This window comes from Paraburkholderia sp. UCT70 (assembly GCF_050434085.1).
Classification (GTDB): domain Bacteria; phylum Pseudomonadota; class Gammaproteobacteria; order Burkholderiales; family Burkholderiaceae; genus Paraburkholderia; species Paraburkholderia tuberum.
In genome coordinates, this window is sequence record NZ_JBNPVZ010000002.1 from 2578626 (window position 1) to 2634636 (window position 56011).

The 56011-nt window shown below is 63.1% G+C and carries 52 protein-coding genes and 4 pseudogenes (2 of these 56 only partly in view); 27 read left to right on the plus strand and 29 right to left on the minus strand.

What is annotated here, in order from left to right:
- On the plus strand, nucleotides 1-721 hold the 3' portion of the coding sequence (locus OKW41_RS14170; RefSeq protein WP_429443797.1) for an IS110 family transposase. 542 nt of this gene lie to the left of the window's left edge; the window shows 721 of its 1263 coding nt (coding positions 543-1263); the start codon falls outside the window, past its left edge; it ends in the stop codon at nucleotides 719-721.
- 609 nt (nucleotides 722-1330) lie between these two features.
- On the plus strand, nucleotides 1331-2113 hold the full coding sequence (locus tag OKW41_RS14175; protein WP_429572908.1) for an MOSC domain-containing protein: 783 nt from the start codon (nucleotides 1331-1333) through the stop codon (nucleotides 2111-2113).
- Nucleotides 2114-2712: 599 nt separating this feature from the next.
- Here OKW41_RS14175 and OKW41_RS14180 read toward each other — a convergent pair.
- Nucleotides 2713-2834, minus strand: a pseudogene (locus tag OKW41_RS14180) (IS5/IS1182 family transposase); the annotation flags it as partial.
- Nucleotides 2822-3454, minus strand: a complete 633-nt coding sequence (locus OKW41_RS14185; protein ID WP_018421953.1) for a TetR/AcrR family transcriptional regulator — start codon at nucleotides 3452-3454, stop codon at nucleotides 2822-2824. The pseudogene OKW41_RS14180 and the gene OKW41_RS14185, both read right to left, overlap by 13 nt.
- Before the next feature lie 238 nt (nucleotides 3455-3692).
- Between OKW41_RS14185 and OKW41_RS14190 the strand changes: the two genes are divergently transcribed.
- From OKW41_RS14190 to OKW41_RS14200, 3 genes are all read left to right on the plus strand, one after another.
- Nucleotides 3693-4844 (plus strand): IS110 family transposase, encoded by a 1152-nt coding sequence (locus OKW41_RS14190; protein ID WP_429572786.1) that lies wholly within the window; start codon nucleotides 3693-3695, stop codon nucleotides 4842-4844.
- Nucleotides 4845-5425: 581 nt separating this feature from the next.
- Nucleotides 5426-6319 (plus strand): NAD(P)/FAD-dependent oxidoreductase, encoded by an 894-nt coding sequence (locus OKW41_RS14195; protein ID WP_429572909.1) that lies wholly within the window; start codon nucleotides 5426-5428, stop codon nucleotides 6317-6319.
- A 95-nt stretch (nucleotides 6320-6414) separates the two neighbouring features.
- Complete coding sequence (locus OKW41_RS14200; protein WP_026226061.1) at nucleotides 6415-7278, plus strand: class I SAM-dependent methyltransferase; 864 nt, start codon at nucleotides 6415-6417, stop codon at nucleotides 7276-7278.
- 417 nt (nucleotides 7279-7695) lie between these two features.
- Here OKW41_RS14200 and OKW41_RS14205 read toward each other — a convergent pair whose 3' ends face one another.
- Together OKW41_RS14205 and OKW41_RS14210 are read right to left on the minus strand one after the other, a co-directional pair.
- Nucleotides 7696-9987, minus strand: a complete 2292-nt coding sequence (locus OKW41_RS14205; RefSeq protein WP_429572910.1) for a filamentous hemagglutinin N-terminal domain-containing protein — start codon at nucleotides 9985-9987, stop codon at nucleotides 7696-7698.
- A gap of 1031 nt (nucleotides 9988-11018) precedes the next feature.
- Nucleotides 11019-13436: a filamentous hemagglutinin N-terminal domain-containing protein gene (locus OKW41_RS14210; protein WP_429572911.1), complete on the minus strand. Its 2418-nt coding sequence runs from the start codon at nucleotides 13434-13436 to the stop codon at nucleotides 11019-11021.
- A 489-nt stretch (nucleotides 13437-13925) separates the two neighbouring features.
- Here OKW41_RS14210 and OKW41_RS14215 point away from each other — a divergent pair, with 489 nt between their 5' ends.
- Nucleotides 13926-14228, plus strand: coding sequence for a hypothetical protein (locus tag OKW41_RS14215; protein WP_429572912.1), 303 nt, complete (start codon nucleotides 13926-13928; stop codon nucleotides 14226-14228).
- Nucleotides 14225-14392 (plus strand): hypothetical protein, encoded by a 168-nt coding sequence (locus OKW41_RS14220; RefSeq protein WP_429572913.1) that lies wholly within the window; start codon nucleotides 14225-14227, stop codon nucleotides 14390-14392. Before OKW41_RS14215 ends, OKW41_RS14220 begins: the two co-directional genes overlap by 4 nt.
- A 350-nt stretch (nucleotides 14393-14742) precedes the next feature.
- Here the strand turns inward: OKW41_RS14220 and OKW41_RS14225 are convergent, their stop codons facing one another.
- Nucleotides 14743-15120: a VOC family protein gene (locus OKW41_RS14225; RefSeq protein ID WP_429572914.1), complete on the minus strand. Its 378-nt coding sequence runs from the start codon at nucleotides 15118-15120 to the stop codon at nucleotides 14743-14745.
- Nucleotides 15121-15323: 203 nt separating this feature from the next.
- On the opposite strand from OKW41_RS14225, the gene OKW41_RS14230 reads away from it, so the two are divergent.
- Complete coding sequence (locus OKW41_RS14230) at nucleotides 15324-16763, plus strand: IS1182 family transposase (protein ID WP_429572915.1); 1440 nt, start codon at nucleotides 15324-15326, stop codon at nucleotides 16761-16763.
- A 329-nt stretch (nucleotides 16764-17092) separates the two neighbouring features.
- Here the strand turns inward: OKW41_RS14230 and istB (OKW41_RS14235) are convergent, their stop codons facing one another.
- From istB (OKW41_RS14235) to istA (OKW41_RS14250), 4 genes are all read right to left on the minus strand, one after another.
- Nucleotides 17093-17851 carry an IS21-like element helper ATPase IstB gene (istB, locus tag OKW41_RS14235; protein WP_429571338.1) on the minus strand — a complete coding sequence of 253 codons (759 nt, stop codon included), beginning with the start codon at nucleotides 17849-17851 and terminating at the stop codon, nucleotides 17093-17095.
- A 14-nt stretch (nucleotides 17852-17865) separates the two neighbouring features.
- Nucleotides 17866-19407 (minus strand): IS21 family transposase, encoded by a 1542-nt coding sequence (gene istA, locus OKW41_RS14240; RefSeq protein WP_429571339.1) that lies wholly within the window; start codon nucleotides 19405-19407, stop codon nucleotides 17866-17868.
- A gap of 228 nt (nucleotides 19408-19635) precedes the next feature.
- A complete protein-coding gene (gene istB, locus OKW41_RS14245; RefSeq protein WP_187639674.1) occupies nucleotides 19636-20406 on the minus strand; it encodes an IS21-like element helper ATPase IstB in 771 nt (256 codons plus the stop codon).
- Nucleotides 20403-22067 (minus strand): IS21 family transposase, encoded by a 1665-nt coding sequence (gene istA / locus OKW41_RS14250; RefSeq protein ID WP_429573416.1) that lies wholly within the window; start codon nucleotides 22065-22067, stop codon nucleotides 20403-20405. Before istA (OKW41_RS14250) ends, istB (OKW41_RS14245) begins: the two co-directional genes overlap by 4 nt.
- Before the next feature lie 406 nt (nucleotides 22068-22473).
- On the opposite strand from istA (OKW41_RS14250), the gene OKW41_RS14255 reads away from it, so the two are divergent.
- A complete protein-coding gene (locus OKW41_RS14255) occupies nucleotides 22474-23262 on the plus strand; it encodes a hypothetical protein (RefSeq protein ID WP_429573417.1) in 789 nt (262 codons plus the stop codon).
- Between the two features lie 278 nt (nucleotides 23263-23540).
- On the opposite strand, the gene OKW41_RS14260 is transcribed toward OKW41_RS14255, so the two are convergent.
- From OKW41_RS14260 to OKW41_RS14275, 4 genes are all read right to left on the minus strand, one after another.
- Entirely contained in the window at nucleotides 23541-24521 is a 981-nt protein-coding gene (locus OKW41_RS14260; protein WP_429572916.1) for a plasmid partitioning protein RepB C-terminal domain-containing protein, read from the minus strand.
- Nucleotides 24518-25420 (minus strand): plasmid partitioning protein RepB C-terminal domain-containing protein, encoded by a 903-nt coding sequence (locus OKW41_RS14265; protein ID WP_429572917.1) that lies wholly within the window; start codon nucleotides 25418-25420, stop codon nucleotides 24518-24520. Before OKW41_RS14265 ends, OKW41_RS14260 begins: the two co-directional genes overlap by 4 nt.
- Entirely contained in the window at nucleotides 25344-26981 is a 1638-nt protein-coding gene (locus OKW41_RS14270; protein WP_429572918.1) for a recombinase family protein, read from the minus strand. Before OKW41_RS14270 ends, OKW41_RS14265 begins: the two co-directional genes overlap by 77 nt.
- Before the next feature lie 144 nt (nucleotides 26982-27125).
- Nucleotides 27126-27314, minus strand: coding sequence for a hypothetical protein (locus OKW41_RS14275; RefSeq protein ID WP_429572919.1), 189 nt, complete (start codon nucleotides 27312-27314; stop codon nucleotides 27126-27128).
- Nucleotides 27315-27848: 534 nt separating this feature from the next.
- Between OKW41_RS14275 and OKW41_RS14280 the strand changes: the two genes are divergently transcribed.
- The 3 genes and pseudogenes from OKW41_RS14280 (at nucleotide 27849) to OKW41_RS14290 (ending at nucleotide 30176) form a co-directional block, all read left to right on the plus strand.
- Nucleotides 27849-28226 carry a hypothetical protein gene (locus OKW41_RS14280; protein WP_429572920.1) on the plus strand — a complete coding sequence of 126 codons (378 nt, stop codon included), beginning with the start codon at nucleotides 27849-27851 and terminating at the stop codon, nucleotides 28224-28226.
- Nucleotides 28227-28377: 151 nt separating this feature from the next.
- Nucleotides 28378-28475, plus strand: a pseudogene (locus OKW41_RS14285) (IS6 family transposase); the annotation flags it as partial.
- Nucleotides 28476-29006: 531 nt separating this feature from the next.
- Complete coding sequence (locus OKW41_RS14290) at nucleotides 29007-30176, plus strand: MFS transporter (protein WP_429572921.1); 1170 nt, start codon at nucleotides 29007-29009, stop codon at nucleotides 30174-30176.
- Nucleotides 30177-30224: 48 nt separating this feature from the next.
- Here OKW41_RS14290 and OKW41_RS14295 read toward each other — a convergent pair.
- The 5 genes and pseudogenes from OKW41_RS14295 to OKW41_RS14315 all read right to left on the minus strand — a co-directional run bounded on the left by OKW41_RS14295 (nucleotide 30225) and on the right by OKW41_RS14315 (nucleotide 34109).
- Nucleotides 30225-31320, minus strand: a pseudogene (locus tag OKW41_RS14295) (AI-2E family transporter).
- Between the two features lie 248 nt (nucleotides 31321-31568).
- Nucleotides 31569-31751, minus strand: coding sequence for a CsbD family protein (locus OKW41_RS14300; RefSeq protein WP_429572922.1), 183 nt, complete (start codon nucleotides 31749-31751; stop codon nucleotides 31569-31571).
- A 179-nt stretch (nucleotides 31752-31930) separates the two neighbouring features.
- Nucleotides 31931-32779 carry a hypothetical protein gene (locus OKW41_RS14305; protein WP_429572923.1) on the minus strand — a complete coding sequence of 283 codons (849 nt, stop codon included), beginning with the start codon at nucleotides 32777-32779 and terminating at the stop codon, nucleotides 31931-31933.
- A complete protein-coding gene (locus OKW41_RS14310; RefSeq protein ID WP_429572924.1) occupies nucleotides 32668-33207 on the minus strand; it encodes a hypothetical protein in 540 nt (179 codons plus the stop codon). The genes OKW41_RS14305 and OKW41_RS14310 overlap by 112 nt, the downstream gene beginning before the upstream one ends.
- Nucleotides 33207-34109 carry a hypothetical protein gene (locus tag OKW41_RS14315; protein ID WP_429572925.1) on the minus strand — a complete coding sequence of 301 codons (903 nt, stop codon included), beginning with the start codon at nucleotides 34107-34109 and terminating at the stop codon, nucleotides 33207-33209. Before OKW41_RS14315 ends, OKW41_RS14310 begins: the two co-directional genes overlap by 1 nt.
- Before the next feature lie 239 nt (nucleotides 34110-34348).
- On the opposite strand from OKW41_RS14315, the gene OKW41_RS14320 reads away from it, so the two are divergent.
- Nucleotides 34349-34516, plus strand: coding sequence for a hypothetical protein (locus OKW41_RS14320; protein WP_429572926.1), 168 nt, complete (start codon nucleotides 34349-34351; stop codon nucleotides 34514-34516).
- Between the two features lie 440 nt (nucleotides 34517-34956).
- Here OKW41_RS14320 and OKW41_RS14325 read toward each other — a convergent pair whose 3' ends face one another.
- The 6 genes and pseudogenes from OKW41_RS14325 to OKW41_RS14350 all read right to left on the minus strand — a co-directional run bounded on the left by OKW41_RS14325 (nucleotide 34957) and on the right by OKW41_RS14350 (nucleotide 42490).
- Nucleotides 34957-36120 carry an enoyl-CoA hydratase/isomerase family protein gene (locus OKW41_RS14325; protein ID WP_429572927.1) on the minus strand — a complete coding sequence of 388 codons (1164 nt, stop codon included), beginning with the start codon at nucleotides 36118-36120 and terminating at the stop codon, nucleotides 34957-34959.
- The gene (locus OKW41_RS14330; protein ID WP_429572928.1) at nucleotides 36117-36917 is read right to left on the minus strand and encodes an enoyl-CoA hydratase; all 801 of its coding nucleotides are present in this window, start codon (nucleotides 36915-36917) and stop codon (nucleotides 36117-36119) included. Before OKW41_RS14330 ends, OKW41_RS14325 begins: the two co-directional genes overlap by 4 nt.
- Complete coding sequence (gene mmsB / locus OKW41_RS14335) at nucleotides 36914-37831, minus strand: 3-hydroxyisobutyrate dehydrogenase (protein ID WP_429572929.1); 918 nt, start codon at nucleotides 37829-37831, stop codon at nucleotides 36914-36916. Before mmsB ends, OKW41_RS14330 begins: the two co-directional genes overlap by 4 nt.
- Before the next feature lie 22 nt (nucleotides 37832-37853).
- Complete coding sequence (locus OKW41_RS14340; protein WP_429443820.1) at nucleotides 37854-39395, minus strand: CoA-acylating methylmalonate-semialdehyde dehydrogenase; 1542 nt, start codon at nucleotides 39393-39395, stop codon at nucleotides 37854-37856.
- A gap of 115 nt (nucleotides 39396-39510) precedes the next feature.
- The gene (locus tag OKW41_RS14345) at nucleotides 39511-41202 is read right to left on the minus strand and encodes an AMP-binding protein (RefSeq protein ID WP_429572930.1); all 1692 of its coding nucleotides are present in this window, start codon (nucleotides 41200-41202) and stop codon (nucleotides 39511-39513) included.
- Nucleotides 41203-41355: 153 nt separating this feature from the next.
- Nucleotides 41356-42490: pseudogene (locus OKW41_RS14350) on the minus strand (acyl-CoA dehydrogenase family protein).
- 221 nt (nucleotides 42491-42711) lie between these two features.
- Between OKW41_RS14350 and OKW41_RS14355 the strand changes: the two are divergent.
- From OKW41_RS14355 to OKW41_RS14385, 7 genes are all read left to right on the plus strand, one after another.
- Nucleotides 42712-43758 carry an AraC family transcriptional regulator ligand-binding domain-containing protein gene (locus OKW41_RS14355; protein WP_429572931.1) on the plus strand — a complete coding sequence of 349 codons (1047 nt, stop codon included), beginning with the start codon at nucleotides 42712-42714 and terminating at the stop codon, nucleotides 43756-43758.
- 85 nt (nucleotides 43759-43843) lie between these two features.
- Nucleotides 43844-45481 (plus strand): NfeD family protein, encoded by a 1638-nt coding sequence (locus OKW41_RS14360; protein ID WP_429572932.1) that lies wholly within the window; start codon nucleotides 43844-43846, stop codon nucleotides 45479-45481.
- Entirely contained in the window at nucleotides 45478-46248 is a 771-nt protein-coding gene (locus OKW41_RS14365; protein ID WP_429572933.1) for a slipin family protein, read from the plus strand. The genes OKW41_RS14360 and OKW41_RS14365 overlap by 4 nt, the downstream gene beginning before the upstream one ends.
- Nucleotides 46249-46462: 214 nt before the next feature.
- The gene (locus OKW41_RS14370; RefSeq protein WP_429443824.1) at nucleotides 46463-46729 is read left to right on the plus strand and encodes a DUF4148 domain-containing protein; all 267 of its coding nucleotides are present in this window, start codon (nucleotides 46463-46465) and stop codon (nucleotides 46727-46729) included.
- Nucleotides 46730-46741: 12 nt separating this feature from the next.
- Complete coding sequence (locus tag OKW41_RS14375; RefSeq protein WP_429572934.1) at nucleotides 46742-47356, plus strand: YaiI/YqxD family protein; 615 nt, start codon at nucleotides 46742-46744, stop codon at nucleotides 47354-47356.
- A 161-nt stretch (nucleotides 47357-47517) separates the two neighbouring features.
- Nucleotides 47518-48819: an NCS2 family permease gene (locus OKW41_RS14380; protein WP_429572935.1), complete on the plus strand. Its 1302-nt coding sequence runs from the start codon at nucleotides 47518-47520 to the stop codon at nucleotides 48817-48819.
- Nucleotides 48820-48939: 120 nt separating this feature from the next.
- Nucleotides 48940-49473, plus strand: a complete 534-nt coding sequence (locus OKW41_RS14385; RefSeq protein ID WP_429572936.1) for a cytochrome b — start codon at nucleotides 48940-48942, stop codon at nucleotides 49471-49473.
- 165 nt (nucleotides 49474-49638) lie between these two features.
- Here the strand turns inward: OKW41_RS14385 and OKW41_RS14390 are convergent, their stop codons facing one another.
- Nucleotides 49639-49929: a DUF1488 domain-containing protein gene (locus OKW41_RS14390; protein ID WP_026226687.1), complete on the minus strand. Its 291-nt coding sequence runs from the start codon at nucleotides 49927-49929 to the stop codon at nucleotides 49639-49641.
- A gap of 304 nt (nucleotides 49930-50233) precedes the next feature.
- On the opposite strand from OKW41_RS14390, the gene OKW41_RS14395 reads away from it, so the two are divergent.
- Nucleotides 50234-50542 (plus strand): 2Fe-2S iron-sulfur cluster-binding protein, encoded by a 309-nt coding sequence (locus OKW41_RS14395; RefSeq protein ID WP_184062727.1) that lies wholly within the window; start codon nucleotides 50234-50236, stop codon nucleotides 50540-50542.
- A 54-nt stretch (nucleotides 50543-50596) separates the two neighbouring features.
- On the opposite strand, the gene OKW41_RS14400 is transcribed toward OKW41_RS14395, so the two are convergent.
- The 3 genes from OKW41_RS14400 to OKW41_RS14410 are packed head-to-tail and all read right to left on the minus strand — an operon-like array spanning nucleotide 50597 to nucleotide 51758.
- On the minus strand, nucleotides 50597-50791 hold the full coding sequence (locus OKW41_RS14400) for a YqaE/Pmp3 family membrane protein (protein WP_090806541.1): 195 nt from the start codon (nucleotides 50789-50791) through the stop codon (nucleotides 50597-50599).
- 21 nt (nucleotides 50792-50812) lie between these two features.
- Nucleotides 50813-51055 carry a DUF1653 domain-containing protein gene (locus OKW41_RS14405; protein WP_429443829.1) on the minus strand — a complete coding sequence of 81 codons (243 nt, stop codon included), beginning with the start codon at nucleotides 51053-51055 and terminating at the stop codon, nucleotides 50813-50815.
- Nucleotides 51056-51113: 58 nt separating this feature from the next.
- Nucleotides 51114-51758 (minus strand): helix-turn-helix transcriptional regulator, encoded by a 645-nt coding sequence (locus OKW41_RS14410; RefSeq protein WP_429443830.1) that lies wholly within the window; start codon nucleotides 51756-51758, stop codon nucleotides 51114-51116.
- Between the two features lie 236 nt (nucleotides 51759-51994).
- On the opposite strand from OKW41_RS14410, the gene OKW41_RS14415 reads away from it, so the two are divergent.
- The 3 genes from OKW41_RS14415 to infA all read left to right on the plus strand — a co-directional run bounded on the left by OKW41_RS14415 (nucleotide 51995) and on the right by infA (nucleotide 53491).
- On the plus strand, nucleotides 51995-52213 hold the full coding sequence (locus OKW41_RS14415) for a hypothetical protein (protein WP_429572937.1): 219 nt from the start codon (nucleotides 51995-51997) through the stop codon (nucleotides 52211-52213).
- Between the two features lie 591 nt (nucleotides 52214-52804).
- The gene (locus OKW41_RS14420) at nucleotides 52805-53086 is read left to right on the plus strand and encodes a hypothetical protein (protein WP_429443831.1); all 282 of its coding nucleotides are present in this window, start codon (nucleotides 52805-52807) and stop codon (nucleotides 53084-53086) included.
- Nucleotides 53087-53221: 135 nt separating this feature from the next.
- Nucleotides 53222-53491 (plus strand): translation initiation factor IF-1, encoded by a 270-nt coding sequence (gene infA / locus OKW41_RS14425; RefSeq protein ID WP_429291335.1) that lies wholly within the window; start codon nucleotides 53222-53224, stop codon nucleotides 53489-53491.
- Nucleotides 53492-53796: 305 nt separating this feature from the next.
- On the opposite strand, the gene OKW41_RS14430 is transcribed toward infA, so the two are convergent.
- Nucleotides 53797-54147, minus strand: coding sequence for an FCD domain-containing protein (locus OKW41_RS14430; protein WP_429573418.1), 351 nt, complete (start codon nucleotides 54145-54147; stop codon nucleotides 53797-53799).
- Here OKW41_RS14430 and OKW41_RS14435 point away from each other — a divergent pair.
- The 3 genes from OKW41_RS14435 to OKW41_RS14445 form a co-directional block, all read left to right on the plus strand.
- Nucleotides 54076-54459: a hypothetical protein gene (locus OKW41_RS14435; protein WP_429573446.1), complete on the plus strand. Its 384-nt coding sequence runs from the start codon at nucleotides 54076-54078 to the stop codon at nucleotides 54457-54459. The two genes, OKW41_RS14430 and OKW41_RS14435, sit on opposite strands and share 72 nt — an antisense overlap.
- Before the next feature lie 316 nt (nucleotides 54460-54775).
- Entirely contained in the window at nucleotides 54776-55351 is a 576-nt protein-coding gene (locus tag OKW41_RS14440) for an ANTAR domain-containing response regulator (protein WP_090806551.1), read from the plus strand.
- Between the two features lie 7 nt (nucleotides 55352-55358).
- Nucleotides 55359-56011 carry the 5' portion of a CmpA/NrtA family ABC transporter substrate-binding protein gene (locus OKW41_RS14445; protein ID WP_429572938.1) on the plus strand. The gene runs 499 nt beyond the window's last position, so the window shows 653 of its 1152 coding nt (coding positions 1-653); the start codon lies at nucleotides 55359-55361; its stop codon lies off the right edge, out of view.

Genomic DNA, 56011 nt, shown 5'->3' on the forward strand with positions numbered 1-56011 from the left:
GTTCTGTGATTTCCTGACCCGCTGGCCAACTCTGCCAGCAGTCAGGCGCGCGAGCAGAAAGACCCTTGAAACGTTCTTCCATGCGCACAACTGTCGGCGGGCCAAACTGATTGAGGGACGTCTGGAGTCGATCCGTTGTGCTGCATCGCTCACTGATGATCCCGGGATCGTTGCGCCTCACCGCTTGCTCGCATTGATGTTGGTTTCGCAACTGCGCACAGCGCTCGCCGCGATCGACGTGTTCGACAAGGAGATCGCGGCAGTCGCACGCACACTGCCCGACTTCGACCTGTTTGACAGCTTGCCCGGCGCAGGTCCGCATCTGACACCGCGCCTGCTGGCTGCATTCGGTGAGCAACGTGACCGCTTCAGCGGCGCTGATGAACTGCAGAAGTACTCCGGCATCGCGCCGGTCACCGAGCGCAGCGGCAAGAAGTGCTGGGTGCACTGGCGCTGGCAATGCCCGACCTTCCTGCGCCAGACCTTCGTCGAATGGGCCGGCCAGACCATCAACAAATCGTTCTGGGCCGGCGCCTATTACCGGCAACAGCGGGCGAAGGGCAGCTCGTATCAGGCCGCCGTGAGGGCGTTGGCGTTCAAGTGGATACGGATCCTCTACCGCTGCTGGCAGACCGGCACACGATACGACGAGAGCGTCTACCTCAACGCCCTCAGGAAGCGTGGTTCGTCACTCCTCAGGAACCTCGAACTTCCGGGGTAACCCGTTCCGGTCGACGATGACGCAGCTGGTTCCGGGGCCGTGGGTTGCCTCCATTTGACGTGATGTCGCGAGTTGTCCACGGCCGGCCGGCGGGTCGCCTGTTATGACCATGACGCTGGCCGGCGGTGGGCAACTCGCCAGGTGGGCGCGCGACGTTTCTTCGACATACGCCGTTTCATGAATGAGCGACGCCCGAGACTACAGGGTCAAGGATGTGGGCTGCACATGCCCTCGGAAAAACCTTGACGGACTGCCTCAGGGCGTGAAGCGGCCGGTCGCGACTGGAGCGGCCGGTCGCGACTGGCGGAAAATGGCCGGATTCTGTCCGACGACGCTCGGCGGGAGTCGGCCCCTTCCCGTCCCCAGTTAGTTTCTGCGAATGCCGCCACTGCCCTCCAGAGCGACCGCTCTGCCCCGCCGCCGCTCGAACGCAACTCGACGTCACCGATTTGTGTCCCCGCCTGTCCATGCTCACAAAGGACTGTTCTGCGCATATTGAGCGAGCCGCTTGTCGATCCATCCCCGGTTCCTGGTGGCTTGTCACCCTCACCAGGTGCTATGTTAAGCACTGCGGGAATAATGGCGACAATCAGTGAAGGAACAGGAATAATGGCGAAAATTATCAATCTCTACCGCTATCCAATCAAGGGTCTCTCTCCCGAGCCCTTGACGGAAATGGCCGTCAGCCACGGGCAAGGACTGTCCTTCGACCGCGCATTCGCGCTGGCGCTCGGCACGACGCGTTTCGATCCGGAAGCCCCCGAGCCCCTCGACAAGGGCTATTTCCTGATGCTGCGCAAGAATGAAAAGCTTGCCGCGCTGGCGACGCGGCTGGATCCAGAGACCGGCACGCTAACCATTCGCTATCGCGGTGAGCTTGTGCTTGAGGCGGCGACGACGAGTGCTGCGGGCCGCGAGGCGATAGAGGATTTCATGGCGGCTTATCTGGGCGAAGCGACTGAAGGCCGCCCCCGCCTAGTCTCGGCCGCAGGCCACAAATTCACGGATGTCAGCGTGGTCTCGCCGGTCATGATGAAAGCGATCTCGGTGATCAACCTGGCCTCCGTGCGGGCGCTTGAGGAGGCGACCGGGACTTCCGTGCACCCCCTGCGCTTCCGCGCCAACATCTATCTCGACGGCGTGCCTGCCTGGGCGGAGCTCAACTGGCTCGGTCGGGAAGTCGAGATTGGCGGGATACGCTTTCGCGGGGCCCTACCGACGCGGCGCTGTGCCGCCATCAACGTCAACCCCGAGAGCGCCACACGCGATGCCAATCTGCCGAAAGCGATCATGCAGCATTTCGGCCATGCCGATCTCGGCATTTATCTTGAGGTGCTGAGCGACGGCGTCTGTTCGGTCGGCGATGCGGTGACGGTCGCGGCCGCCGCCTGACGACGCCGGAGGGTAATCAGGGTTTCGAGATTCTGTTCGTCGGACCAGCGCTTTACTTCCGGCTTCCTTCGGATCCCAGGTTGCCCGCAGCACCGTTGCCTTTCGCTAACTTCCCCTTGTCGGGCCCGACGCGGTTTGGCCGAACCCGGAAGTTCGTCGCAAGCCGCACCGCCAACGGCGGCGAACTTCGGCTGTCGACCCGTTGCAGCCGGTCGAGCAGTCTCTGTTCTAAGGGTAGGTATCGGAGTGGAACGGTCATTCCGTGCCGTCGCCTGGCGGGCAAGTCATCGGCCTCTGCGGACGCTTAGACCCGTGAGTTGGTGAGGCGGCTTACGCCGTGCAAGGATGACGTCCTGCTCGACCCTCGAATTGCTCTCGAACTTAAGTTTGATTTCTCTATAAGCAATCAGCTTGTCGTTCACCAGATCGAAAGGAAGCGCCCGCAAGGTTAGGGATGGTGTTCAGAACTCGTTTTGCCGCACTGAGCCATCCACATAGGGCCGATGCGGTGGAAGCGGTGCGGCACCTGGCTCGAATGCAGCGCTACGTTCGGCATAAGGAAGGCGCCGATTGCCTGCCCGCGCGGGCGGCTTTTGCGCTCATGCAGCGGCCTCGCGCATCAGTCGTTCGCGCGTCATCCACAGATTGCTTAGAGCGAACAGCGTGTGCAACTCTGCGGGTTCTTCATCAAGCCGCGATAGCGCACCTTTAGATGCCACCGTGCGCGGCGATGAACATGGCGACGGCCGACCGGCAATAGGATTCGATTTCGTTGTCATCCTCTGCTCTCGCCTCATCGAAGCGTGCGACAAGCAGAAGATCGGATCCTTTGAAAAGCGCGGCAAACAAGCGGGCGGATCGGAGAGCATCGGGTACGTTCAGAATCGCTTTCGCGTGCAACTGACGCAACACGGCCTCGATTTGGGCGATGACATGGGCGGGCCCGGCTTCGTAATGGAGCTTGCTTAACGACTTTTGATTCGTCTTGTCGGCCAAAACCATGGCTTCGACACTGCGGACGTCCGGGCTCAACAGCGTGCGAAGCAGGGATGATCCCACCGCCATGAGCTGATCTTCGGCTGAACCGTCGACGCTTTCAGAAAGGGCCTGGGGTGCAAATTGATGGCAGTGGGCCACCATGGCCGCGCTGAACAGCGCCTCCTTGTTCTCGAAGTGCCGATAGATGCTGAGCTTGGATATCTTCGCCCGCTGCGCGACCTTGTCCATGGTCGTCGCTTGAAAACCCAATTCCACAAAGAGTTCGCAGGCGGCGTCGACGATCGTTTGGCGAAGCGCCTCGTTGGCGGGCCGGCCGCGCCGGCTCTGGCTGTTTTCGGTCACAACAATTCCAGTACTTGACAGTATTCAAATTCTTGCACTACGATACCACGCAGTATCTTAAATGTGCAAGCCAAGGATAGGTTTCAACCAGTTGCCCAAATCAGGTTTCCCCGGGGCGCCTGGCGATATCGAATGCGGGATTGTGGGGCCGATCAATACAGATCCTATGAAGCATCCAGGTCGTCGACTGGCTAACGCCTAAAATCGGCGTACCGAGGTTTGCTCACGGGAGAGCATCATGCGTACAGATCAGGGATACACGCGTACTGCGGAACCGGCGCTGGCGGTGTCACTCGAACTCGCTGCGGCGAAGTGGAAGGTAGCGTTGCACGACGGGCAGCGGGAGCAGCCGGCGGTGTACACCGTAGCGCAACCGCAAGCCCCCGCGCGCCTACAGGCCGTGCTGGAAGTGATCGAACAACAGAAGCTGAAGTGGTCGCTGCCCGCGGGCGTGCACCTTGTCGTGAGTTATGAAGCCGGCCAGGACGCGTTCTGGATCTATCGGGCGCTACGGGCACGCGGTATCGAGTGTCATGTGGTCGATCCAGCGAGCATTCCGGTCGAGCGCCACAAGCGGCGTGCCAAGACTGACCGGCTTGATGCAATCAGGCTGGTGATCAGCCTGCGCGCGTGGCTGCGCGGCGAGCGCGACCGCATGCACGTGGTGCACGTGCCATCACCGCAGGACGAAGCGTCCCGCCATCTGATGCGCGACCGAGGGGAACTGCAGAAAGAGGTGCTACAGCATCGTGACCGGATGCGCAAACTGCTTGTCACGCTAGGCTGCTGGGATGAGGTTGACCACAAGGCCTTCGCCGCCCGCCTCGCCCGTGACCAGGTGCGGTGTCACGACGGTGCGCCACTGCCGCGCGAGCTGCGGGAGCGGCTGCTGCGCGAGTGCGAACGGCTGGCGCTGGCCGTGCAGCAACTCGCGGCACTCGAGAAAACGCAACACGCTGGCCTGCCCGCACCCGCACGCGAAAGGATCGATCTTCTGACGCAGCTAAATGGCATTGGCCCGGTGGGTGGCTCGCGTCTGGCGCTCGAGCTGTTCTGGCGGGACTTCCATAACCGGCGCGAAGTTGGGGCCTGCGTAGGGCTGGTTCCACAACCCTACGACAGTGGCGAGAGCCAGGTGGACCAGGGGATCAGCAGGCAGGGCAACCGTCGCGTGCGCGCACTGCTGATTGAGATGGCGTGGTGCTGGATCCGTTACCAGCCTGGCAGTGCACTGACGCAGTGGTTCAACCAGCGCACGCAAGGCACGGGACCGAATCGCCGCGTGCGGCGCATTGCGATCGTCGCACTAGCACGACGCCTCGCGATCGCGCTGTGGCGTTACTTGCAGGACGGCGTGATACCCGAAGGCGCACAACTGAAGTCAGTCTGAGCCCGAAAGGTATCGCGACAACGCAATCAAGGGTGGAACGATACCTGTCGATAGAGAGTTTGAAGTGAACATGCCCGTGTTGATGGCGGGTTGCTAACGCGACCGATTAAACAGATGGGGCATGCTCCCGGAACAGGTTCCGGCGTAACGCGCATAAAGGATGAGGCTGGCCATACGCCAGCGGATAGAAGTTGGTGAGACGTTGCTGTCTTACGCGCGCGATAAGCGGCTTCAGGCTAACGACGTTGACCGGACTGTAGCCATGGTTGAAGTTGAGGGCGGTGGGAATCCGCCGGACTATGCCGCGAAAATGCGGCTTGTATGGCGGCGAGCGCCATCACTCGCGCTTGCCGCCATACGCCAGCATGTCACCACTTTGCAGCGAGGAGAAAGAGACTTGACCCATCCTTTGTAAGCCAGTTCGCGAATGGCCTTGACAACTTTCTGCTCATAGAAGCCATCAGCAACTTTCTCGCCAATGCCGAAGCCCTACTCGCTGACCGTCTCAAGCGCGTATCGCTGGACGATATTGCACACCACGCCCAGCCCACCCCTCCAATCACAACACGGAGCCCATCACCATGGATGACGTCATCATCATCGGCGGCAGCTTTGCCGGCCTCGCCGCCGCCCTGCAGCTCGGCCGTGCCCGCCGCAAGGTCACGGTTCTCGATACCGGCCGGCCGCGCAACCGCTTTGCAGGCCACTCGCATGGCTTGCTCGGCCACGATCACAAGCCACCGCTGGACATCCTGGTCGAGGCGCGGCAGCAGTTGTCGCGCTATCCAACGATCAGGCTGGTCAATGCCCGGGCCGAGAGCGTGTTTGGCGCCATCGACGATTTCTGCGTCGTCACTGACGATAACGAAAGCCTGAGGGCGCACCGCCTGATCCTGAGCTATGGCGTCGCCGACCAGATGCCTGATGTTCCGGGCTTTGCCGAAAGCTGGGGCACGTCCATCGTGCCCTGCCCCTATTGCGACGGCTTTGAAGTCGCCGGCCAGCATTGGGGCCTCGTCTGGTCCAGCCCGCAGTCGCACCAGTCTGCCAGGCTGTTCCGCGATTGGACGGACAAGCTGACTGTCTTCGCCGATGGTCATGACATTGCGCCCGATATCCAAGTCGATCTGGCGCGTCGCAACATACCTGTCGTCGATGGCCGGATCGTCGAGATCGCCCATCACAAGGGCCATATCAACACCGTCAATCTCGATACCCGCCGCAATGTCGCGGTCGACGTCCTGTTCGCCCATCCGCGCAACAAGCCGTCCGCACGCCTGCATGAATCACTGGGCCTCGCCACGGTCGATACGCCCACCGGCATCGTCCTCAAAGTCGACGAGCGCCGCCAAACCAGCATGCCCGGCATCTACGCCGCTGGCGACCTCGCCACGCCCTTCTTGCCCTCGGTCACCCAGGCTTCATCGCAGGGCGCGATGGCGGGTATCTTCGCCCAGCAGTCGATGGTGGTTTGAGAGCACAGATCCCTGCTCTTGTTGCGTCGTCGCCTTCGAAAAGGTTGGCGTAAATCGACGCGGCGAAAGGCGGATCGTCGAGTCAAGGAGATGACATGGCAAAGCAAAGTGCTGATCAGGTGGGTGACTGGAATGGTCAAAGCGGGGAGCGCTGGGTCGCCAACCAGGCCCGGCTCGACGCTCTGGTGGCGGTGTTCGGCCAGGCCGCGATCGAAGCCGCCGCGCCCGCGACGGGTGAGCGCGTGCTGGACATCGGCTGCGGCGCGGGTGCGTCAAGTCTGGCTCTGGCCGCTCGCGTCGGCGCGGGGGGCCAAGTGCTGGGCGTGGACATATCCGAACCGCTGATCGATCGAGCGCGCGCGCTTGCGCGCCACGATACGCCGGCCCTGTTTCAGGTGGCCGACGCCAGCAGCGCAGAGCTGCCCGAAGGCGCGTTCGACATTCTGTTCTCGCGTTTCGGCGTGATGTTTTTCCCCGATCCGACAGCGGCGTTCGCCCATATGCGACGCGCGCTCCGGCCGGGCGGCCGGGTCGCTTTCGTCTGCTGGCGCGGTGCGGCCGAGAACGATTGGATGCGACTGCCGGTGGGCGCGCTCAAGGACATCGTCCCGCCGAGCGCGCTCCCCGATCCCGAAGCGCCCGGCCCGTTTTCGTTCGGCGACCGGGAGCACGTGGCGCGCATCCTGACGGCGGCCGGTTTCACCGAAATCGTTATCTCGCCCTTCGACGCGGCCGTCCCATTCGGCGAGGGCGAAACGCGGGACGCGGCGATCGACGACGCAGTGAGGATGACGCTTGAGGTCGGCCCGCTGTCGCGTGCGCTCGCTGGTCAGCCCGACGACATCCGCGCCCGTGCCTCCGCCGCAGTTCGTGCCGCCTTCGCGAGCCTCCCCGGCGAGGGGTCGGTGATGATCAACGGCGCGGCATGGGTCGTCATGGCACGAAATCCGGCAAGCTGACAGGGATTAACAGGGGAGATGCCTCCGCTCGGTGGAACAGGGCGTCTTTGGCCGGCCAGATTGATGTCCCTTCTGGCCGCTGAACGAGCGCTCGCCTTGCGACAATCAGATGGCCGGTTGCGAAGCAGAGCCGACGCCTGAGCGGCCTTCCGGCGGCGCATGTGACCGGCAGTTTGTGGCCGACTGCCGCCCGACGCGGTCGGCCGAACCCGACCCATCAGAGACATCGGGGGCGGGATTCTGCATACGTCTCACACCAGACCATTCTCAGACGTTCAACGTCATTGTCTGAACTCCAGCACAGACATAGCGATGCGCTCCCCAGCACGCGGGCATCAAGGCGTCGATAGCCCAGATCGACTCGCTTCGGTCTCCGATCGTCTGCGTGACGGGCAGTTCCACCAACATCGCGCCAGGCTAATGTTCCACTTGCCACCGCAGCACTGGATGCGTGGCGCCGGTCGGCATGACCCACGCGCCGTTCGGCCCGAAGTCCCAGCCGACGAAGCTGGCGGGGTTGCTCATCTGGGCTGTGGTGAGCCCGTTGGATGCAGGTAGATTGCCGCCGCCCGACGGTTGCCCGGTGGTCTGAACGTCCCAGTAAACGTCGGCGCCAAGGCCACCCGAGCAGCCTGCGCAGATGCCGCCCATCCCCAATCCGTTGCCGCTGATAACGCGACCTGTCGCGAAAGATTGCGTTATGACGCCGTAGCTGGAGGTGGCGTAGTTGTAGTTGTTCGCCATCAGTCCGCCACCACCGCCGTGCGTCAAAAAGCCTGTGACGGAGCCGGTCGCATACGACTCGTCGATGCTTCCATAGTTGGTGCTAACCAGTCCGGCCGCTACGCCACCGGTCCGAACCGTAGCGCTGCTTCCCGAGCGCTCGATCAGCCCGAAGTTCGTCCCAACGAGCCCTGACAGTGGTGCATAGAAGCAATCGCAGCTGTTCGCGCCAGAGGTGAACGTATTGACTACAGTGCCGTGATTGTTAATAGCCAGGAGGCCAATTCCATAGTAAAACCCAGTGTCGTTGGCGAGCGGGTGGGCGTCGACTTTCAAATCGCGCACGACGCCGTGTTGCCCGATATCGCCGAAGATGGCGTCGAGGCTCGGCGAAAGATTCGAAACGATATGCCACATGCCGTCGAATTGACCGGTGAACAACGTGCTAATTGTGTACGGGGTAGTGCCCAGCGTGGTGAACGCGGCGTTGTTCGCTTCGATATCTTTTCCGAGTGCGTAGTTGCCGGTCATGTCGTTGCCGACCGCCTGAAAGTCCGCTACCGAATTGACGAGTCGATAGCCGGTGATCTGCGTAACCAGCCCGCTGTAAGCCGGAGCGGACCACGATGCATTGCCGACTAAGGTGCCGGGGCTGTAGGTACCGTTCATGTCGTAGAGCGCGCTGACGATGCCGGTGCTTGCCGACCAGTCGATGATGCCGTTATTCGCGATGCTGCCGCCGTTGTCGCTGCCCGTTGCATCAGCGCGCACGGCCAGATTGCCCGCCCCGTGGTTCGCGATCGTCGTGCCCGTCGTCACTGAGACGTTGTGATACGCGGCAAGCGTCAGCGAAGCGGCACCCTGCCAGATGAGGCTCGACGCAACGCTCAGATCGCCCGTTACGCCATTGGCGCCCGTTGTCGTAACCGCGACCGAGGTGCCCGCGTTCAGGCTGCGCTGCAACGCATGGGCGGCGGAGTCGTCGATCGTTAAGCCGGGCGTCGTCAGATTCCATTGGCCCGCATGAACCGCTGCATGTCTGCCGAATGCGAGTTGCGCCGCTTGCGTGTCGACCGTTCCGCCGCTGCCGTCCGCGTTGCTTGCGGCGATCTTGCCGAGCTGCCCGACACGACCGCTGTCGGCGACTAGCCACACATGGCCGTCGCGGCTGGCCGTGCCCGTCGCGCGGATGCGCATGCCGCCGCCTGCGAGCGCATACACGTTGCCGTCGGCGGCCTGCAAGCTGATCTGAGCGGCCGTTATCCGCCCCTTGTTGATGGCCGTGCCCTGACTGCCCGTCTGCACGAACACCTGCCTGCTGCTGCCCGAATCCTGCAGGAGCACCTGCCCGCCTGCGGCCAGCTCCGCCGTGCCGGTGGGCGCTGCCACGGTGCCGTCGTTGATGACTGCGTCCCGGGCAATCAGGAACACATCGCCGCCGCTGGAACTGATCCTGCCGAGGTTGATGACGCTTGCATCCGAGTTGCCTGAAAGCGTAAGCGGGCCGCTGCCTTTCATGAAGGCGTCGTCGCAGATATCCAGGGTGGACGCGACGAAGCGGCCACCTGTGCTGATCACGCCCGATGAGCCGACGACGATGCCCTGCGGATTGATCACATACAGGCTGCCCGTTGCACTGAGCCGGCCGAAGATAGCGGACGGCGAGCCGCCCGTCACCCGGTTCAGGGTCGCGCCCGAACCGTTGTCGAACGTCACGCTGTTGGTTTTACTGATCGAAAAGCTGTTCCAGTCGATCACGCCGCGTGTCGAACCCGGTTGCGTGATGACAAGGCCGTTTCCGTGCCCTGCTATCGCGCCCGCGCCAGCCACGTATGTGCCGCCTTGCGGAAGGGTGCCCGCCGCGAGCATCGCTTGCGAAAAGGATAGCCCCGTGAGCGAAATACCGATGGCGAACCACAGATGTCCGTCTGCTTGCCCGCGATGGAGTGCGCGTCGCGCGCGCCGGGATCGGTCTGGACGTGACATACAACCCCCTTTCCGCGAGAAGCGCGGAATGCTGCCGACCACCACGCACAGCCGACCGGGAACGCAATCGTCGCAGCGTATCAAGAATAGCCGCTGGAGTCGCCGATGCATGCCGATACCTCTGCTTTTTGCGCCTACTTGACTCGCCGTTTGTGGCCGCTTCTCGTGTGGCACCGTTTGACGCGCTTGCGAAATCGGCTCGAAACTGCTCGAAGGGCAGTGTGTTCCCGGCGAAGGTCGATGACCGTTTGCAATGCGATGCGACGTCTGAATGTCCGCCCGACGGCCGATCCCGGTCCGACGTCGGCCTCGCGCGAGCCAGGCCTGCTTGGCCGGTACGCGTTCGGCAGAACTCGACCCACTTCTGCCGTTCGACCTAGCGCGACATCAACGACTGCTTCCAAGCTACATCGGTCATCCGTGCTTTGTCGGGAGTCGTCAGCACGACCGGGACCGGCACACGGGTCTATGGTGATGAAGGAGGGCTCGCCAACCAGGCAATGTTCGCGGGACCAATCGGTCTCGGCTTCGCGCCCGACGGAAGCCTGTGCGTTGCTAATGGCTTCACTGTCAGACGCATTACCGGCTTTACCGAAAAGCGCGGCTGGGACTGTCGCGATGAACGCCGATATCACGGCGGCGATCGGGCATGGTAGCGCGAATAACGAGTCCGAATGTAGCTATCCTATCGCCGCAATCAGGCACGTTTGCATGCGGACTGGGCGCGCCTTGGTCTGCGAGAAATCTTGCCTGGCCGGACCTGCTGCCAAGGGATAAGTGCGCATGCGAATCCACTACCGAAGCGGCGCGAGCTATTGCAGAATGACCGCACGCTCGGTCAGTCTTTCGTCGAGCGAAAAAGGCATTGGAGACAAGCTGCAGATCACCGGCTCAGTTGGCCATCTTCGGACGTTCGTAGACATGCTCAGGCAGGCAGTCGGAGGCCGGCTTCCCCCCAATCTGTCGTTGCGATGCCACCAGCCGACGCGGCTGAGCCAGTTCTGCGTGCGCGCCCCAGTTCGCTGCAGCGCCTAGGGCGCTAGTTGCCAGCGCAGGATCGGGTGGGTCGCGCCCGCCGGTATGACCCACGTCCCGGTCTCACTGAAATCCCACGAGGCGTCAAAGCTGGCCGGATTGCTCATCTGTGCGGTCGTGAGCCCGTTGGACGCCGATAGCTGCGCGCCGTACCCGCTGCTCTTCGTTCGCGTTGTCGTCTCCTTGTCCCAGTAGACGTTGGACGCGAGCGGCACTCCAGCCGGTAAGCCCTGGAAGGCGACGATGCCGCCATAAGTGCCATAATCCGGGCCCTGGAACGTTGGTCCTCTGACTTCGCCCGACGCAAACGACTGCTCGATGAGGCCGGTATTCGAAAGAGCCAGTCCCCCAGCGCTGAATGGGCCGTACACTATCCCCGTTGCATACGACTGCGAAATCGTTCCGTCGTTAGCGCCGACCAGACCGCCACCGGAGCCATGATTGCCGCCGCTCACCGTCCCTGTCGCATAAGATTGCACGATGGTACCGCCGTTGCCACCGACGAGGCCGCCGAGCAGGCCGGCCGACCCGACGAACGCGCTGCTCCAAGAGCGCTCGATCAGGCCGACGTTGCGTCCCACCAGGCCGCCGAGCACCGCACCTTCGAACGCGCCAGAGCCGCGGTCGCCGGTAGTATAGGCGTAGGTAATCAAGCCCTGGTTCTCGCCGGCCAGAATGCCAAGCGGGATCCCGCCCGGGAAATAGATATGGGTCACGACCCGGGCGTTGGTCATCCCGACATTCCGCACGACACCGGTCGGCCCGATCGTGCCGAACAGTCCCGTCGCCGGCTGCTCGGTCGAGCTCTGATCGAACTGGGTGAACCTGTCGATCACGTGGCCCATCCCGTCGAACTGACCGGAAAATGGCGTGGTCGCATTGCCGAGCGAAGAGAAAGCGAAAGACGTATCGGTCGAACTGGCGTCGAGGTCTTTGCCGAGCGCATACGCGCCGCCGAGATCGCGCGCGATGTTCTGTAAATCGCCGACCGAATTGACCAGCTTGTAGCCGGTCACCTGGGTGATGAGACCGCTATACGGAGCTGCTGTCCACGCGCTATTCGCCACGATCATGCCGGGAGTGTAGCTGCCGTTCATGTCGTAGAGCGCGCTGATGATGCCGGTACTTTTCGACCAGTCGATAGTGCCGCCGTTGATCACGCTGCCGCCGTTGTCGATGCCGGAGGCGTCGGCGCGCAAGGTCAGATTGCCCGCGCCGTTGTTCGCGATCGTTGTGCCGCTCGCGACTGAGACATCGCGGTACGCGGCAAGCGTGAGCGAAGCCGGACCGGACCAGCGCAGGCTCGACGCGACGCCGAGGTCGCCCGTTGCACCGTTCGCGCCCGTCGTGGTCACGTCGACCGAAGTGCCCGCGTTCAGACTGCGCTGCAACGCATGCGCTGCGACATCATCGATGGTGAAAGCGGGCGTCGAGAGATTCCATTGGCCTGCATCGACCACCGCGTGCTTGCCGAACGTCAGTTGTGCCGCTTGTGTATCGACCGTTCCGCCGCTGCCGTCCGCGTTGCTTGCGGCGATCTTGCCGAGCTGCTCGACGCGGCCGCTGTCGGCGACCAGCCATACATGGCCGTCGCGGCTTGCCGTGCCCGTCGCGCGGATGCGCGTGCCGCCGCCTGCAAGCGCATACACGTTGCCATCGGCGGCCTGCAGGCTGACCTGCGCGGCGTTGATGGGCCCCCTGTTGACCACGGTGCCCTGACTGCCCGTCTGCACGAACACCTGCCTGCTGCTGGCCGAGTCCTGCAGCAGCACCGTCTCGCCGACAGCCAGTTCCGCCGTACCGTTGGGTGCGGTGATAGTGCCCGCGTTGATGGCGGCACGCCGTGCGATCAGGAACACATCCCCGCCGCTCGAACTGACCTTGCCCAGGTTGATTACGCTTGCAGCGGAGTCGCCCGAGAATGTAAGCGGGCTGCTCCCGGTCATGAATGCACAGTTGCAGACATCGAGCGTCGACGCGACGAAGCGGCCGCCCGTGCTGATCACGCCCGATGGGCCCACAACGATGCCCTGCGGATTGATCACATAGAGGCTTCCCGTTCCACTGAGCCTGCCGAGAATGGCCGACGGCGAGCCGCCCGTTACCCGGTTCAGCGTCGCGCCCGAGCCGTTATCGAACATCACGCTGTTGTGCCTGCCGATCGAAAAACTGTTCCAGTCGATCACGCCGCGCGTCGAACCGGGTTGCGTGATGACGAGACCGTTCCCGTTGCTGGCTATCGTGCCCGTGCCCGCCACATAAGTGCCGCCTCGTGGAAGTGTGCCCGCCGCGAGCGCCGCCTGGGTAAAGGACAGTCCGGTGAGCGCGCCGCCGATGACGAGCCACCGGCGTCCGTGTGACTGGCCACGGCGCGGTGCGCGTAGCGCGGGCCGAGGTAGTTTTAGATTTGACATACAACCCCCTTTCCGCGTGGGGCGCGGAATGGCTGACGACGACGCGCGAGCCGACCTGAAACGCGTTAGTCCCAGCGTCTGAAGAATAGCCGCTGGAGTCGCGAATGCATGCCGAGACCTCTGCTTTTTGCGCCTACTTGCCTCGCCGTTTATGGCCGCCTATCGTGTGGGATCTTTTGACGCGCTTGCGAAATCGGCTCGAAACTGCTCGACGGGCAATGTGTTCCCGGCGAAGGTCGATGACCGTTTGCAATGCGGATGCGACGTCTGACTGTCCGCCGACGGAGGAGGTGAATGACGCTTCATGGCCGGTCGCTGCCTCATAAGCCGTGTTGTCGTCCAGTGAGGCGTACCGCAACTGGACGTCGGGCCAGCCCTCGAAGCACGTCAGACTAGGCCAGTCGCACCGCAACAGCCATACAGCGAATCCGAAATGTCCGTATAATGCGCGCGCCTTACATAACTATTACTTATGAACCGGGGGATTGAATGAATGTTGACGAGGGAGTTTCACGTATCAAACGGATAACCCGAGGCCTGTACAAGGCTATCGCCATTCTTCTGTATGCCTATGGCGCAATAGCAATCGTCTTCGGTGTCGTTGCAGTTGCAGGCTGCATCCGCGAGACAGGCGGATACTCATTCTCAAAATTGCTGGACACTGTAGATCCGCTGTTCATGGGAATTGTCATTCTTCTCGTGACGAAAATGGCGACGTACATAATCGACGGCTTTATTACCCCCAAGGTCAAAAAGCCACGGCAGGAAGCTAACGCGGAGGTAAAACGATGAGCAATAAACATGACGTTGCGTCCGACGATGTTGTCCGCACCTTGTTGGTCGATAGGATCGCGGAGGCAGAGAAAAACATTCAGAACTTTAAAAATTTGATTGCGGTACTTCAACGCCAGCTCGCAGCGCTCGACGCAAAAACAAAGACCAGCGCAAGGAGCTAAAAGCCCATGAAATCGTGCCCGAAGTGCCGTTGGCCGAAACCCCGCTTTGGCTATGAGGGCCTTGCCGACCAGTTCTTCGAGCGATGCCCCGCGTGTGGCTTCACCGGCTTGGGCGCGAATTCGAGGGCGGTGACCGAGGTTTTATGGCAGACCGCCGACGCGCCGGACCAGCAGCAGGGAAAACTGACGATTCGGGGTGCCGTCAAGAAAGGGATTTTTCGTACGCCAAGCGCGCAAGGTGCGCGTTGCGAGCGTCGCTGATCGACCCTCAAGCGACATTCGATTTTCTCGATAACGGACACTCGAAAGAGGCTCAATCCCATACCTCACGAGTCCGCTCGATCGAAGGGTTAGGCCTCGGGTTGGTGGCAAACCGCTTCGATGTTGTGCCCGTCCGGACCAATGACAAAAGCCGCATAGTAGTTCGCGTGGTAGTGCGGGCGCAAACCAGGCGCACCATTATCTTTGCCACCCGCTTCCAGAGCCGCGCGATAGAAAGCGTCCACTTGCTGGCGATTCTCCGCCATGAAGGCCAGATGAAGTTGCGCCGGCTTCTCCTCGGTTTGGTACAGGCACAATGAAGTCTTATCTCCCGGCAGGCTAAGCTCGACACCGTACGTCGGCGGCCCCTCCGAGACAACAGCTACGCCGAGCGGTTCGAGTGCCTTGAGGAAGAACGCTTTGCTCGCTGCATAGTCACTGACTCCGAATTTGACGTGATCGAACATGAGTTCTCCCGCAGAGTGTGGGCCAATTATCGCGGATCTATACGGCCTCGTCGATCGGCCGAAATTGGCTGAGTGATGCCTCATGCGGATCGCATATCGTGTTCGACCTTGGACGGCGGCGATCGGCAGCACGCGACCCAGCTTGTGTGAAAACGCACGCTGATCGCCTAAACTGAAGTAACGCATTCAGGTCGGACGGGCACATGAAGCGATTCGTTGAAGGCAAAGACCGTAAGCAAGCTGTCTTGCTGCCCGAGTATCTTGAGGACTATGTGTCCGACGACAATCCAGTGCGCGTAGTCGAGATCTTTGTCGATGAGCTTGATCTTCATGAGCTCGGCTTTGACGGAACCGCTCCCGCAACGACGGGGCGCCCCTCATATCATCCGTCCGTACTGCTCAAGATTTATATCTATGGGTACCTGAACCGCATTCAGTCGAGTCGGCGTTTGGAGCGTGAGACTCAACGCAACATTGAGCTCATGTGGCTAACAGGCCGCCTTTCACCGGATTTCAAGACCATTGCCGACTTTCGCCGTGACAATGGCAAAGCGATCCGCAATGTATGCCGGCAATTCATCGTGTTGTGCCGTAACCTGGACCTGTTCACAAAGTCGATTGTGGCCATTGACGGCAGCAAGTTCAAAGCCGTCAACAATCGTGATCGCAACTTCACGAGTGGTAAGGTCCGGGCACGCATGCAGCAGATTGATGAGAGCATCGCGCGTTACCTTGCGGCGATGGAAACAGCGGACCGGACACAATCCGATGTCGCCGAGGCGAAGACGAGCCGCATCAGCGAAAAGATCAAGAAGCTCAGGCAGCAGATGCAAGACCTCAAGGCAATGGAGCAGCGACTGCGCGACTCACCCGATGGACAGGTCTCGTTGACTGATCCGGACGCGCGCTCCATGGCCACCAGCGGTCGGGGAACGGGGATGGTTGGCTACAACGTTCAGACAGCTGTTGATGCCACGTCGCATCTGATCGTGGCACATGAGGTCACCAATCTTGGCAATGATTGTAACCAGCTGACGAACATGGCCGGGCAGGCGCGAGCCGCTACCGGCATCGATAATCTGACCGTTGTTGCTGACCGAGGTTACTTCAAGGGCGAGGAAATCCTGCAATGCGACGAGGCGGGTATTACGGCCTTCGATCCCAAACCACTGACGTCGGGCAGTAAAGCAGATGGGTACTTCGGCAAGCAGGACTTTGTCTACGTTGCCGAAGATGATGAGTACCGTTGCCCAGCGCAACAGCGGCTCACCTGGCGTTTCACAAACATCGAACACGGTATGACGCTGCATTGCTACTCAAGTTCGGCTTGTGCTACCTGCGCAATCAGAAAGCAATGCACATCCGGAAAGCAGGCCCGCCGGATAAAGCGGTGGGAGCATGAGGGCGTAGTCGAAGCGATGCAGCAGCGACTCCACCAGAAGCCGGAGATGATGCGCATACGCCGTCAGACCGTGGAGCATCCGTTTGGCACGCTCAAGTTCTGGATGGGCGCGGCGCACTTCCTGATGAAGACACGCGAGCATGTCAGCACCGAAATGAGTCTGCATGTGCTCGCATACAATCTCAAGCGCGTCATGGCGATCTTAGGCACTGCGGCGCTAATGCAAAAGATGAGGGCCTGAGGAGAGGCCTTACATCAAACAGGCTGCACCGCGGCGAACCGGAGAGCTTCTGGGCTCGTCGGCGAATCTTCGCATTCTGACCGGCCTGAACGTCCTCCAACCACGCAGCGGGTTAAAACAGCCGCCAATGGCCGTGATCGACCCCGGACGGTCAGTTGAAACTCCCCCACTTATGGTCGCGCAAATTCCCCCACCCTGTGCAGCATGCATATTCCACGCAAATCGAGCGGCCATTCTGCGGCAAAGCGAGCAAGCATTCCACGCGAAACCGAGCAGGCATTCCACAACAAAGCGAGCGCTGCGGACATGGCGACGCGGGGTGAGTTTTTTTACTCCTTCCCGCCTTCGGCGGTCAAACTATTTCGGCGCTTGCGCATCGATTCGCCTGAGAGCGTGAAGCGATGCGCGTTGTGAACCAGCCGGTCGAGAATTGCATCAGCGAGCGTCGGATCTCCGATGGCAGCATGCCAGCTGTCGACTGGAATCTGGCTGGTGACGATCACCGAGCGCCGGCCGTGCCGGTCGTCGAGCACCTCCAGCAGATCGCGCCGCGCCGCATCTGACAGCGGTGCCATGGCCAGGTCATCCATGACGAGGATGTCGGTCTTGGCCAACTGTGCCAGCAGCTTTGCGTAGCCCCCACTGCCGTGCGCGATGGCCATCTCCTCGTTGAACTTCGGCATGCGCAGATAGCAGGCCGAGAAGCCCTGGCGACACGCCTGGTTGACCAGCGCGCATGCAAGCCAGCTTTTACCGAGCCCGGTTGGTGCGACCAGAATGATGTTCTGGTGCGCCCGTACCCATTCGCCAGTGAGCACCCGGGCGAGCAGCGCACGATCCAGTCCACGGGGCTCGCGGTAGTTGATGTCTTCGGGCACCGCGTCCGGGAAACGCAGCTTCGCGCGGCGTAGCCGCGCCGTGAGCAGGCGCGACTGACGTTCGCTTGCTTCCCGTTCGACGAGCAGCCCCAGGCGCTCCTCGAAGCCGAGCTGGTCGATGCTGCTCTGGGATTGCTGGTCGGCCAGCGCGGCGGCCATGCCGAACAGGCGCAACTCGTGCAGCCGCTCGACAGTTGGATGATGCAGCATGTCATGATCTCCTTTCAGTGGTAGTAAGACGGTCCACGCACGTTGGCATGCGCGAGCGGCAATTCGGTCTGGGCGGCGGCCGTGTCGGCCCTGTTCTCCAGACCGTTCTTCAGCGTCGAGGCGATGAACCGATAGCTCGGCGCTTTAAGATCAATGGCACGCTGGCAGGCGGCTTCCAGTCGCGCATGGCCATAGTCCTTGCCCATGCGCAGCACGCCCAGACAGGCGCGGTAAGCCTGCTGTGGATGCTGGCGACCGCCAAGCAGGTGTTCGATGACTGCGGCGGTGTGCGGGCCGATCTCCATGGCCCAGTTGATCAGCCGCTGCGGATTCCACTCGGTGGTCGCTGCCCGATGATTCGCCGGCATGTGGGCGGCGATCGTGGTGTGATGGCCGCGGCGCTCGCTCTTCGCGTGCGCGGCAATGCGCTGACCGCGCAGGAAGATCTCGACGGTCGTCTTCGTGTGGCGCACCTCCACCTGCTCGCGGGCGTGGCTGTATGAGACGGAGTAAAAGTGTTCGTCGAGCTCGACATGGTAATCAATGCCGACGCGAGCAACCTTCCACTGCGCATACTGGTAGGGTCTGTCTGGCAGCGGACGAAGTGCCGGACGATCAAGTTCCTCGAAGGCGCTGCGGCGGCAACCGGGCAGTTTCTTGAACGGCCTGTTGTTCAGTTCAACGAGGAGTGCCGCGATCGCGCGGTTGGCTTCGTCGAGGCTGAACAGCCGCTGGTTGCGCAGCCGTGCCAGAATCCAGCGCTGCGCCAGGAGCACCGACTGCTCGACCTTCGCTTTATCACGGGGCCGACGTTTGCGGGCTGGGATGATCGCCACGGAATAATGCGCGGCCATCTCTCCATAGGTCCGGTTCAGAACCGGATCGTAGAAGTCGGCTTTGTGCACGCCGGACCTCAGGTTGTCGGGGACCAGGATCTCGGGACAACCGCCAATGAAGTTCAAGGCGCGCACATGCGAGCCAATCCAGTCCTCAAGCTGCTGGGTCCAGGTGACTTCGGCGTAGGTGTAGTTTGATGCGCCGAGCGTCGCGACGAATACCTCTGCTTCACGGATCTCGCCGGTGTGCGGATCGACGATGCCCAACCTGTTACCCGAATAGTCGATGAACAGCTTCTCCCCGGGCGTGTGCGTCTGGCGAAGCGTGACCGGCAACGCTGCCGCCCATCGCTCGTAATACTTGCAGAACCAGCTGTAGCCGTAGCCTTCGGGCTCCTGCGCTTTGTACTCGTTCCATAGCAGGTCAAGCGTCACGCCTTTCCTGCCGAGCTCACGATGTACCATCGGCCAATTGGGCATCGGCCGTGTCCGGCTTGACGACGGCGGCGGCGGGAATAGCAGCGCATCCAACGCTGTCTCCTCCATCGTCATCGCCTTCTCGAAGTCCAGTTGTGCGCGCCGTACGCGATCCAGATAGTCCCAGACCGTCGCGCTCGATGCGCCTATCGTCGTCGCGATCTCACGCTGGCTACGCTGGCACACAAAGCGCAGGCGTAGCACTTCCTTGATTTGACGCATGGATAACCTTTTATTCGACATTCGCTCGCTCGACAAAATCGTCAAGCGTGCCATGGTTATCCCGCGTTGCCGTCCCTCCAGCTTACCGCTCGGTTACGCGTGGAAATCGCGCTCGGGCAGTCGCGGAATCCCTGCTCGATTTGCCGTGGAATCGACGCTCGGCTTGCTGTGGAATCCGTGCTCGGTTCGCCGTGGAATTGGTGTTCGGTTTGGTGTGGAATACGCATGCAGCAGGACTAAGGGTTTTATTTAGCTGGTTTTCGTTTTTCTCGCAAGCGTTTCAGCGGCCTCTTTAAGGCGATAGCTGCGACCATCGAACTCGAGCAGGTGGCAGTGATGCATGAGCCGGTCGAGGATCGTGGTGCTCATCGTGTTGTCGCCCAGGTATGCGCCCCAATCCTGCACAACGCGGTTGGATGTGACGACAACGCTGCGATGCAGTTTGTAGCGTTGATGGATCAGTGTTTGCAGCAGCGCGCCAGCGGCGTCGGGGATCGTACGCGACAGGAACAGGTCGTCCAGCACGAGCAGATCGCTTTCGAGGATGGCTCGCAGCCGGGCTTCGCGCTGGGCAGTCGGGCTCAGCGCGTACCGGTTAAAGAAGTCGTCGGTCTCAAGATACTGAACCTTGTGGCCTTGCAGGACGGCCTGGTAGGCGACGGCCTTCGCAACGTGCGATTTGCCGGTGCCAGGTTTGCCGATGATCAGCGCGTTGTCGCCGGCCGCGATGAACTTCAGCGTGTGTAGCTGGAAGCAGGTCTGGCGAGGCACTTTGGGATTGAAGCCCCAGTCGAATTCGGCGAGCGTGAGTTTGTCTTCGAGGCCGGAGAGCTTGTAGCGGCGTTCGATGAGCCGGGACTGGCGGCGATCCAGTTCGTCCTGCAGGATCAGTGCGAAGGTTTCAAGGAACGGCTGCTGGGAGCCTTGGGCCTGCAGCACGCGCGTTTCAAGTGTGTCGCGTACGCCGGACAGACGAAGCTGTCCGAGGGCCCGTTCGATTTCCGGTAATGTCATGGTCATGCCTGCGTTTCTCCCGTCGGAGGTTGAGGTTCGGCGCCGTGCTGCGCACCGAGGGTAAAGAGTTCGCCGTATTCGGCGGCAGGACGGATCAGCGGGTGGTCCTGCGTGAGAGGCAGTTCGAGTTGCGGTGCCTGATCGAGACGCTCGAGTGCCTGTTCGAACAGCTGCTCGACGATCGCGCGCACCTGTTTGTACCGGTAGACGTGATGACGTAGTGCGTGGTCGCAGGCCTGTTCAACGAGCCGGGCGGGATACTTCTTCGCCAGACCGACGATGCCCCACATGGCGCGATGGCCGACGCGACCTTCGCTGTCGAACATGTGTTGGCAAAGCGCCTTTGTTTGCGGCCCGATGTCGCCAGCGCTCGCGAGCAGGAAGGCGCTCTGGCGGGACGGATTGAACGGGCGTTCGTCTTCGGGCAGTTCAAGCGAACCGGCCTGCAGGGCGCGAGGATGGGTGCGCAGCAAGGCCTGCGTACGGCGATCGCGAATCTCGATGGTGGAATCGTAGATCCGCACTGAAACGAGACTACCGATCGGTGCGGGTCGTGCCGCATAGTTGCTGCGATCGATGTTGACAGTGGTGTCGTCCCAGACGGTACGCACGACCTCCATGAAGTAGCGAAAGCCGGTGGTCGGCAACGCCCGCAGATGCGGCCTCTCCTCCTGGAACATGGCCTCAACCTGTCGCCGGGTGCTGCCATGAATGCGTTTGGCCGCCCAGTTCGCCTCCCAGTGCATCAGGAATTCGTTCTGGGCTTCGAGCGACTCGAAACGGCGGCCGGCGAGCGCGGTGCCCTGCGTATGTTGAATGGCGTTCTCGACGGTCCCCTTTCGATTCGGGTCGCGCACTCGGGCAGGGTCGGCGACGACGCCGTAATGCTCGAGCATCGCCTCATAGAGCCGGTTGATCTCGGGTTCGTATAGATCGGGCGTGATGACGCCCTCCCGGAGATTGTCCAGGACGACATAACTGACAGCGCCGCCGAAGTAGCGGAAGGCTTCTTCGTGAAGCTGGGCCCAGACCTGCTTGCTGGACTTCCAGACCACGCGCCGGAAACTGCGCCGCGAATACCGCAGGGTCATCACGAACAACCGCGGGCGTCGGTAGCGGCCGGTCTTCGGATCGCGGGTCAGTGCGCCTTCGCCATAGTCGACCTGGGCTTCTTCGCCGGGGGCGAACGCGAGACGGTCGAACTGCTCGGGATCAATGTGGCGCAAGGCGCGCACGAAACGCTTGACGCTCTCGTAGCTCGCGGTGAATGCGAACTGATCGGCCAGATCCTGATAGATCGCCTGCGCGTTGCGCCTCAGGCGGACCTGCTGCTCGATCCATTCGCGGTGTGGTTCGCTTGCCGAGCGGGCGAAATTGAACGTTGTGGCCGCGCTGGAATCGGCGGTTGCCGGTGGTCGCGACGGTGGGGGAGTTTGCGGTTCAGCGGTTTCAGAGCCGGTGGTCGCCGTGGGGGAGTTTGCCGAAGCGGACTTCTCGGACTCGAAGATCGCCTGATAGCGACGGATCGTCTTGCGGTCGATGCCCGTGAGCCGCTGGATCTGGCGCTGGCTCTTGTTACGCTCTAGTAGTGTGAATACGGTGCTTTGCAGGTGCGGCTTCAAGACGTTCACTCCCTGAACTCCTTCTTGTTCGAAGGAGACGAAGATAGACGTCCTGCAACACCTCTCCCGGCAGCTTTAGTGGCTCAGCCGACGGTCGTCAGGTGGGGGAATTTGAAGTGACCATACCCGGGGGAGTTTGACCGACCGCCGGGGTGATCGACGCCGCGAAGTCGTCGAGCCACGTCGATTCGCGTTTTTACACAGCCTGGACCCACATCTGCCCTTCGACCCGACGCGATCGTTGCGGCAGCTTCCAAAGTGGAACAGCCATTCGAGCAACCGTCTTGGCCGGGAAGTTCTCGGCCTTTGCCGCCGTTGGGTTTGCTGAGCTGACGAAGAACGAATCAAGCGGGTGCCTACGGCCGCTGTCGCGCGGTCGCGTTGACCGTGCAAGGCTTTGCGATAGACTACCTTGATCCTGGAGGGGTTTGTCGTGGCTGATCTTAAAACCATGTTGGTCCGTTCGAACGCGGCTTGCGCCCTGTTTTGCATGTCGCTGCTGACGCACGCCGGGACGTCGGCAGACCCAGCCACGGTTACCCATGCGACCGAGCCTGAAATATCTGCCTCTGCAGATGTCCTGTCGACTCGGCCTTTCGTGGGCGACGACCCGGTTGCCATCAGAGACGCCTTGGCGGAGCAGAGCTTCGATGCCAACTCGCCTTCGTTGAGCGATCGCATCAGAAACCTGATCCACGTCCCTGTCCTTAAGGCGCCACGCGATCTCGACTTGCCGAAAGCCAGTCTCGACCGCGACCTGGCTTTCGTCGTACCGGCGCCCTACGGAATACGATATCAGTCAAAGACGCACCTGTTGACGGTAAACGTAGATCTATCCGAGGATGACAATCCGGGAGTGATCCTGCTCAAGAAGACCATAACCGGACCACGCGGTCGAGGGCTTGTGGTGGCGCCTGAGGCGAAGGCCAAGGGATACATCCAACACATCGATCTGATTGAACTCAAGTCCGGCAAACGGAGCAAAACCAGGGTTCACGGACGCGTGACACTCTCGCAGGCGGCGTTCGACGAAGCGAATGGAGACTTCGCGATTGTGCTGATGTGTAGCATGGCGCCGCCTTACCTGACCGACCGACGCGAACATAGCGATCCCAGCAACGACGAGCCCACAGACATCACAACAAGAACCTCGACGCTGTACACGAACATTCGCGCCATCTGGCTGGTGAGCCCGCAGCGGGGTATCGTGCTATCGAAGAAGCTGCATCTGTCGAAGTAAAATCCCTTGATTGTTTTTTTGAGATCGCAGTACCGGAATGGTCGCCCGTAAGCTGTGACCCTTTGCAACAATTAATTGAGTGCGGGCAATGCGTCGGTACACCTTCTCTCGTTCGAAAGAGAGATAGTCTCACTCGTTCGGACAGTCGCGACCGGCGACTGTGTGGTCAAATTGAGCCCCCGATTTTATGGTTCACGATTGCGGGGCTTTTGCGATGCAGCATTCCGTGGACGCATCAACCAGTAAATGCCGACGACAACGTTGCTGCGCGAAGCACGTTATCCAGGTGACGCAGTGCTGGGCAGCTTTTCCCCGATCCGACGAAAATTCTTTGACCTTGGCCCGCTAGAATCCGATGCAGACCGTGCATCCCTCGCTTCCTGGCTGATGGTCTCAAATTGCGTCGCAAAGTCAGGATGATGGTCCTTTAACCAACGGGCAAGACGCTCGTTCCTGAGGAGCGTGGCAACGTAAGCAGCGGAAACGGTGAGATGTAGGTGCTCAATACCATATCGTTCGTCGGTTTGTGCCACGGTCGTCTGAAGCGTAGCCAGTTCACGCTCAAGACGGACGAGCTGCTCTGCGACTTCCTTGCCCCGTTTCCCACGAACGCCAGCTCCGCACTCGAGCTGCTCCGGCGGAGTGGCGGCGACAATTGCTCGCGCAAAGGCCGACGTGAAGTTTCCCTGCCCGCACATAAGTTCGACGGCCTCCATTTGCCGCGGCGGCTTCATCAACTTCAGCGCCTTGAAGGTTGTCGCTGGACAGGCCTTGTCCGCAAGTAGCGCAGCGGCCCCATCCGATATTCCATCAAGAAGGCTTGCCCTGCGCTTCACCGTATTGACCTCAATGCCTAGTACTGACGCTATCCGTTCGCGTGGTACACCGTGCTCGATTGCCTTTGCAATCATGCGTGCGTCCTGCGCCGATGTCAGCCGGCTGATGTGTTTGTTGTATGTGTACGCCTCATCGTCTGTCGCAATGAGGCACAAGGCTTCGTTCATCCCCAGGCGGCGCAGAGCCTCTATCCGCAGTCTCCCATCGAGGATGCGAAATCTGTCATCGGTATCTTCGACTCGCACCACAATCAGGGGTTCAACGAGACCAACAGTCGCGACGGAGGCGAGAATCTGCAGGAATTTTATGCTCGACGTAGCGGTGTGCGGGAGCGGCCTTGACGACTCGAGCGCGTTCAGCTGTAGCACGACCGGCTGGCTCTCAAATGCGACCTTCAGGGGTTTCGCTGGCAGCTTGTTCATGACTGCCCCTCGGCGCGGATACGTTGGTCCAGAATTCGGGGAAGACTCGTGAGGCCCTCTTGCTCCAGCAGCTTGATGAATCCTTCGTCACGCATTAACTGCCGCATCGCATGAACAATGAATAGCAGTCGTGCATGGGTCAACTCAACCCTTTTTGCGAGGACCCTCTGACGGTCACTTTCTCGCATATAGAGACGACGTAGTTGCTCTGGAGCCAGTTCCCGACGATGGGCAGCGGTCGGCCCCGAGAAAACAGGCGGAGCCTTTCCACCCGACCTCATGCGTCGGCTCAACAGCCTGCGGACAACTGCGAGCTGGGGGCCCTTTAATGTTCCATCCTCATACGCTTCCAGCAACGCGGCCTGGACCTCAGCGTCGTTGGAGCGTGCAATGTGCATGGCGATAGCAATGGGCATAGTGCCGGCTTCGACAGCGTTTATGAGTCGTTCTTCGCCGTGGTCGAGGAGAAACATCAGGTTTTCCAGATACGCAACGGACAGGCCAACTTTGTCCGCGACAATGCCGTCTGGGTATCCTCCCTTGCGTAGGCTTTGAATGTCCCTGAGTAGTTCCAGGGTAGTATGGTTTCGTCTCGCAACGTTTTCAACCAGCGACATGACGAGGCACTCATCTTCGGCCCTGTCAACAACATGTGCAGGAATGATGTCATGGCCGAGGGCCTGCACCGCCTCGAGTCGTCCCTGACCGCAAACCAGGTCAAACTGAGCGATATCGTCTGAGCATGGCCTACGGCTCACCGTAATGGGCTTTTTCAATCCCACCGCCGCGATGCTTTCCGTCATCGCCTGCTTTTGACGCTTGCTACGGGTCCGCGGATTCAGCACCCGAATCTGCTGGACCGGAATATCTGTGATTGGAATCAGAGGATTGCCTGCCATCGTATGCCTCCATGTGAGACCGCGCTGCCAGCTCAAGCAGAATGCTTTCGTCCGGATAGCGGAACATCTCGAAAGGCCCGCTACTTCCGCTTCGGATGGACATTGAGAAGTCGTAGCCGGGTGCCAGACTGCCCCGCGGGAACACATAGAAGTCGAGCGGGGTTTCAAGTGCGGAGTCCAGCCGCAATACGACTAGAAGGTCGGGGGAGCAGTAGGTCGGCCACCGCGCTCGCCAGCGCGGGCTGCGACGGTCGTACTGAAGTATCAGGCGAACGGTGAATCTGATGACCAGTTCGTCACCTATCCGGATGGTGCTTCCGTCCACGGAGATTTCCACACGATGGCCTTGTGCCACCAGCGCATCAGTCGTCCTTTCAATGCAGCGTTGCAAGGCAGTTCGAGACGCATGAAAGGCCTTAGGGCCTGGGCGATAGTAACGTGGCTCATATCCGACGCGCTCATAGGCAATATTCAAGCTGCCGAATCGCCTGCAATAGGTCTTTTCTGCCGGCATCGACGGGGTCCGGTCGATTTCTCTCGCGCTGACGACCTCGGCGGAACACACGAAGTCGCGAAGCTTTTTCAGAATCTCCTCATCACTGAGATTTCTTGTCCTCTGCGTCCGGATCTGCTCGGCTGTTTCGAACGTACCACGGTCGACGAGAGGCGGAAAAGCGCCCACCGAACGAGTCCATTCCGACGCGGGATTCCTTTGCCAGTTGGCATCGAGTTTACTTGACGTCCGGGCGTAGAGATTATTTCCGATGTATTTTTCGCCGCTCAGAATGCTGGTAATAAGCTGGGGATTCCAGGGGCGGCCATACGCGTTGCAGATGCCGAACGCATTCAGTCTCTCCGCAATTCTGTTGCATCCGAGTCCTTGACGTATGTACCAGTCGTAGATGCGCAGAACGAGCGCCACTTCATGAGCCTCACCGGGCGTCACGATAACTCTGTCTGTCTTGATGTTTTTGTGTTCCCTCGGGCGCAGGGCACCTTTAACGGTTCCGTCCGACGCGACCAGGACCCGTTGCAGTCCATATCCGGGAGTTGCTCCCTGCCAGAAGCCTCGCTCGGCAAGTCGGCATTGGCCGATAAAAACCTTTCGGGAGAGTTCACGGCTGTATTCGCCCGCCATTGCCCGCTTGAGCGCTTTCATTAACGCCGCCGCCGGACTGCCATCCCAGCCAAACAGTTCCGCGCAGTACACAACCTGCACACCTGCCTGGCGGCAGACGTACTCATAGTGCGCGCTCTCATCGACGTCCTGAAAGCGTCCCCACCGGCTAACGTCGTACACCAGTACAACGCTGAAGGTACGGCTGGGCGACTGTACATCCCGAAGCAGTTGGACGAGAGCCTGCCGCCCTTTTAACGACACACCGCTTTTTCCGGCGTCTTCGTAAGTTGCTACGACAGTTAGCCCCTGCGCGACCGCGAACTCTGCGATGATCCGCTTCTGGTTCTCGGTCGAGTACTGCTGGAACTCGGTAGACATGCGCACATACTGTGCTGCGAGCCTGCCGGCGAGGGAAGGCGATGTAGCAGCCCATGCGGGCATCTCCGTCTCCTGTCTTCCGCAGTAATTAGTGATAGTTCGGTGCACAGGCAAGTCAAGGAGCGCAAACGTCAAGATCCAGGCTATTCATCGAGGCCTCCCGCTGCGTGACCCTTGGGTTCTCCGCGAAGCGTCTGGATGAATTTTTTATTTCGGTCGCGCCCTGAGCGCGCGTATCGCGTATGCGGTTAAATAAACGAAGTTGCACTCGGGCGTCTTCGCAAAGGTCACCAGACACCCAAAGCGTTTAGCTCGCTTGAGCGGTTTGGCCACAATCTGCCGGTGGTACTGCCGTTCCTCGTTTAATAGCAACTGAACGGCTTTCTCGTCCTTCATTCTCGCCCCCGTTTTGTCCGAACACCGATCGAATCTCGCGCGCAGAGCCGGACGGCTGCGGCCGTGGCTCGGCTCTGCAGGTACACTCAAGCGACGCCGCGATGACTTGAGGCCTCTCTTCGACCGACAACGTTGTGCCGCTCGATGCCTGACGATGGATAATTGCCGTTAAGGATCCGAATGAATCCGAGTACTCGCGGAAACCTTGCCCGAGAGGAGAGGCAGCTAGAGAAGAGCAGCTATGGCGGAGGGTTTTCTGGTGACTGATCCCGACCAGACCACACCGGGCTATGGTTACAGGTCCGGACATGAGTAGCATGCCGCTTTCATGCAGAGGCTGCCACATGCGCAAGGTTCCTGGCGGCTTCGATACCGCTCAGGAGTCCCGTCAAAACGCGACAATGCTTTGCGAACTCATTACATCAGGGTCCAGATCTCCTGTTGTGCAGGGCAAAAGCAGGTTAAATTATCGGTTTGATAACTCCGTCCGGCTGTCGAAGGCTTGATCGAAGGGGCGCGACAGGAACCCGCGCGATGGAAATGCACCTCTTGCACTACAATCTGGACGATGAAGCTCGAACTGAACTGCTAGGGTATCTGGTGGTCGTCCAACTCATCGCGCGAGCCAGAACTGGGCAATGGCTTGAAACAGCGCATGTCTGCGAATCTGTACTGCTTTGGCTCTCCGCTAACGGTGGCAATTGCGGTGCCCGGGAACGCTCTGACTTGTCGCGGCTTTCGGTCGAGGTGGCTGAACAGTTTCTCGGATTACCGCCGTTCGAGGACGAAGCCAGTTTAATTCAAATGATCCTGGCCCTGACCCGTCTTGACTATCGCAAAGCCGACGTGAAAAAAATACTAGCTGTTTGCGGTGATTACATCACGCGTCGTCATGGCGCAGGCCAGTCCTGAGCGGACAGTCAAAGCATGCCGGACGGTCCGACACGATCGGCTGCGACGTTGCATTCGACACGCAACCGCCTGACCACCGCGGGCCTCGACGGTGACCGATCGCCCCGACTGGCATTCTCAATTTCAGTGCGCAACACGGTAATATGCCCGCATAAAGGCAAACAGATCACCCTATCATGGCTTTCGCTTTCCGGCAGCGACCATCAGTTGCGCGGTAAGTTGGTCCACCGCTTCAATCTCAGCCGGCGCGGAGCGCGAGGCGTGACGCGCCCACTTCGCCAATCCCTTTGAGGCGTATTCGACGCCTCCCCGCAAGTGCCGCACGGTCCTGTGCGTATGGGCAGGCGTCGAATAACCCTGAACGACAGTACGCGTTCGTTGAAGTCGGTAGCGGTCGTTCGTCGCTGCTACTAGGCGAACGACCGGTGAGCAGCCGTAAGCAGGCATGCTAGCGTCAACGCACGAATGTCAGCTGTGGCCGACTAACGGCCGGATGATGCTCCGTCGTCGCACCAAAGACCGATCGCAAACAGAGACTCCCTTGATCCGCCCCTTGTTTCCGTGGCGTCGACTGCCCATACGCACCATAACGGACAACCGGGCAAGTGCGCCGCTGCGCCAAGTCCCCCTTGTAGACACGGTTTTCGCACAAGTCGAACTGTGTAATGTACCTTTCAAAAAGAATACGTGCTTTTCTGGAGCGTGCGTGTCTCAACCCCTTAGAAAGCACGGCACAAAAAGGAAGAATCGGCACTTATCTCCTGCCCAAGTTAAAGATTTATGGTTCCCGGACCAGCGCCGGCCGCGTTCGCGACGGCCGTATCCGCGTATTCGTGGTGCTCGGGGCTGTCGGGCCTGTTCGCGGCGACCTATATCGACCGATTCGACCGGCGCCGTCTGCTGCTCACCATTTACGCGCTGTTCGCGCTGTCGAACCTCGCGTGCGCGCTCGCGTCGAGCTTCGCGCTGCTGCTCGCCGCGCGCGCGTTCGCGGGCATCACGGGCGGCGTGCTCGGCTCCGTGATCATGGCGATCGTCGGCGACGTGATCCCGCTGCAACGGCGCGGCGCCGCGACCGGCACGATCATGACCGCGTTCTCGCTCGCGGCGATCGCCGGCGTGCCGGCCGGCGTGATGCTCGGCGCGCAGTTCGGCTGGGCGGCGCCGTTCTTCCTGCTGGTCGCGTTGTCGCTGCTGGTGTGGTTCGCGGCCTCGCAACAGGTGCCGTCGCTGGCCGCGCATCTGAGCCGCCGGCAGCCGCCGCTCGCGGAAGTACTGCCCGAGCTGTGGCGCCTGCTGAGCAACCGAAGCCATCTGAACGCGTTCGCGCTGACGTTCATGATGATGATCGCGCACATGCTGGTGATCCCGTTCATTGCGCCGATGCTGGTCGCCAATCACGGCGTCGCGCCGCGACAGCTGTCGTGGCTGTACATGGCCGGCGGCGCGGCGACCTTCTTCACGTCGCGCCTCGTCGGCAGATTCGCCGACCGCTTCGGCACGCAGCGCGTGTTCCGCTGCGCGGCGCTGCTGTCGTTCGTGCCGGTGCTGTTCATCACGCATCTGCCGAACCTGCCGTTCTACGCGCTCGTGCTGTTCTTCCCGTGCTTCCTCGTGTTGATGAACGGCCGCATGGTGCCGATGCAGGCACTGCTGACCACGGTCCCCGAGCCCGCGCGACGCGGTGCGTTCCTGAGCGCGAACAGCGCGCTGCAGGCGCTCGGCACCGGCACTGGCGCGTGGCTCGGCGGCTTGATGCTGAGCACGTCGGCTGATGGCCGCATCGCCGGGTATGGAACCGTCGGCTGGGCGGCGGTGGCGGTCGCATGCGCGGCGGTGCTGTGGGTCTCGCGCGTGAAGGGCGTGCCGCGCGAAGTGGCGGCGGCCAGCGCCGCTGGCGCGACGATGCCTCGCGCCGGCATCGAAGCTCACATCGCTGAAGAAGGTTAGCGATGCCAGGCAGCGCGCAGTGTCGCTGCGCCAACTGCGCGCCGCGCGTTACGCCTCATCGTCGGCGCTGCCCGTCAGCGCGCGCCGCGCGGCCTCGCCCTGCCCGTGCGACGCCGAGTAAAACACGCGCGCCCGGCCGATCACGATTTTTAGCGTCGCGATGACGGGCCACCGCGAGAAAAATCCCAGCGACGCCGCCAAGCTGATCGCCCGCGAGCAGTCCGACGATCACCAGAAACGGACTGACCTCGACGCCTTCGCTCATCAGATACGGATTGAGCACGTAGTCCTGGAACAGCCGGTACAGCCCGATAAAAATCACGAGCCACAACAGGTGCGGATAGCCGCTGAACACGGCGACCACGAGCGTGATCGCGACCGCGGCAAGCGGCCCCGCGAACGGCACGAATTCGAGCAGCCCGGCGCTGACCGCGAGCAGAAACGCGTACGGCACGCCGAGCAGCGAGAACACGACGCCGTAGCTAAATAGCGTGGCGAGCGACAGAAACAGCAGCGCGCGCACGTACTTCGACAGCAGCACGTTCAGATCGTCGACGATCTCGTTCCACAGCACGCGATGCCGGCTGTTCAGCAACGCCAGAAACGCGTCGCGCATCCGTTCGCCGTCCTTGATCAGCAGGAAGCTCAGGATCGGAATCAGCACCAGGTAGATCAGGTTGCTCGCCGCGTGGACGACGCCGAGCCCAAGGCTGCGCGCCAACGGCACGGCCTTGTCGGAACCGGTCTCGATCTGGCTGCGCACGAAATCGACGATCCGCTCGCGCAGCGGTTCGAGAAAATGCGGAAGCGGAAAACGGTTCGGCACATCGGTGCGCAGCAGCGCGGGCAGCTGCGTGAAGAGGCGCGTCGCCTGATCCTGCAATTCCACGCCGAACAGTGAGCCAACCACCGCGAGCAGCGCGACCACGACGACGAACACGACCGCGATCGACACGACGCGCGGCATGCGGCGCGGCCTCACGCGTTCGACCAGCACCACCATCGGGTAGATCAGATAGCTGAAAAACACCGCGAACACGACGACGAGCACCGTCGTCGACGCGATATAGATGAGGAAAAATAGCAGCGCGAGCAGAGACGCGGTCCAGACTTTCCTGGCCGCGCCGACGTCAAATCCCAGCATGAAGCGTCCTCGAATGGGCGATACGGCGCCGGCGCGACGAGTGCGCCGGCTGACTCTGGACCGTAACAGAAATTTACACGTTGCGTGTGTCGAACGCCGCGCCGCGAGGGCGCGACGCGGCGAGCACCGGCGTCGTGCGAGGCGCTACGCTCGCGGTGCGTCATTGCACGGCTTGCGTGCCTGACTTGATGCGCCCGAAACCGGGGGGCAGGATAAATGAAGCTGCGGGTACGTGAAGTTTCGGCTCGCTAACTCTTAACACGCTCTCGTACCTCTTCGGTTTCTTCGCCGATTCTCGCCTGTATCCTGCCGGCTATTTTTTCGGCCGCTCCTTCGGCCTGTTTCGCGCGATTGCCGGTGACCTTGCCAATCGCTTCCTTGACCGAGCCCTTGAGCTCCTTCGCTGTACCTTCTGCACGATTCCTGTCCATGGTGCCTTCCTGCTAGGTTTGACTGTGGAGTTGCCTGCTGGTGTTGCAACGAAACAGCCAACGTACGGCGCGACGCGCCTCGTTATGGCGCGGATCGCTTCGCCAGATGCGATCCGCGTCGGAGCAACCTGAAAATTCCTAGCATGCGGCGTTCCCGATACCCAGTGCGCCGCGCATCGTCACCTCACCGTGACGGTGTCCTTCGCGGCGTCGTTGGCGGCATCCTTGCCGTGAGCCGGATCAGGATGATCATCTTTCGCGCCATGAAAGATATGCTTGAAAAGTTCCTTGTTCTTTGCGCCATTCAAGAGGTTTCGCAGCGCGGCTTCGTCATCGGCCGGCTTGAACGAAAGCACTCTCTTGCGGTAGCGCTCCCTGCGTTCGTCGAGCATGTAACTCGCCGGTAGCGGCAGTTCGCGGCTGCCTACGTCGAGATCGATGCCTTCGAAGGTCAGCAGCCCCGCATCGTGATTGATGAAGCACGCGGGAGGCTTGGTCCGGTCGATCACGTAGACGCACTGCTTCTGCAGATTGCCGGCGTCGGGCAGCTTGCCGCGGAAGATCTTGTCACGCAGGAACGTGCACATTTCTTCCCAGCACTCCTCGGTGGATTTTCCCGCCGCGCAGGACCGCAAAATTTCGGTCTTCAGAATGTCCTCTGGCACGGCATAGTAAATCGGATAACCCGCCCTCAGGTAAAGTTGCAGTTGCAACACTTCGTAACAGCGGCCCAACGCATGGATCGACGGCACGAGCAAAGACCGTTCATCCGACTCGTCGCCTTCGGTGGGTCCGGTCGCCGTCTGAGTGCGGATCGACGGATGTTCCGGCAACCCGCAATTCTCCGGTTCCGGCTGTCCGCCGCCCCACAGGATCAGATCGCGAAACAGGATCATCGGCAGGAACGAATGGACGATCAGATCCATCGACGCCCTGCGTTTGGCGCGCTCGTTCGCGTCGGCTTCCACCAGCAGCGTCGGATGCCACTTGCGCGACGAGCGCACGATATCGCCGATCGCCTTCGCCACGCAGATGCCGTTCGGTAGCCCGCCCCCCTCCTCGTCGGCCCAGGTCTGCACAGATCCCACGGCTCGCCAATCGGCACGCCGAGAAAGTAAAGACCGAGCGATACCGCCGTCAGCAACTCGACGTAGAACTGATTCGCCTGATATGGCGCCGCAGGAATGCCCCGCATCAACTGCGAATCGGCGAGCAGCTTCTTGCCCGATCCGACCTTGCACAGCGCGCCGGCGCAGTGCTTGAGCCGGTCGACGAGACCGCGCACGTCGCGACCGGCAAGCGGCGACTGCCCGCCGACCAGATGGTGTCTGACCATCAGCGAGATCGGCGTCGTGAAATTCGACCGGTCCGTGTTTTTCGTCGGCACCACGAGGGACATCACCAGGTCGCTGATGATCTCCAGGTCGGCCAGCATCGCATCGATGGAAGTAGTCATCACTCGACCTCCGCTGCTATCTCTTCGATCGACGGATCGTATTGGCCGTCGATGGTCGCCGTCTGCCTCGGCTCGGACGTGGCGATGATCGCCACGGCATCCCGGATCAATCCCTTGCAGCGCGCGGCCAACACTCGCTTGCGAATTCCCGATGGCGCGTCTCCTTCGTTCGCCCATTCCTTGAATCCGAGTCTTTCGAGTACGTGATCCTCGTTCTGTCCGAAGGTGGCCGCGCCGTCCGCGGGTATGGCCTGATGGGCATCGGTCAGGCAGGTGCAGATGTACTCCTCGACGGTCGGGCCACGCGCCGCCAGCGTTTGAATTTCACGCTTGGCCCAGCGGGCGAGCGATACCGAGATCTCATCCATGTCGTGCGTCAGGTTGCGCACCTTGACGTCCTTGCCGCGATCGTCGCCGAGAATCTGATAGACGGTCCGGTCGACCACATGCAGCCACAGCGAAGTCTGCGCAATGCGAATCTTGTGTTCGCACACGACGTCTTTCGAGTCGGCCTCGAGCGCGCGCCGTACGTGCCACAGCACGACGTAATGCCATACGAGTCCAATGAACTTGCCGAAGAAGAGTGCCTTGTCCTGCATCGAGCCGTCGTCGAACTCGGGATATTCGAGGGGCGTCACCAGCGTCATCTTCGTGCGCGCGCCTTCCTTCAAGGTCCGATAGAGCGTCGCCGCGGGGCTGCTGCGATAGCCGTCCCAGGACTCGCGCGCCCACCATTGCTTGTCGATATCGAAGAAGCGATAGATCGAAAAAATGCCTTTTTCCGACTCCTGAACGTTCGCCGCGCCGCCGTGAACCTGGTGCACCGCGCCCGGCTGCAAGCGCTTCCTCTCCTCTGCGCGGGACTGGTCGTGGTTCGGGTCGCGATAGGCGTCGTAAATCACGCGAAGACTCTCCGCCGAACAGCAATACCGCCGGGACGTAGCAGAACACCGGAATGCACCAGCGCGACGCGAACCAGGTTCGCAGGATGCCGACTACACCCTTCGAGCGTGAGTCGACGTCGGGAGCGGCCTCACCTTCCTCTTCCGCGAAACGCTTCTTCTCCTCGAACTCGCGTTCCGCGATGGTCCGCGCCCGTTCTTCTTCTCCACGGCAAATGTGGACATAAAACACGAGGAACGTGAAGGCTGTGACCAGCAACGCAAGCAGCCAGCTCTCGCCCATGCTGGTTGCGCGATCCGCGTCGCTGACTTCCTTCATCACCGCGGCGATCTTTTTAACGCACTCGATGCCGGGAGGAAAGCAATCCGCATCCGGCACGCGATGCGAAAAGGTCACCACCCAGTAGATACCGCTGCCCACCAGAACCGCAATGCCGCCTAGCGCGGTGAGGACGAGCTTTTTTGCATGAGGGCCCTGCTCGACGTGGGAAGCGGGTTTGTCGCCGAAGGGTTTGGAGCGGCGATTCTCATCTGACGGCTTTTCCATACGCATTGCCTCCTGATCGATCAAGAGCACGGGAATGCGGGAAGCGGTGACGTATAAACGCACCGTAGGTCGGACGAGCGCCGTGATGAGGGCTGCGAGCAGGCTTTGCCGGTCGGGACGGAGCTGAACTATCTATCTAAGATCGCGCCCGGAAAGATGTCAATTGGCGCGCGTAGTCTGTGTACGCCAGACCACAATTGGCACCGGCGGCTGATGGGCGGGACATGCCAAGCAGACCTAAGGGCGGGCGCGGGTGCGCCGGGCCGCGCGCCCCGCGCGGCATGCGATACGCCGCGCAAGTCAGTCGCCATGCTCCACGCCCAGCGCCGCCAGCGGATGCGCGTCGCCGTGCCACGGCGAACTCAGGAAATGCCGCACGCGCTCGGGTTGCACATCGGCGAGCGTCGCCGGTGACCAGCGCGGCCGACGGTCCTTGTCGATCAGTTGCGCGCGCACGCCCTCGCGGAAATCGCCTTCCTCGATCGAGCGCTTCACGATGCCGAGCTCCATCCGGAAACATTCGGCAAGCGTCATCTGCCGGCCGCGCAGCAGCGCTTCGCGCGTCACGTGCAGCATCGTCGGCGAATGGGCGGTCAGTGCGTCGTAGGTCGCTTGCAGCCATTGCCGCACCTCGCGCGGCGGTTCGCGTTCGAGATCCTGGCGCAGTGTCGCGACGATGCGCTCGACGCCCGAACGCCGGTCGAAGTGGCGCAGGATCAGTTGCGTCAGCGCGCCGAGCGGCGCGTGCGGCACGATATTGCACGGCGGCTCGAACACGGCGCGCAGCGCGTCGATGCGCTCGCCGTCGTGCGACATGCGCTGCAAACGTTCCTCGAAGCTCGCGAGCCAGTCGGCCGGCACGCACAGGTCGGCCAGTTGCAGGCGCATCGCATCGGCGCCCGCTAGCGTCGCGCCGGTCAGCCCGACATACAGCGCAAGCTCGGCCGGCATCACGCTCAGAAAGTGGCTCGCGCCGACGTCGGGCACGAAGCCGATGCGCGTCTCCGGCATCGCGATGCGGCTGCGTTCGGTCACGATGCGCAGCCGCGCCGCCTGGCCGAGGCCCATGCCGCCGCCCATCGCGATGCCGTCGAGCAGCGCGACCACCGGCTTAGGAAACGTATGCAACGCGTAATCGAGCCGGTACTCGTCGACGAAGAACGCGAGCCAGCGTGGGTCGCCCTGCGTCGCGAGCCGATGTACCTCGCGCACGTCGCCGCCCGCGCAAAAGCCCTTGTCGCCAGCGCCCTTCAGCACCAGCGCGACGATCCCGGCATCGGTGCGGCAATGCTCGACCAGCACCGCGAGTTCGCGCATCATCGCGTGCGACAGCGCGTTGAGCGCGGCAGGCCGGTTCAGCGTGATGATCGCCACGCGGTTGACGACGCGAAACAGCACGTCGGGTTCGGCTTGCGTGTTCGTCGTGGCGCGCATTTCGACCGCAAAGCCGTGCAAAGCGCTCATCGCTGCGTCTCCCGCGATGCACGGCTCGTCTGCCAGCGCGGCGCGCGTTTTTCGAGGAACGCGTTGACGCCCTCGCGCTGATCGGCGCCATCGAACAGATCGACGAAGCGCTCGCGTTCTAGCGCGAGCGCGGCGGCGCGCGGCACGCCATGCCGCGCCTGATGGATCAGCTCCTTGCTGAAGCTGACCGCCTCCGGGCTCAAACCGGTGACGCGCTGCGCCATGTTCAGTGCGGCTTCACGCGCGGCGCCGCGCTCCACCACTTCTTCGACGAGACCGATGCTGAGCGCGGTCGCCGCATCAACGCGCTCGCCGGTCAGAATCATCCGCTTGGCCCAGCCTTCGCCGACGAGCCACGGCAGCGTCTGCGTGCCGCAGCCGCATGGCAGCAGACCGACCGCCGTCTCGGGGAGCGCCAGCACCGCATGCTGCTCGGCGATGCGGATATCGCAGGCGAGCGCGCATTCGAGACCGCCGCCCATCGCAAAGCCGTTGAGCGCCGCGATGACGACGGGCCGCGCGTTCTGCAGCGACTCGAAGGCCGCGCCGAAACGCGCGGCCGCGGTGCGCGCGACTTCGCGATTGTCGTCGGCGAACGTGTTCAGATCGGCGCCCGCGCTGAAAAACTTCGGACCGTCGCCGGTGATCACGAGCGCGCGCACGCGCGCATCGGCGTTCAACTGCTCGACGGTGCGTTGCAATTGCAGCAGACCGTCGGGCGTGAAAGCGTTCGCGGGCGGCCGTTTCAACGTGATCAAAGCAACGGCGCCGTCATGTGCGTAATCGAGGTCGATCATTGCGTGCCTCCCTGGTCGGTACCGCCGCGCTCACGCGAGCGATACAGCTTGATCACCGCCGAAAAGTCCAGGCGCCCCGCGCCGTTCGCACTCATCGTTTGATAAAGCTGCTGCGCGAGCGCGCCGAGATAGACCGGTTGACGCACGCCACGCGCGGCATCGGTGGCGAGGCCGAGGTCTTTCAGCATCAGGTCGGTGCCGAAGCCGCCGGTATAGCCGCGCGACGACGGCGCGGTCTCGATCACGCCCGGCATCGGGTTATACGTGTCCGAACTCCAGCAGCGCCCAGTCGACGTATTGATGATGCTACCGAGCACCTGCGTGTCGATACCGAGCGCCTCGCCGAGCGACATCGCCTCGGCGACGCCCGCCATCGAGATGCCGAGCACGAGGTTGTTGCAGATCTTCGCGACCTGGCCCGTGCCGGCGTCGCCGCAATGCACGATGTTTTTTCCCATCGCCGACAGCACGGGCTTGACCTGCTCGTACGCGCTCGCACTGCCGCCGACCATGAAGGTCAGCGTGCCCGCCGCCGCGCCGCCCGTGCCGCCCGAGACCGGTGCATCGACGAAGCTGTTGCCATGAGCCGCGGCGAGTTCGGCAAACGCTTTCACGCTGGCGGGATCGATCGTGCTCGAATCGATGATCGGCACGCCCGGCGCGATGCCGGCGAGGATGCCATCGTCCGCGACGAGCACGCTGCGCACGTGAGCCGCGGCGGGCAGCATCGTGATCACGCATTCGACGTCGCTCGCGGCGGCTTGCGGTGAGCGGGCCGGCTGCGCGCCCGCGTCGACGAGCGTGCGCACAGCTTCCGCGCTGAGGTCGAACACGTTGAGCGCGTGGCCCGCCTTCAGCAGGTTCAGCGCCATCGGCGCGCCCATATTGCCGAGTCCGATAAAGCCGATCTTCATGATGTCGTCTCCGTGTGTGCCTTCAACGCAGGCGGATCGTCGTGTTGACGCCATCGTTGACGGTGTCGTCGTCGAACCAGCGCGCGGTGACCGTCTTGGTCTGCGTGTAGAACTGCACGACCTGCTTGCCGTAGGGACCGAGATCGCCAAGCTTCGAGCCGCGCGAACCGGTGAAGCTGAAAAACGGCACCGGCACCGGGATAGGAATGTTGATGCCGACCTGGCCGATATCGATCTCGCTCTGGAACTTGCGCGCCGCCGCGCCGCTTTGCGTGAAGAGGCCGACGCCGTTGCCGAACGGGTTGGCGTTGACGAGCGCGATAGCATCGTCGAGCGTCGCGACGTTCAGCACCACGAGCACCGGCCCGAAGATTTCGGTGCGGTAGATTTCCATCTCGGCCGTCACGTCGGTGAACACCGTCGGGCCGATGAAGTTGCCCTGCTCGTAGCCGTGCACGTTCACATCGCGGCCGTCGAGCACGAGCGTCGCGCCCTCTTTCACGCCAGCGTCGATCAGACCGAGAATGCGCTGCTTCGCGGCGCGCGACACGACCGGCCCGACATCGGTGCCCGGCTCGTGACCCGCGTTGATCTTCAGCGTCTTCGCCTTCGCGACGAGTTCGGGCAGCCACTCGCGCGCGGCACCGACCAGCACCGCCACCGAACTCGCCATGCAGCGTTGCCCAGCGGCGCCGAACGCGGCGCCGGCGAGCGCGTTGAGGGTCTGTTCGCGATTCGCGTCGGGCAGCACGACCGCATGGTTCTTCGCGCCCATCATCGACTGCACTCGCTTGCCGTGTTCGCTGCCGAGGCGATACACGTGCGTGCCGACCGCCGTCGAGCCGACGAACGAAATCGCCTTCACCAGTTCATGCGTGCACAGCGCATCGACGACCTCCTTGCCGCCGTGCACGACGTTCAGCACTCCCTTCGGCACGCCGGCTTCGAGCGCAAGCTCGACGAGCTGCATCGTCGACAGCGGGTCCTGCTCGGATGGTTTCAGCACGAAGGTATTGCCGCACACGAGCGCCATCGGGAACATCCACAGCGGGATCATCGCGGGGAAATTGAACGGCGTGATGCCGACGCATACGCCGAGCGGCTGGCGCAGCGTGTAGGTGTCCACACCACCCGCGACGTTCTCGGCGAACTCCCCCTGCTGCAACGTGCCGATCGAACACGCGTGCTCGACGACTTCCAGACCGCGGAAGAGGTCGCCCTCGGCATCGGGAATCGTCTTGCCTTGCTCGGCCGACAGCGTCTTCGCGATGCGCGGCATATGCTCGCGAATCAGCGCCTGGTACTTCAGCATGATGCGCATGCGCGCGCCGATCGGCGTGTCCTTCCACGTTTTGAAAGCGGCGTGCGCGCTGCGCACCGCTGCGTCGACTTCCGCGACGGTCGCGAACGGCACGCGGGCGAGGACCGCCTGCGTGGCCGGGTTCACGATGTCGCGCCACTCGGTCGTCTTCGACTCGACGAACTCGCCGTTGATCAGCAGTTTGACGGTGGCCACGGCGCCGGCAACGTCGCGGCCGGTCTCGTTCGAAGCAAGGGTGCTCATCCTGAAACTCCTGTGATTTAGAAAACAGTGCCCCGACGCGTCGAATCCGAAGCTAATTCAACGCGTGCGATTCAAACCGGGGCGGCAAACCAGCAATGGCGAGGAATAAAGACAGTCACCGCAAGTCGGGAAAATCCTCTTCCCAATACTCGTCCGGCAGACGCGCGGGCTCGGCTGCGCGCTCCATTTCGCGGCGCCGCAATTCGACGCGGCGGATCTTGCCGGAGATCGTCTTGGGCAGTTCGCTGAATTGCAGACGGCGAATCCGCTTGTACGGCGCGAGTTTTTCGCGCGAGAACGCGAACACCGCGCGCGCGAGTTCGGGACCGGCTTCGTAGCCGTGACGCACGGTGACGAACGCCTTCGGCACCGACAGACGCAACGCGTCCGCGCTCGGCACGACGGCAGCCTCGCCGATCGCCTCGTGTTCGATCAGCACGCTTTCGAGTTCGAACGGACTCAGGCGATAGTCGGACGACTTGAACACGTCGTCCGAGCGGCCGACGTACACGTAGTAGCCGTCGTCGCGACGCAGCGCAACATCCGACGTGCGATAGAGGCCGTTGCGCATCGACTGCGCGGTCGCGTTGGCGTTGTTCGCATAACCCGTCATCAGGCCGAGCGGCCGTTCGGCGAGCGGCAGCGCGATTTCGCCTTCGCCGACCGGTTGGTCGTCGGCGTCGAGCAGCTCGACCCGGTAGCCCGGCAGCGGACGCCCCATCGAGCCGGCCACGACCGGCTGGCCCGGCGAATTGCCGATCTGGCAGGTCGTTTCGGTCTGGCCGTAGCCATCGCGAATCGTAATGCCCCACGCGTGCTTGACGCGCTCGATGACCTCCGGATTCAGCGGCTCGCCGGCGCCGACGATTTCGCGCAGCTTCACCGGATAGTCGCCGAGCGGCTCCTGCACGAGCATGCGCCAGACGGTCGGCGGCGCGCACAGCGTGGTGACGTTGAAGCGCACGAGCGCGGCGAGTGTGTCTTTCGGCACGAAGCGCGGGACGTTGAACACGAACACGCAGGCCTGCGCGTTCCACGGCGCGAAGAAGCAGCTCCACGCGTGCTTGGCCCAGCCCGGCGAGCTGATGTTCCAATGGATGTCGCCGGGTTGCAGGCCGATCCAGTACATCGTCGACAGATGCCCGACCGGATAGCTCTGGTGCGTATGCTCGACCAGCTTCGGCTTCGAGGTGGTGCCGGACGTGAAGTACAGCAACAGCGGATCGCTGGCGTGGGTGAGGCCGTCCGGCGTGAAATGCGGCGAAGCCTCGTACGCGGCGGCAACATCGATCCAGCCGTCGCGCGGCGCACCGACCGACAAGCGGGTGAGCGGCATGTCGAGCGCATCGAATTTGCCCAGCTCCGCGCCGTCGACCACGACGAACTTCGCGCCGCCGATCTGCACGCGGTCGCGCACGTCGTCGGCGGATAGTTGCGTGGTGGCGGGCAGCACGATCGCGCCGAGCTTCATCGCGGCGAGCATTACGTCCCATAGCTCGACGCGGTTCGGCAGCATCAGCAGCACACGGTCGCCGCGGCCGACGCCCGCGCCGCGCAGAAAGTTCGCCATCCGCGACGAGCGCTCCGACATCTGCGCGTACGACAGACGCAGGCCGTCGCTGGAAGGATCGTCGACGATCCACAGCGCGGGGTTGTCGTTGTCATGCGCGATCGCGTCGAAGTAGTCGAGCGCCCAGTTGAACTCGCCGAGCGCGGGCCACGCGAATTCGCGGTATGCGCGCTCGTAGTCGGTGCGATGGCGCACTAGCAGATCGCGCGCTTCGAGAAAGGCTTTCGCTGCTGTCATCGTCGTCTCCTGTCGACCAGAGTTAGCGCTTTAGCGCTTACTCTGGTCCGATGCAACGTAGTTGCAAGTGGCGCGGGGCGCGCTCGGTTATTTTCGCCGCGGTGATCCAGGCGAGCATCCACGGCCAGGCTATTGTGCGCTCAAACGCCGCCCTCAAACATGGCGCGCGATCACCATCCGCTGCACTTCGCTCGTCCCTTCGTAAATCTGCGTGATCCGTGCATCCCGATAGTGGCGCTCGACCGCATAGTCCTCCAGATAGCCGTAGCCGCCATGAATCTGGATCGCGTTCGAACAGATCTCCTCCGCAAGCTCCGACGCAAAAAGCTTCGCCTGCGACGCCTCCGACAGACACGGCCGCCCCGCCGAGCGCAGCCGTGCCGCGTGATGCACGAGCAGGCGCGCGGCATTCAGGCGCGTCGCCATGTCGGCAAGCATGTTCGCGATCGTCTGGTGGTCTTTCAGCGGCTTGCCGAACTGTTCGCGCTCGTTCGCGTAGCGGCGCGCGGCGTCGAACGCGGCGCGCGCAATGCCGACTGCCTGCGCGGCGATGCCGATGCGTCCGCCTTCGAGATTCGACAGCGCGATGCGCAGACCCTCGCCCGGCTCACCGAGCAGATTGGCCTCGGGCACCGCGCACTGATCGAGCGAGATCGGACAGGTGTCGGACGCGCGAATGCCGAGCTTGTGCTCCGGCCGGCCGACGTCGAAACCCGGCGTCGAGGTCGGCACGATGAAGGCGGACAGGCCGCGCTTACCGCGCTCGGGATCGGTGACCGCGAACACGATCGCGAGACCGGCGCGCGCGCCGTTGGTCACGAACTGCTTGCTGCCGTTCAGAATCCACTGCCCGTCGCGCCGCTCCGCGCGGGTGCGCAGATTGTTCGCCTCGGAGCCCGCCTGCGGCTCGGTCAGGCAGAACGCGCCGATCGTCCGGCCGATGGCGAGCTCGCGCAGATAAGCGGTCCTTCTGCGCGGCGCTGCCGAAGTTCAGGATCGGCGCGCAGCCGACCGAGTTGTGCACGCTCATCAGCGTCGCGCAGGCGGCGCAACCGGCCGCGATCTCTTCCAGCGCGAGCGCATAGGCGACGTAATCGGTGTAGGAGCCGCCCCACTCGGCCGGCACCATCATGCCCAGAAAGCCGAGTTCGCCCAGTTGCGCGACGACCTCGGCCGGCAGTTGCGCGTCGCGATCCCATTGCGCCGCGTGCGGCGCGAGACATTCGGTCGCGAAGTCGCGCGCGGCGTCGCGGATCATCCGTTGTTCGTCGGTGTAGAAGCTGTCCATGACTGCGTCCTCGTTGGTGCTGACGACCGTGCTGGCGATCGCGGTGATGCGGCAAGTGTAGGCAAGCGGCCCGCGCCGTTCGATGCTCGCTCCGCTCATTCTTGCTGAGCGCTTTTGCCATACTGCTACCATGCACGTGCATGGAGCCTCGCCATTTCAGGGGCTTCATGAACCGCGACCCAGCCCATGCTGAGCGCTTTTGCCAGAAAAACCGAATCCAGATGAAAAGCGACAAAGGCACGATCTCCGTCAGTCTCGTCGAGGAAACGCTCGCGCTCGCGACGGCGCGCGGCCTCGACGCGCGAGCGCTCGCCGAAGCGGCCGGCATTGCCGCGGCGATGCTCGCGTCGCCGAAAAGCCGCGTATCGTCGGCGCAATACGGCGCGCTGTGGGCCGGCATCGCACGCGCGCTCGACGACGAATTCTTCGGCCAGGACTCGCATCCGATGAAAAGCGGCAGCTTCATCGCGATGACGCAGATGGCGCTGGGCGCGCGCAACGGCGCGCAGGCGCTTGCGCGCGCGGTCGGCTTCATGCGGCTCGTGCTCGACGATCTCGGCGCGACGATCGACACCGACGCGCAGCGCGTGCGCCTGAAGTTCGTCGAGCGCGCGGGCACGCGCAAGCCGGCGATGTTCGCTTACGCGACGTATTTCATCGTCGTGTACGGGCTCGTGTGCTGGCTCGTCGGCCGGCGCATTCCGTTGCTCGAAGCGCGCTTTCGCTGCGCCGCGCCGCCGGCCGCGCACGAATACCGGCTGATGTTCTGCGAAGACATGTATTTCGACGAGCCCGAGTCGTCCGTCGATCTCGACCCTGCGTTTCTGGAACTGCCGGTGATCCAGACTTCGCGCTCGGCGCGGCCGTTTCTGCGCGATGCGCCGGGCAGCTTCATCGTCAAGTACCGCAATCCGGGTTCGCTCGCCGCGCGCGTGCGCAAGACGCTGCGCGCGCTGCCGATGTCGGGCTGGCCCGCGGCCGATCAGATGGCCGCGCGCCTGCACGTCGCCGAGGCGACGATGCGGCGGCACCTGAAGCAGGAGGGCCACACGTATCAGTCGATCAAGGACGCGCTGCGGCGCGACATCGCGATCGCCGAACTGCAGCGCACGCAGCGCACCATCGCCGATATCGCCAACGCCGTCGGCTTCGCGGAGCCGAGCGCGTTTCATCGCGCGTTCCGCAAATGGACCGGCATGCGCCCGACCGACTATCGGCCGGCCCGGACCGCGGGGCTCGATCTCACGCGACGCGCCGAATCGGACTAAGCTTTAAGCGGCAACAGGCCAGCCTTGATCGAGGGTATGGGCCCGCGCCGCCGGTTCGCACCGGCTGGCGCGACGGCCGTCAGCGATGAACACGACTCCGCGTCTCCCGCTCCGGCAGTCCGGTCCGCGCAGGCCGCTTATCCGCGGCGGCATCGTGGGCCGTTTGATGCGCGGCATCGCCGTGCTCGGCGTGCTATGCGCGTTCGGCTTCGCGACGCGCGAAGCGCTGGCGCCGCTGCAAGCGGCCAATGCGGCCAATGCGGCGAGCGCGGCGAACGTCGCCGCCGCGACCGCCAACAGCGTCGTCGTGATTCCGGTGAATGGCGCGATCGGACCGGCCACCGCCGATTTCATCGTGCGTGGTTTGCAGCGCGCTGCCAGCGAGCGCGCACAGCTCGCGGTCCTGCAACTCGATACGCCCGGCGGCCTCGATACGTCGATGCGGCAGATCATCAAGGCAATCCTCGCCTCGCCGGTGCCGGTCGCGACCTTCATCGCGCCGAGCGGCGCGCGCGCGGCCAGCGCCGGCACCTACATCGTCTACGCGAGCCACATCGCGGCGATGGCGCCGGGCACCAACCTCGGCGCCGCGACGCCGATCCAGATGGGCATCGGCGGCAACGAGCCGCCCGCCGGCGGCCCGCCGGTAACGCCAGCCACCCCAGGTACGCCGGGACTGCCGGACATGCGCACGCTGCCTGGCGGCGCCTCCGCGCCTGCGCCTGCGTCAGCCGGCGCATCATCCGAAGCCGCCAGCGCACTGCCGCTCGACACCCAATCGACCGAACTGCGCAAGCAGGTCCACGATGCCGCCGCCTACATCCGCGGCCTCGCGCAGATGCGCGGCCGCAACGCCGACTGGGCCGAGCGCGCGGTCCGCGAAGCGGTGAGCCTGTCCGATGAGGAAGCGCTCGCGCAGCGCGTCGTCGATATCGTCGCGCGCGACGTGCCGGACCTGCTGCGCCAGCTGGACGGCCGCACGTACGTCACGAGCGCGGGCAGCGTCACGCTGCACACCGCGCATGCGCCGCTGATCACACTCGAACCCGACTGGCGCAGCCGCTTTCTCGCCGTGATCACCGATCCGAGCGTCGCGCTGATTCTGCTGATGCTCGGCATGTATGGCCTGTTCTTCGAATTCGCCAATCCGGGCTTCGTGCTGCCCGGCGTAGTCGGCGCGATCAGCCTGCTGCTCGGCCTGTTCGCGATGCAGATGCTGCCCATCAGCTACGTCGGCCTCGGGCTGATCTTTCTCGGCATCGCCTTCCTGATCGGCGAAGCGTTCCTGCCGACCTTCGGCTCGCTCGGTTTCGGCGGCGTGGTCGCGTTCGTGGTCGGCGCAATGATGCTGATGGATACCGACGTGCCCGGCTACGGCATCCCGCTGCCGCTGATCGCCGCGGTCGTCGTATTCAGCGTCGCGTTCGTGCTCGGCGTGTCACAGCTCGCGCTGCGCGCGCGGCGGCGGCCGGTCGTGACGGGCTCGGAGGCGCTGATCGGCTGCGTCGGCGTGGTGCTGGACGGCGGCTTGCTGCCCGAACCCGAACACGCGGCGGGCGGCCCGCTGGCCGGCTGGGCGCGCGTGCACGGCGAGCGCTGGCGCGTCTCGAGCACCACGCCGGCCGCGCCGGGTCAGAGCGTGCGCGTGACGGCGCGCAACGGCCTCACACTGACCGTGGTGCCCGTAACGTCGGTCGACGCCTTACAAGGAGAACGTTCATGATCGGCTTCACATTCGGCTTCGGCAGCATCCTGATCCTGCTCGTGATCGCGCTGATTGCGTCGTCGGTGCGGATTTTTCGCGAGTACGAACGCGGCGTCGTGTTCATGCTCGGCCGCTTCTGGAAGGTCAAGGGGCCCGGGCTCGTATTGATCATTCCGATCGTGCAGCAGGTGGTGCGCATGGATTTGCGCACCGTCGTGTTCGACGTGCCGACGCAAGACGTGATCACGCGCGACAACGTGTCAGTCAAGGTCAACGCGGTCGTGTATTTCCGCGTCGTCGATCCGGAGAAGGCGGTGATCCAGGTTGCGCGTTACTTCGAGGCGACCAGCCAGCTGGCGCAGACGACGCTGCGCGCGGTGCTCGGCAAGCACGACCTCGACCAACTGCTGTCGGAGCGCGAGCAGCTGAACACCGACATCCAGAAAGTGCTCGACTCGCAAACCGACGCGTGGGGCATCAAGGTATCGATCGTCGAGATCAAACACGTCGATATCAATGAAACGATGATCCGCGCGATTGCGCGTCAGGCCGAAGCCGAGCGCGAACGGCGCGCGAAGGTGATTCACGCGGAAGGCGAGTTGCAGGCATCGAAGCAGTTGCTGGAGGCGGCCCAGACGCTCGCGCGGCAACCGCAGGCGATGCAGTTGCGCTATCTGCAGACGCTGGTGACGATCGCCGCCGACAAGAACTCGACGATCGTGTTTCCGCTGCCGATCGACCTCGTGAGTGCGGTGCTGGAACGCTTCAACAAGCCATCGGCGTGATAGGACGATATTTGTCAGGACATCCATTCGGCGCGGATTGGCGTCGACGTTTCGGCATACCCGCCCGCTTGCGCGTTGCTTGCGCTGACGTGGCGAACGAGGCTCGCGGCGGGTTCGATTTGCCGGCAGAAATGGTGCGTTGCTTGTACCGACTTACCCGGCGCACCGAAAAATCACCAGGTCCGGCTGTTTTTCCGCTCCGCAGGAGCCCGCCATGAGACTGTCTTCCCGCATTGGACTCGGCGCGCTGTTGGCCGCCGTGGGTATCAGCACCGTCTACGCGCAAGCGGTGACGCAGCCCGCCGACCCGTCGGCGCCGAAAACGCGCGCCCAGGTCCGCGCTGACCTCGCGGAATGGCTCGCCGCCGGCTACGACCCGTTCGACTGGATCAACTATCCGGAGAACGCGCAGCGCGCGGGCCGCATCGTCGCGCAACACCGCGAGCAGCAGCAAGGCAACGCCCCGACGGCCGTGCAGTAAAGCGGTCGCGGCTTGCATGGTCGCAGCCTGAATGCCGCCCGCCGCGGGCGGCATGGCACGGCTTGCGTCGCGGCAAGGTATCATCCGGTCCCTCCATCCCCCACGCAGCAAACCAGCCGCACACAGCCGGAACCCGCACCATGGGTCGATGCCGACGCCTGCCCGGCCGTCGTCAAGGACATGCTTTATCGCGCGGCGCGCCGGACCGGCATGCCGCTGACGCTGGTCGCCAATGCGTTCCTGCGCGTGCCGCCGTCGCCGCTGATTCGCGCGATCCAGGTGCCGGCCGGCTTCGACGCCGCCGATCAGTTGATCGTCGAGCGCGTCGTCGCGGGCGACCTCGTGATCACCGCCGACATCCCGCTCGCCGCCGCCGTGCTGGCAAAAAATGCCCACGCGCTCGATCCGCGCGGCAACTGGTACACGCCCGGCACGATCGAAGAACGGCTGCGCATGCGCTCGATGCTCGACCAGTTGCGCTCGAGCGGCGTCGACACGGGCGGGCCGGCCGCCTTCAGCGCGCGCGATGGCAAGGCGTTTGCTGGCGAACTCGATCGCTGGCTCGCGCGTCAGGCGCCTCGCGGTGATGCGCAGGCGCCACAGTCGCACGGCAAACCGCCCGCCTGACGGGCCCGGGCGGCCTGCTGGCGCCGCCGCAGGCGCCGGGGCGCTGCCATTCGTGATTACAATTCCGCCGTAACGCCGCCGCGCGGCCCGCCTTGCCGCGCCGCGCTGTCACCGCCTCGATGACAAAAACACTGAACGACGAAAGAGGGAAAACCCGCCACATGGACTCGATCAAACGCTACTTCGGCTTCGACGCCGTCGACACCAACCTGCGCACCGAAGTGCTAGCCGGTGTGACCACTTTCCTGACGATGGCCTACATCATCTTCGTGAACCCGGCGATTCTCGGCGACGCCGGCATGCCGAAGAGCGCGGTGTTCGTCGCGACCTGCCTCGTGGCCGCGCTCGCGTCGCTGATCATGGGTCTGTACGCGAACTACCCGATCGCGCTCGCGCCCGGCATGGGCCTGAACGCGTACTTCGCATACACGGTCGTCAAGGGCATGGGCTACACGTGGCAGGCCGCGCTCGGCGCGGTATTCATCTCCGGGTGCCTGTTCCTGATCGTCACGCTGTTCCGCGTGCGCGAGGTGATCGTCAAGGGCATCCCGCATTCGATCCGCATCGCGATCACCGGCGGCATCGGTCTCTTTCTCGCGATCATTTCGCTGAAGTCGGCCGGCGTGGTGGTCGGCAATCCGGCCACGCTCGTCACGCTCGGCAATCTGAATGACCCGCACGTCGTGCTCGCGGCGGTCGGCTTCTTCGGCATCGTCACGCTGGATCATATGCGCGTGCGCGGGGCGATCCTGATCGGTATCGTCGGCGTGACGATCCTGAGCTTTTTCTTTGGCGGCAATCAGTTTCACGGCATCGTGTCCGCGCCGCCGTCGATCGCGCCGACGCTGTTCCAGCTCGATATCCGCAGCGCGCTGTCGAGCGGCGTGCTGAACGTGGTGCTGGTGTTCTTCCTCGTCGAGCTGTTCGATGCGACCGGCACGCTGATGGGCGTCGCGAACCGCGCGGGGCTGCTGGTGGAAGGCAAGATGCATCGGCTGAACCGCGCGCTGCTCGCGGACAGCACCGCGATTCTCGCCGGTTCGATACTCGGTACTTCGTCGACGACGGCGTATATCGAAAGCGCGTCGGGCGTGCAGGCCGGCGGCCGTACCGGCATGACCGCGATCACGGTCGCCGTGCTGTTCGTCGCGGCGCTGTTTTTCGCGCCGCTCGCCGAAGTGGTGCCGCCGTATGCGACCGCGCCCGCGCTGCTGTACGTGTCGTGCCTGATGCTGCGCGAACTGGTCGACCTGCCGTGGGACGACGCGACCGAAGTCGTGCCGGCCGCGCTGACCGCGCTGCTGATGCCGTTCACCTACTCGATTGCGAACGGCGTCGCGTTCGGCTTCATTTCGTACGCGGGACTCAAGCTGCTGACGGGCCAGGCGCGCCAGGTGAAGCTGGTCGTGTGGATCATCGCGGCGATTTTCCTGTTCCGGTATTTCTATCTCGGCAGCGAATGAGGAGGTCGCGCGGCCGGGGGGTCGAATGTGTCGTCGGGTTCGGGGACCGTTTATCATCCGATGTTTCGAATGACGATCGACCGGGTCGCAGCGGCTCGGGTCGCCACCCCAGGAGCCTCGATGTCCTCATATAACCGCACGACGGACCGCTACACGAAACCCGCGATTTTCTTTCACTGGATGATTTTTCTGCTGGTCGCGCTGGCCTATCTGGCCATCGAAATCCGCGGCCCGCGCGGCTCCGACAGCCGCGCGTTCTGGACCGGCGTGCATTTTTGGGCCGGCACGCTGGTGCTCGGGCTGGCCGTGTTGCGGCTGCTGTGGAGACTGTGGGCCGGCGCGCCGGAGGAGCTCGACAGCAATCGGCTGCTCGCTTTTCTCGGGCGCTCCGCGCACCTCGCGCTCTATGTGTTCATCTTCGCGCAGCCGCTGCTCGGCATGCTGATGGTCAATGCGGGCGGGCGGCCGGTGTCGCTCGCATGGACGGACATCAGCTTCACGCTGGTGCGTGCGGATTCGATCGCGCGGCCGCTGTTGAAGGACGCGCACGAGTGGCTCGGCAACGTGTTCTATTGGGTGATCGGACTGCACGCGCTCGCGGCGATCGCGCACCATGTGGTGTTCAAGGATCGGGCGCTGCGGCGGATCATTTGAAATTAATGGAGTTAGCTGCGTGCCGCCGATGCATTGCACGCGGTCGCGGCTTGCGCGCAGGCCAGCCAGCGGCAGCGGCACGGGTGAATCCGAACTTCGCGCTTCGGCAGCAGTCGCGCTTGCCGAAGCTTCGGTACCGGTAGCCAGCCGATAATTTCAGATCGGTCAGTTACGCCAGTTCGCCTCGTAAAACCGCACGTAACCGCTTCTGAGCACGAGACACTGCGCGCGCGTTTCCGACAACAGCCGGCGCGTGGCGGCCTCGATGCGCGGCCGGTGCGCGTCGAACGCGACGATCATGTCCTCCAGCCGGGGGGACGCGGCGCCGAAGTGATCTTCGAGCGCTTCCGCGGTGATCATGCACTCCACCCTCTGCCCATCGACCATTGCCGGAAACGCCAAAGTAAGTTCGCGACCTGAATATTCAGGGGCTTCGTTCGGGAATTGGATCTGCATGGGAGTCACCTGGAAGAGTGCGCGCACGATGCGCTCGGGTAATGCACGCGCTGATTGCTTGCTATCGCGTCCGCCGCTCGTTCCTCCTTGTCCCATGCAGCCGACGCGGGCCGTCGCCTCGACGCGGCATCGTCAGTTCGCGCCACGCGGAGGTGAATTGATTCACTTTAGACGAGTTCGGGCCAGGTGCAAGATTTCCCCGATTTTTCTTGAAGGCGCGACTCACGCGCCGATGTTGCGGCGCGGCATAAAGCGGTGTCCGATCCCGTGTAAAGTGTCGCGCACCTAGTCATTGACCTGCACGATGTCCGCTCCTACCCGCCCGCCTGTGGTTCGCGTCGAACCGCTCGGCCAGAGCTTCGAAGCGCCCGATTCGCTGACGATTCTCGAAGCCGCCGCTTTCGCCAATCTGCGTTTGCCGCGTTCGTGCCGCAACGGCACGTGCCGAACATGCTTGTGCCGGATGACGTCTGGGCGTGTGCGCTACTCGATTGAATGGCCCGGCGTGAGCCGCGAGGAAAAGGCGGACGGTTATATCCTGCCGTGCGTGGCGGTCGCGGAAACCGACGTGGTGATCGAAGTGCCGGATGCGGTCGCGATACCGGCACGGTGAGCGGGAGCGTGCGGGCCTGGCGCCCCGCTCGCCGACGCTTTCACGCGCTGTGTCTTACCGCCCGTTGCCCATCGCGCGGGCGATTTTCTTGTCCGTGTTGTACTGGCTCAGCGAATACACCGACCAGATGGCCGCCGGCACCCAGCCGATCAGCGTGATTTGCAGAATCAGGCAGATGATGCCCGCAAACGGACGGCCGATCGTGAAAAACTGCAGCCACGGCAGAATGATGGCAAGCAAAAGACGCATTCGGTTTTCCTGTTCCTGTGATTACGGCAGCATGGGTGAGTCCGCGGGGAACGCATCTGCCTCGTTGTTGAACTCATCGAGCGGCGCAAAACGCGGCACCTTGACGCCTTCCTGCTCTACCAGCTCGAAAAACACCGTCGCTGGACGGGTCCAGATCGTACCATTGGCCGCCTTGTAGACGATCATCGTGACCGTCGGATCCGATTCGAGCGTGGCCTCGCAGACCAGTTCGTAAATGGCGCCTTTGTAGTGTCGGTAGCGCATGGCGTGTGTCCTTATTTTGGGCGTCATCGATGCATTTTCAAGCACGGCGCGCCTGAGCTCAGCCGCCCTCTTTCAACTGCTTCAGGATCTTGTAGACGGTCGCGCGGCCCATCGTCAGCACCGCGGCCACGTAATTCGCCGAGCTGCGGCCGCGAAACGCGCCCTGCGCGTGCAGCGCCTCGACGATTTCACGCTTGTGCTCGCGCGTCAGCGCATTGATGCCGATCTGCCGGTCACGCAGCCACGTGTGCAGATACGTGTTGATGCGGTCCTGCCAGTCGTCGCGGAACAGATCGTCGGCAGGCGCGTCCGTCATCGCGCCGCCCTTGATGAACAGATCGAGTGTCGAGCGCACATCCTCGAACACCGCGATGTTGAAGTTCACGCACAGGATGCCGGCGGGCTTGCCGTCGTCGTCGAACAGGATGTTGCTCACGCAGCGCATGCGGCGGCCGTCCCAGTTCAGCTTCTCGTAGGGGCCGATGGTCTGGCCGCGCGCCGCGAAGTGCGCGTCGTCGAGCACCGACGGCGCGCCCACCTCGAGCCGCGACAGATTGTTCACCAGATACGCGATGGTCTGATCGCTCAAATCGTGAATCACCACCTCGGCGCACGGATAGAGCAGCGCGGCGATGCCGTCGGCGATCGGCGCGTAGCGCTTCAGCAGCAGGTCTTTGACAGGAGACACGTTCGGGTTGCGCATGGAAAAAACGCGAGTTTGAAGGAGGCGGCGCGCGAAAGCGGATGACGACGAAGCCAGATGCCCGCAGTGGACGCCGGCGCGCCCGCGCGGTCCGCAATTCAGGAAGTCGCCATTGTAGCGGCCTCGCGCTGGCGCCGCGACTTGACGCCGGACGGCAATTTTGTCTACCTCGCGAGCGCATTTTTTTCGTGCGATAAACACTGATCCGCCGACACCCAACCGAACGGAGCCAACCGATGGCCACACTCGAAGCGCTTCGCGCCGTGCTCGACGACAAGCGCACGCCGGAGATCATTGGCAACCACATCATCGATTCGCTGCAGTACGCGCTGCGCAACTATGGTCAGGTCTTCACAGCGAAGGAAGTCGAATGGCTGGCCGGCTGGGACGATGCGCGCCTGCCGCTGGTGGCCGCGCGCGAATTGCAGAAGCGCGTCGCCGAGACGTCGCGCTGACGCGCGCGTTCGGATAGCGAGCCTCGCGCGCGCCACTCGCAATTCGCGCGTCCGTCACCGGTCCCGCATCCGACACGACTTCGCCAACCACCCGCGAAGCCCCGCCAGTCGGGCGTTCCGGTCGTGCGCCGAAGTTGGCACTATCCAATCAGCCCTATTTCAGGCATCATGTTGCAATTGTTGTACCTCGCACCCATATAGCACTGGCAGCACCAGGCAGTCTCAACCCGGCATCTCCGCACCACCCCCGACTGTTCGACCGCCCTTTATCTGCGATCCCGTCACTCCGGCAATGCGCCGCCCGCATTCGCCGTCGCGAGAAGTACACCGAGCGGTTCAGCATCATGCGTCCGGCGCCCGAATTAACGCGCCGCCTCAGCGTTTTTTCGGTCGAATCCGCGTTTTCGCGCGACCGCTCGGGCCATTGTCATTGAGCCCGCCGGGTCTAGCAGGCCTGTGCCAACCATTTTTATCGCGGCGCGCCCATCGGTGCTCCGCCGCCGGTCCGCGCCGTGACGCGTCAAAGGAGCGTTGCCGGAAGCAGCGCCCCGCACGCGGCGCGTGGACCACGCAATACAGGACATGTTTCTCATGAATCCAGCAGTCAGGACCTACAAGGGTTACGAAATTCACCCGCTCGTTTATCCGCGCCGCCCCGCGGGCGCGCAAGCGACCCGCAATCCGGGCGCCGGTTACGACGCTTCGGTGCGCATCTGCCGCGTCGGCGCCAATGCGGCGGCCGACGGCCGGGTATTTCGCCTGCAGTACCTGTTTCCGTTCGACGGCATGGGCAAGGCGCGCATCGCGTGCATGGCGCATGCGGAACGGCTGATCGACGGCCATGTGAGCGGTCAATCGGTCACCGATCTTTGAGCGGCGTCATCGGCGCGTCACTCATGTCGCGCAGCGTGCTTTCGGGCGCCGCTGCTTTTCAAACGAATCCACAGTCGCGCCGCTCGCAATGCCCGCGGCCGAATTCCCCTTTATCCCATCGACCAGGAGTTATGCATGGCGAAAGAAGAACTGATTGAACTTGACGGTATCGTCGACGAAGTGCTTCCGGATAGCCGCTACCGCGTGACGCTCGACAACGGCGTCGTGGTCGGCGCCTATGCGTCCGGGCGCATGCGCAAGAACCATATCCGTATTCTCGCGGGCGATCGCGTGACGCTCGAATTGTCGGTGTACGACCTGACCAAGGGGCGGATCAATTTCCGCCACAAGGACGAGCGTTCGAGTGGCGGCGGTGCGCCACGGCAGGCGGCGCGGCGGAGGTAAGCAGGGGTCACGGCGCCGCCCTGCGTACCTGTGATGTTTGTGCAGGCGATGCGGGCAGCCCGCCCGAACCCACGCGAAAGCGCGAGGCCCGACAGACTCGCGCCATACCTTCCGACTCCGCGTTCTGCTTGAACGCGCTACGTGGGCCTCGCCGCCCTGGCGCGTGAAATAGTAGACGTCTTCCCTGACATTCGGAATGCTCTCTAGCGCATGCGCGAACGTCGTACGCCGCAACACGCGCGGCGTCTTGATTGGAATCTGGCGGCACGCCGCTTCGGCGACCACGCACGTCGCAGCACGTCTCGCTAAACTCCAAACACCGCCTCCAAATCCTCCCCACCCGCGCTTTTGCGCACCTGCTCGACCACCCGCTCCTCCAGCTCCGACAGATGCTCGCGCGTCGCCGTCAACGCGGCCTGCAGGTCGCCGGCATCGAGTGCGTCGATGATCCGCGCGTGCTCATCGGCGGAACAGCTCGAACCCTTCGACGGATCGAACAGCGCCTTGTACGGCTTGGTCTTCGCGACGAGTTGCCCGACCAGTCCAAGCAACTCGGTGCCGCCCGCCAGCTCCGTCAGCAGTACGTGAAACTGGCCGGCCAGTCGCACGGATTCATCGATGGCGCCCGCGCGCAGCGCCTTTTCCTCGCCGCGCACGTGCGCGCGCAAGCGCTGCTTGGGCTGTCCGCGCCGCTGGCTGGCGTGCTCGGCCTGATCGCACTGCCCGACGCCGCGCCGCTGCTGTGGGTCGGTATCGCGGGCGCGGGGCTCGGCGGCATATTTTCGCTGACGCTCGTGACCGCGATGGATCATTCGACCGATCATCGCGTGGCCGGTCAGCTGGTCGCGTTCACGCAGAGCATCGGCTTTATCGTCGCGGCGGTTGCGCCGCTCGTGGCCGGCATCGTGCGCGGCTGGAGCGGCCGATTCGTCGCTGCGTGGATCATGCCGGCTGCATCGCCGCGATGATGGCGGTGACCTTGCTGTTTTCACCGCGCAGTTATTCGCGCTGGCTTAAGGCTCCAAGGCTGCGGCCGCGACGAACGCGATGCGTCGCTTCGGTGCATCGGGCGTCCACTGTCCTGCATGCCCCGCGCCGGTGCAGCGCGACCGGCATGGCCGCACCGTCTCTTTCGCGGACGATTCGCAGCCATCGCCCGCAAAAAACCCAATCGGCCCGCGCCATTCGCGCGCGCACACTCTCACGCACCTCGCCAAGCCCGTCGCGCGAAGACTGGCATACCCATTGCTTTACTGATAGTCAGATGTCCCTTCCCCCGACTCCATGCTGCGTGTTCTTCTTGTCACCGACACCGACAAACCCATCGGCGATCTGCGCGATGCGCTCGCCTGTCTCGGCTGCGAAATGCTCTCCGGCACCGCGACGCCGCAAGCGCTGCATCGCGCGGTTCAGGACGAGCGGCCCGACGTCATCATCATCGATACGGAGTCGCCGTCGCGCGATACGCTCGAACAGCTCGCCGTGATGCACGCGACCGCGCCGCGCCCCGTGCTGATGTTCAGCCACGACGCGAACCAGCAACTGATCCGCCAAGCGGTCAACGCGGGCGTCACCGCGTATCTGGTCGAAGGCCTCGCGACCGAGCGGCTCGCGCCGATTCTCGAAGTCGCGCTCGCGCGTTTCGCGCAGGAGTCACAATTGCGCGAGCGGCTCGCGCAGGCCGAAAACGAACTGGCCGAGCGCAAGCTGATCGATCGCGCGAAACGCCTGCTCATGGATCAGCAGAAACTCACCGAACCGGCCGCCTACGCGAGTCTGCGCAAACGCGCGATGAACCAGGGCGTCAAACTCGCCGAGGTGGCGCGCGAGGTCGTCGCGTCGGCCGGCTCGCTCAAATGATGCGCTCATGAATCCAGCCACTTCCGTCACCGCGGCGGCCTTTGCCGAGCCGCCTGAAAAGACCCATCTGCGGCTCGGTTTCGTCGCGTTGTCCGACGCGGCGCCGCTGATCGCGGCGAAGCTGCTCGAGTTCGGCCATGCGCACGGGCTCACGCTCGAATTGTGCCGCCAGCCGTCGTGGGCCGCCGTGCGCGACAAGCTGCTAGCCGGCGATCTCGACGCCGCACACGCGCTTTACGGGCTCGTGTATGGCGTGCAGCTCGGCCTCGGCGGCCCGCGCACCGACATGGCCGTGCTGATGGTGCTGAACCGCAACGGCCAGGCGATCACGCTGTCGAATCGGCTCGCCGATGCGCTCGCGAAGCATGGGACATTGCGCGAGGCGCTCGCGACGCTCGGCCGCAAGCCGGTGTTCGCGCACACCTTCCCGACCGGCACGCATGCGATGTGGCTGTACTACTGGCTCGCGGCGCAAGGTGTCGATCCGTTGCGCGACATCGACAGTGTCGCGATTCCGCCGCCGCAAATGGTCGCCGCGCTTGCCGAAGACCGGCTCGACGGTCTGTGCGTCGGCGAGCCGTGGAATGAAATGGCCGAGGCGCACGGCGTCGGCAAAACGATCGCTTATTCGAGCGAGGTGTGGCCCGAGCATCCCGAGAA

What these genes read in the sequence shown, in the direction of transcription:
- OKW41_RS14325 (WP_429572927.1), bottom strand. Translation starts at nt 36,120, where the DNA reads ATGAGCGCTTTGCACGGCTTTGCGGTCGAAATGCGCGCCACGACGAAC.
- OKW41_RS14230 (WP_429572915.1), top strand. Translation starts at nt 15,324, where the DNA reads ATGAAGCGATTCGTTGAAGGCAAAGACCGTAAGCAAGCTGTCTTGCTG.
- OKW41_RS14390 (WP_026226687.1), bottom strand. Translation starts at nt 49,929, where the DNA reads ATGCAGATCCAATTCCCGAACGAAGCCCCTGAATATTCAGGTCGCGAA.
- OKW41_RS14195 (WP_429572909.1), top strand. Translation starts at nt 5,426, where the DNA reads ATGGATGACGTCATCATCATCGGCGGCAGCTTTGCCGGCCTCGCCGCC.
- OKW41_RS14290 (WP_429572921.1), top strand. Translation starts at nt 29,007, where the DNA reads ATGGTTCCCGGACCAGCGCCGGCCGCGTTCGCGACGGCCGTATCCGCG.
- istA (WP_429571339.1), bottom strand. Translation starts at nt 19,407, where the DNA reads ATGTCGAATAAAAGGTTATCCATGCGTCAAATCAAGGAAGTGCTACGC.
- OKW41_RS14205 (WP_429572910.1), bottom strand. Translation starts at nt 9,987, where the DNA reads ATGTCACGTCCAGACCGATCCCGGCGCGCGCGACGCGCACTCCATCGC.
- infA (WP_429291335.1), top strand. Translation starts at nt 53,222, where the DNA reads ATGGCGAAAGAAGAACTGATTGAACTTGACGGTATCGTCGACGAAGTG.
- OKW41_RS14280 (WP_429572920.1), top strand. Translation starts at nt 27,849, where the DNA reads ATGGAAATGCACCTCTTGCACTACAATCTGGACGATGAAGCTCGAACT.
- OKW41_RS14420 (WP_429443831.1), top strand. Translation starts at nt 52,805, where the DNA reads ATGAATCCAGCAGTCAGGACCTACAAGGGTTACGAAATTCACCCGCTC.
- istB (WP_429571338.1), bottom strand. Translation starts at nt 17,851, where the DNA reads ATGCTGCATCATCCAACTGTCGAGCGGCTGCACGAGTTGCGCCTGTTC.
- mmsB (WP_429572929.1), bottom strand. Translation starts at nt 37,831, where the DNA reads ATGAAGATCGGCTTTATCGGACTCGGCAATATGGGCGCGCCGATGGCG.
- OKW41_RS14190 (WP_429572786.1), top strand. Translation starts at nt 3,693, where the DNA reads ATGCGTACAGATCAGGGATACACGCGTACTGCGGAACCGGCGCTGGCG.
- OKW41_RS14365 (WP_429572933.1), top strand. Translation starts at nt 45,478, where the DNA reads ATGATCGGCTTCACATTCGGCTTCGGCAGCATCCTGATCCTGCTCGTG.
- OKW41_RS14330 (WP_429572928.1), bottom strand. Translation starts at nt 36,917, where the DNA reads ATGATCGACCTCGATTACGCACATGACGGCGCCGTTGCTTTGATCACG.
- OKW41_RS14260 (WP_429572916.1), bottom strand. Translation starts at nt 24,521, where the DNA reads ATGAACAAGCTGCCAGCGAAACCCCTGAAGGTCGCATTTGAGAGCCAG.
- OKW41_RS14355 (WP_429572931.1), top strand. Translation starts at nt 42,712, where the DNA reads ATGAAAAGCGACAAAGGCACGATCTCCGTCAGTCTCGTCGAGGAAACG.
- OKW41_RS14440 (WP_090806551.1), top strand. Translation starts at nt 54,776, where the DNA reads ATGCTGCGTGTTCTTCTTGTCACCGACACCGACAAACCCATCGGCGAT.
- OKW41_RS14405 (WP_429443829.1), bottom strand. Translation starts at nt 51,055, where the DNA reads ATGCGCTACCGACACTACAAAGGCGCCATTTACGAACTGGTCTGCGAG.
- OKW41_RS14300 (WP_429572922.1), bottom strand. Translation starts at nt 31,751, where the DNA reads ATGGACAGGAATCGTGCAGAAGGTACAGCGAAGGAGCTCAAGGGCTCG.
- istB (WP_187639674.1), bottom strand. Translation starts at nt 20,406, where the DNA reads ATGACCATGACATTACCGGAAATCGAACGGGCCCTCGGACAGCTTCGT.
- OKW41_RS14275 (WP_429572919.1), bottom strand. Translation starts at nt 27,314, where the DNA reads ATGAAGGACGAGAAAGCCGTTCAGTTGCTATTAAACGAGGAACGGCAG.
- OKW41_RS14265 (WP_429572917.1), bottom strand. Translation starts at nt 25,420, where the DNA reads ATGGCAGGCAATCCTCTGATTCCAATCACAGATATTCCGGTCCAGCAG.
- OKW41_RS14360 (WP_429572932.1), top strand. Translation starts at nt 43,844, where the DNA reads ATGAACACGACTCCGCGTCTCCCGCTCCGGCAGTCCGGTCCGCGCAGG.
- OKW41_RS14345 (WP_429572930.1), bottom strand. Translation starts at nt 41,202, where the DNA reads ATGACAGCAGCGAAAGCCTTTCTCGAAGCGCGCGATCTGCTAGTGCGC.
- OKW41_RS14400 (WP_090806541.1), bottom strand. Translation starts at nt 50,791, where the DNA reads ATGCGTCTTTTGCTTGCCATCATTCTGCCGTGGCTGCAGTTTTTCACG.
- OKW41_RS14310 (WP_429572924.1), bottom strand. Translation starts at nt 33,207, where the DNA reads ATGACTACTTCCATCGATGCGATGCTGGCCGACCTGGAGATCATCAGC.
- OKW41_RS14340 (WP_429443820.1), bottom strand. Translation starts at nt 39,395, where the DNA reads ATGAGCACCCTTGCTTCGAACGAGACCGGCCGCGACGTTGCCGGCGCC.
- OKW41_RS14380 (WP_429572935.1), top strand. Translation starts at nt 47,518, where the DNA reads ATGGACTCGATCAAACGCTACTTCGGCTTCGACGCCGTCGACACCAAC.
- OKW41_RS14270 (WP_429572918.1), bottom strand. Translation starts at nt 26,981, where the DNA reads ATGCCCGCATGGGCTGCTACATCGCCTTCCCTCGCCGGCAGGCTCGCA.
- OKW41_RS14255 (WP_429573417.1), top strand. Translation starts at nt 22,474, where the DNA reads ATGTTGGTCCGTTCGAACGCGGCTTGCGCCCTGTTTTGCATGTCGCTG.
- OKW41_RS14385 (WP_429572936.1), top strand. Translation starts at nt 48,940, where the DNA reads ATGTCCTCATATAACCGCACGACGGACCGCTACACGAAACCCGCGATT.
- OKW41_RS14215 (WP_429572912.1), top strand. Translation starts at nt 13,926, where the DNA reads ATGAATGTTGACGAGGGAGTTTCACGTATCAAACGGATAACCCGAGGC.
- OKW41_RS14225 (WP_429572914.1), bottom strand. Translation starts at nt 15,120, where the DNA reads ATGTTCGATCACGTCAAATTCGGAGTCAGTGACTATGCAGCGAGCAAA.
- OKW41_RS14415 (WP_429572937.1), top strand. Translation starts at nt 51,995, where the DNA reads ATGGCCACACTCGAAGCGCTTCGCGCCGTGCTCGACGACAAGCGCACG.
- OKW41_RS14175 (WP_429572908.1), top strand. Translation starts at nt 1,331, where the DNA reads ATGGCGAAAATTATCAATCTCTACCGCTATCCAATCAAGGGTCTCTCT.
- OKW41_RS14395 (WP_184062727.1), top strand. Translation starts at nt 50,234, where the DNA reads ATGTCCGCTCCTACCCGCCCGCCTGTGGTTCGCGTCGAACCGCTCGGC.
- OKW41_RS14410 (WP_429443830.1), bottom strand. Translation starts at nt 51,758, where the DNA reads ATGCGCAACCCGAACGTGTCTCCTGTCAAAGACCTGCTGCTGAAGCGC.
- OKW41_RS14220 (WP_429572913.1), top strand. Translation starts at nt 14,225, where the DNA reads ATGAGCAATAAACATGACGTTGCGTCCGACGATGTTGTCCGCACCTTG.
- OKW41_RS14210 (WP_429572911.1), bottom strand. Translation starts at nt 13,436, where the DNA reads ATGTCAAATCTAAAACTACCTCGGCCCGCGCTACGCGCACCGCGCCGT.
- OKW41_RS14200 (WP_026226061.1), top strand. Translation starts at nt 6,415, where the DNA reads ATGGCAAAGCAAAGTGCTGATCAGGTGGGTGACTGGAATGGTCAAAGC.
- OKW41_RS14370 (WP_429443824.1), top strand. Translation starts at nt 46,463, where the DNA reads ATGAGACTGTCTTCCCGCATTGGACTCGGCGCGCTGTTGGCCGCCGTG.